Here is a 55,350-nt window from a genome sequence, read left to right on the forward strand (position 1 = left end):
GTTCCTCTGCACCCACAATTCGGCCCGCTCCATCCTCGCCGAGGCCCTCCTTAATCATCTGGGCGGCGGCCGCTTCCGGGCTTTCTCGGCAGGGAGCGAGGGCGGGCCCGGCCCGAAGCCGCTCCCTGCCGAGCGGCTCGGCGTTTCATCATCAAACCTGTCTTTCCACCTCAAGGACCTGGAGCATTCGGGGCTCGTTCAGTCCCGACGCGCGTCGCGCTCCATCATCTACAGCGCGAACCTCCCGGCCCTATCCGGCCTCGTCGCGTTCCTGATGCGCGATTGTTGCTCCGGCCATCCCGAGATCTGCGCGCCGGCGGTCGCGGCGCTGACGGATTGCTGCTCGCCCGCCAAGGAGCTCGCCGATGCCTGAGCGCGTCTACAACGTCCTGTTCCTCTGCACCCACAATTCGGCCCGCTCCATCCTCGCCGAGGCCCTCCTTAATCATCTGGGCGGCGGCCGCTTCCGGGCTTTCTCGGCAGGGAGCGAGGGCGGGCCCGGCCCGAAGCCGCTCGCCCTCAAGGTCCTCGCGGACGAGGGCATTCCGACCGACCGTCTGCGTTCCAAGACGTGGGACGAGTTCGCCAAGCCTGGCGCGCCGGTCATGGACATGGTGATCACGGTCTGTGACGACGCGGCCGGCGAGGTCTGCCCGGTATGGCCGGGGCAACCCATCACGGCCCATTGGGGGATTGAGGACCCGTCCCGGGTCGAGGGCCCGGAGATCGAGCGCGAGCGGGCGTTCGTTACCGCTGCCCGTTACCTGCGCAACCGCATCGCCGTCCTACTGTCGCTTCCCGTCGCCAGCCTCGACCAACTCGCGCTGACGAGCCGGGTGCGCGAGATCGGGCACATGGAGGGCGCATCAACCGGCAGGCCGGTAGTCGCCTGATGGACGTCGTCATCTACCACAACCCGGATTGCGGAACGTCCCGGAACACGTTGGCGATGATCCGCAACGCCGGGGTCGAGCCGCACGTCGTCGAGTACCTGAAGGCGCCGCCGTCGCGCGCGCTCCTGGTCCAGATGCTCGACCGAGCCGGCCTGACTGTGCGGGAGATCCTGCGCCAGAAGGGCACTCCCTTCGCCGAGCTCGGGCTGGGCAACCCCGACCTGACCGAGGACGACCTCCTCCATGCGGTCGAGGCGCACCCGATCCTGATCAATCGACCGCTGGTCGTGTCCCCGAAGGGCGTGCGCCTGTGCCGACCGTCCGAGCTCGTCCTCGATCTCCTGCCGCCCCAGCGCGGCGCTTTCGTCAAGGAAGACGGCGAGCGCGTCACGGATGACTGCGGCCGCCGCATCACCGCATAGGAACGACGATGTCCACCTTCGAGAGATACCTGACCCTATGGGTCGCCCTGTGCATCGTGGTCGGCATCGCGCTCGGCCACGTGATGCCCGGGTTCTTTCAGGCGGTCGGTGCTGCCGAGGTTGCCAAGGTGAACCTGCCCGTGGCCGTCCTGATCTGGCTCATGGTCATCCCCATGCTGCTCAAGATCGACTTTGCCTCGCTCCGGCATGTCGGGCGGCACTGGCGCGGCATCGGCGTCACGCTCTTCATCAACTGGGCCGTGAAGCCGTTCTCCATGGCGGCGCTGGGCTGGCTCTTCGTCGCGTGGCTCTTCCGGCCGTACCTGCCGGCGGCCCAGATCAACAGCTACATCGCCGGCCTCATCATCCTGGCGGCCGCCCCGTGCACCGCCATGGTCTTCGTGTGGTCACACCTGACCCGCGGCGAGCCGCATTTCACGCTGAGCCAGGTCGCACTGAACGACACGATCATGGTCGTCGCCTTCGCGCCGATCGTCGGGCTCCTGCTCGGACTGTCGTCCATCACGGTTCCCTGGGGCACGCTCGTCCTGTCCGTCGTGCTCTACATCGTGCTGCCCGTGATCGTGGCGCAGGTGCTCCGGCGAAGCTTGCTGGCCTCGGGCGGCCAGCCCGCGCTCGACGCGCTCCTGAAGCGGCTCGGGCCGATCAGCCTCGTCGCGCTCCTCGCCACCTTGGTCCTCCTCTTCGGCTTCCAGGGCGAGCAGATCCTGGCGCAGCCACTCGTCATCGCGCTCTTGGCCGTCCCGATCCTGATCCAGGTCTACTTCAACGCCGGGCTCGCTTACGTCCTGAACCGCGTCGCCGGGGAGCAGCACTGCGTCGCCGGTCCGTCCGCGCTGATCGGAGCATCGAACTTTTTCGAGCTCGCGGTGGCGGCGGCCATCAGCCTGTTTGGTTTCAACTCGGGCGCGGCGCTCGCGACCGTGGTGGGCGTCCTCATCGAGGTGCCGGTGATGCTGACTGTCGTATGGATCGTGAACCGGTCCCAGGGCTGGTACGAGCGGGGCGCCGAAAGCCGCCCGGAGCTGAGACAAGCCCCGCGCATCGGCTAAGCTGCGCTCGCGAGAGGGGCAAAGCACGTAACCGATGCTGTTCGCGGCGAGCCTTCTCGTTGTCGCCGTGCTGTACGCCTCCGTCGGGCAGGCGGGAGGTACGGGCTATATCGCCCTGATGGGGCTCACTGGCTTCGCGCCCGCCGTCATCAAGCCGACCGCGCTCGCGTTAAACGTGCTCGTCTCGGCCATCGGCACCGCCAGGTTCGCGAAGGCCGGCATGCTGACCTGGCGCACCTGCTACCCGTTCGCGATCTTGGGCGCGCCGTTCTCCGTTCTGGGCGGGGCCACGCATCTCGATGCTTCCCTCTATCGGCCGCTCGTCGGAGCCTTGCTGATCGCCGCTGCCCTGCAGACGCTACGGGGTCGCCAACTGGCGGACGCCGACGCGATCCACGAGCCGCCGTTCCTGCCAGCGTTGATGGCCGGAGCGGGGATCGGGTTCGTGTCGGGCGTGACGGGCGTGGGGGGCGGGATTTTCCTTGCGCCCCTCGTCCTGGCGCTGCGATGGGTCGAGATCCGGCAGGCCGCGGCCATCTCAGCCGTCTTCAACCTCCTGAATTCCTGCGCGGCCATGCTCGGAGCTTGGGCCACCTTGAAGTTCTTGCCCTCAGAGCTCCCGCTATGGCTGCTTGCCGTGGCCGTAGGCGGCTTCGCCGGTTCGTGGCTGGCGGTTCAGCGCTTGCCCATCCAGGCGCTGCGTTACCTCCTAAGCGCGCTGCTCGCGATGGCCGGCGCCCGCATGCTCCTCGGGCCGTAGCTGCGAGGTAGCAACCGTGTTGACGCGTCCGCCGAAGGCGCGCATGCTATTTCGATGAACGTCGAACAAGCCGCCAAGCAGCTTGAGGCTCTGGGCAGCCCGACCCGGCTTGAGGTGTACCGCACACTGGTCCGGGCTGGGCACGCCGGCATGCCTGTCGGGCGCCTGCAAGAAAAGCTTGGCATCCCGGCGTCGACCCTGTCGCATCACCTGCACCGGCTCATCCTGACCGGGCTGGTCACCCAGGAGCGGCAGGCCACAACCCTGATCTCGCGAGCGAACTACGAGGCGATGAACGCCCTGCTCGGCTTCATGGCCGACGAGTGCTGCGCCGACGCGGCCTGCGAGACCGGCACGACCGATGCTGCCGCGTGATGTCGCGCCTCATATTTCGATCTTTCTAGGAGGACCAGAAATGTCGGACGGAGAGCTTCCTGTCGCGGTCGTTGGTGCCGGCCCGGTCGGGCTCGCAGCCGCCGCCCATCTGATCGAGCGCGGCTTGCCGGTGAAGGTCTACGAGGCAGGCCCGAGCGTCGCAGCGAACGTACGCGATTGGGGGCATGTTCGACTGTTCTCGCCTTGGGAGTTCAACGTCGACCCAGTCGCCCGGGCGATCCTGATGCGGCACGGCTGGCAGGAGCCGCCGGCCGACGTCTACCCGACGGGGCAGGATCTCGTTGACGCTTATCTGGCCCCCTTGTCCGAGACGCCGGAGATCGCCGCCGTCGTCGAAACCGGCGCGAAGGTCACCGCCATGGGGCGGCTCGGCATCGACAAGGTCGTGAGCAAGGACCGGGGTGACCGCCCGTTCCTCCTGGCCGTTCGCTCGGAGCGGGGTGGCCGCCGCGACCTGGCGCGGGCCGTCATCGACACCTCCGGCACCTGGACGAGCCCGAACCCGCTCGGGGCCGGCGGGCTCGCGGCGGACGGCGAGGAAGCCTTGGCCCACCGCATCGCCTACGGCATCCCGGACGTGCTCGGCCGCGACCGCGATGCTTATGCCGGACGGACCACCCTTGTGGTCGGCGCCGGCCACTCCGCCGCGAACGTCCTCCTCGACCTTGCTCGGCTGGCCGAGCGCGATCCGCGCACGAACGCGGTCTGGGCGACCCGAGGTACGAACCTGATGCGGGTGTTCGGCGGCGGCGCGGCAGACAAGCTGGCCGCCCGCGGCGAGCTCGGCACCGCGCTCAAGGACCTTGTCGAGAGCGGCCGTGTCACCCTCGTCACCGGCTTCGGGGTTGCTTCGGTCCGGGAGGAGGACGGCCGGCTGATCGTGGACGGCGATACGGCCAAGGGCCGGCGCTCGCTCGGCCCGGTGGACCGCATCGTGGCCGCGACCGGGCAGCGGCCCGACCTGGCGCTGACGCGCGAGCTTCGGCTCAAGCTCGATCCGTCGCTGGAGAGCACTGAGGCGCTCGGGCCGCTGGTTGACCCGAACCTGCATTCCTGTGGGACGGTGTACCCGCACGGCCACCGCGAGCTCTCGCATCCGGAGCCCGGTTTCTACACGGCCGGGATCAAGAGCTACGGGCGGGCGCCGACCTTCCTCATGATGACCGGCTACGAACAGGTCCGCTCGATAGCCGCCGCCCTCGCCGGGGACATGGTCGCGGCGGACAACGTCCAACTCACCCTGCCCGAGACGGGCGTGTGCTCCGGCGCGCCGAATGCCGACGCGAATGTTTCGTCGTCCTGCTGCGGTGGCCCTGCTCCGGAGGTCGACGCGTGCTGCATGGCTGACGCCGAGGCGAAGGCTACGACCGGACGGGGATGCGGCTGCGGCCCGGCGGAGGCGCCCACGCCTCCGGTCGTGTCGGGCTGCTGCGGGAAGGCGGAGTGACGGCGCACAGCCGGGCGGTGGTGATCACCACCCTCGGGATCACCCAGATCCTCGCTTGGGGCTCGTCCTACTATCTGCTGGCGGTCCTTGCCGTCCCGATCTCGTCCGACACCGGCTGGCCTCTGCCGTGGGTGGTCGGCGGGCTGTCGCTCGGCCTGCTCGTCGCCGGCCTCGTCTCGCCCCGCGTCGGGCGTCTTGTCGGCGAGCACGGCGGCCGGCCGGTGCTGGGCGGTTCGGCGCTCCTGCTCGGGCTCGGGCTGGCGCTGCTCGGGGCGGCGCCGAACCTTGGCGTGTACCTGCTTGCGTGGGCGGTTCTCGGGGCGGGCATGGGCGCCGGCCTGTACGACGCGGCCTTCTCCGCGCTCGGCTGGCTCTACCGGGAGAAGGCCCGCTCGGCGATCACGCACCTGACCTTGTGGGGCGGGTTCGCGAGCACGGTCTGCTGGCCCTTGTCGGCGCTGCTCGTCGAGCGGCTCGGCTGGCGGGGTGCCTGCTTCGTCTACGCCGCGGTCCAGATCGCGGTCTCGCTGCCTCTCCTTCTCGTCACCTTGCGCACGAACGCGGCCGGGGCCAGCACTCCCCGAGGGCAGACGCGAAAAGTGGCCGTCTCGCTTTCCGGATCTGACCATCGCGCTTTCCTGATCCTCGCTGGGATCTGGGTCTCGGCCGGAGCGACGACGTCGGTCGTGTCGGTTCACCTGATCACCCTCCTCCAGGAGAGCGGGCTGTCCCTGGCGACGGCGGTCGGGCTCGGAGCCTTGGTCGGCCCGTCTCAGGTGGCGGCGCGGGTGGTCGAGATGGCGTTTGGCGGGAAACACCACCCGTATTGGACCCTTGCTGCGGCCATGATCCTGATCGCGCTCGGGCTCGTGCTGCTGTGGGTCGGATTGCCCCTGCCGGCCTTGGGGCTAATCCTCTACGGTAGTGGAAACGGCATCTACTCCATCGCGCGTGGGGCGCTCCCGCTCGCTCTGTTCGGGCCGGACCGCTACCCAGCGCTGGCGGGTCGCCTCGCCGGTCCGGGTCTCGTCGCCCAAGCTTTAGCCCCATCACTCGGGGCGGTCCTGCTCGCCCGGTGGGGTGCCGGCGGCACCTACGCCGGGCTGGTTGTCATCGCGTTGATCAACGTGGCGCTCGTCGCGGTACTGCGTTCGCAAGTGCGTCCGGAGCCGGTGTTTGAGGGGTCGTCGACTTCGAATGCGCAGTGATTTGATACGCCGGGCCGGGCTCTGCCCGCATCCGGCTTTTGTCAGGTTTTCGGCGATGGGGTTCCCATAGGGCTGGGAGAGCGATCCGCGCTGGATTGGACGGGCCGTTGCGAACAGGAGCGCATCTCAGGGCATCCAGTCCGGCGAATGCGCGGCGGAAATCGTCCCGGTGCCGGCGTAAGCCGAACCCATGGCGGTCAGCTTGGCTACTGCAGCCGAGATGACTGACGTCGGGATCGGGCCAGGGGACTCCGGGAACCTCGGGCCTTGATGCTGATCAAGTAACAGGACGTGCGCCCGAGTTATCCTGCAGACTTCCACCGTCCAGGAGGAGGATGACATGGCCACGCTCACTGCCGGAAGGGGAACTTCGCCGGCTACGCTTTACTCTGGACCGCTCAGCCTCGTTGCGACGGGAACGGCCCTCACGGCGACCCTCGTCGGACTCTTCGTTCTTTGCTACGCGTTCGCTCTGCTTTGGCCGAACGCCGGGGTGACACACGGCTGGGTGGTGCTGTTCGCCACCGACCCGAGCGATGTGTACCGCAGCTTTGTTCAGGGGATCCTTGGCAGCGTCGCAGGCGCGTGGGTTGCGGCGGCACTGTTTGTCCCTGTCTACAACCGGCTCGCCCACGCTTGACGCACGCGTCGTCCGCGCTTGTGCGGGGACTGCTGGCACTCTGGGGAACGTACCAGATCGGGCTTGGCACGTACTTCATCGCGCTGCGACCCACGCTCTTGCCCGAGGACGAGCGCGCGATAGGAGCGAACCTTGGCAATCTGGCAGCCGTCGCGCCGGGGTTCCCCGATTGGGCCGACCGCGTGCTGGTTGTCCTCGGAGGGCAGGCCGCGGCGGCCGGGTTGCTTCTTCTCGCCGTTGCTGCGCTGCTGCGCGCCCGGCCACACCGCCTCGCCGGCGCAGGCTTGGTAGGCGCGGCCGGGTTGCCATCCGTCGCGCTGATGTCGTTCATCAACTTCCAGATCGGGTCCGACTTCCGCTGGGCTCTGCTCATCCCGGTTGCGATCTGGGTAGCCGCCCTGGTGCTCTTCTCGTCTTCGCGCGTTGGAGACTGACAAGCCGCACGCTCGTCCATGAGCTGCAAGGCATCTTGACCTTCCCATGATAGGAGGCCCCACATGGGACGGGAGAAAGGATCTCCCATGGCGAACGAGAAGTCCTGCTGCGGCGGGCACGCCCCGGCACCCGACCATACCGTCGAAGGGGCCAAGTCCTCCTGCTGCGGCGGCGGCCATCACCATCACGAGCACGACGGCCGACATGGTCACGGCGCGCACGCGCACGCCGCCCCGGCTCCCGGGACCGTGAAGGACCCAGTCTGCGGGATGAACGTGGACCCGCACACGGCCGAGCACCGGGCCGAGCATGCGGGTCACACCTACTATTTCTGCTCCGCCGGCTGCCGGACCAAGTTCCTGGCCGATCCGCAGAAGTATCTCGCGCCGGAGAAGGCCACGGCCGCACCCGTTCCCGAGGGCACGATTTACACCTGTCCGATGCATCCCGAGATCCGCCAAGTCGGGCCGGGATCTTGCCCGATCTGCGGCATGGCGTTGGAGCCGGTGCTCGCGATGGCAGATGCAGGGCCGAACGAAGAACTCGTCGACATGACGCGCCGGTTCTGGGTCGGGCTCGTCCTGACCCTTCCGGTGGTCCTCCTGGAGATGGGCGGGCACCTTCTCGGCATCGTCGACCGCATCGGGCAGCAGAATTCGAATTGGGCGCAGCTAGTGCTGGCGACGCCGGTCGTGCTGTGGGCCGGGTGGCCGTTCTTCGAGCGCGGCTGGCGCTCGCTCGTCAGCCGCAACCTGAACATGTTCACGCTGATCGCCATCGGTACGGGAGCGGCCTGGATCTACAGCGTGGTTGCCACCTTCGCGCCGGGCCTCTTCCCGCCGGAGTTGCGTGGCCACGACGGGGCTGTGCCGGTCTACTTCGAGGCGGCAGCGGTCATCACCGTGTTGGTTCTCCTCGGTCAGGTGCTGGAGCTCAGGGCACGCGAGAGCACGAGCGGCGCCATCCGCGCTCTGCTCGATCTATCTCCCAAGACAGCACGCCGCCTTCGGCCGGATGGGACCGATGAGGAAGTCGGGCTCGATCAGGTGCAGGTCGGGGACCGTCTCAGGGTTCGGCCGGGCGAGAAGGTGCCGGTTGATGGCACGGTCGTGGAGGGTCGTTCCTCCGTCGATGAAAGCATGGTGACGGGCGAGTCGATGCCCGTCAGCAAGGACGTCGATGCCAAGGTCATCGGCGGGACGCTCAACCAGAGCGGCGGCCTCGTGATCCACGCCGACAAGGTCGGGCGCGACACGATGCTGGCGCAGATCGTCCAGCTGGTAGCCGACGCGCAGCGCTCGCGCGCACCGATCCAGCGCCTCGCCGACCAGGTTTCGGGCTGGTTCGTCCCGGCCGTCATCGCGGTTGCACTGGTCGCCTTTGGCGTCTGGTGGGCTTTCGGGCCTGAGCCGCGCTTCACCTATGCACTGCTCGCGGCGGTAGCGGTGCTGATCATCGCCTGTCCGTGCGCGCTCGGGCTTGCCACGCCCATGTCGATCATGGTCGGCGTCGGACGGGGCGCCGGAGCGGGCGTCCTCATCCGCAATGCGGAAGCGTTGGAGCGGATGGAGAAGATCGACACGCTCGTCGTCGACAAGACCGGTACCCTGACCGAGGGCAAGCCCGCGGTCACCGCCATCATCCCGGCGCCGGGCTTCGATGAAGCGGAGCTCCTCCGGCTCTCGGCGAGCGTCGAGCGCGCCAGCGAACACCCGCTCGCGCAGGCCATCGTTCATGCGGCGGAGACACGCGGCCTGGCGCTGGCCGCTGTTGGTGATTTCGATAGCCCGGTCGGACGGGGTGCGCTCGGGACGGTCGAGGGCCACCGGATCGCACTCGGCAACCAGGCCTTCCTGCGTGAGCAGGGCGTCGACGTCACGGGGCTGGCGGACCAGGCGGAAATGCTGCGGCTCGACGGCGCCACCGCGATTTTCGCGGCGGTTGACGGACGCCTCGCCGGGACGTTCGGCATCGCCGACCCGGTGAAGGCGACCACCCCTGAGGCGCTTCGCGCGCTCCACGAAGAGGGCATCCGCGTCATCATGCTGACAGGCGACAACTGGACGACTGCCAAGGCCGTCGCGGCGAGGCTTGGGATCGACGCGGTCGAGGCCGAGGTGCTCCCTGATGGCAAGGCCGAGGTGGTCGCCCGATACAAGGCGCAAGGCAAGGTCGTCGCCATGGCCGGCGATGGGGTCAACGACGCCCCGGCGCTCGCGGCAGCGGATGTCGGCATCGCCATGGGAACCGGCACGGACGTCGCGATGGAAAGCGCCGGTGTGACCCTGCTGAGGGGCGACCTCACCGGCATCGTGCGGGCGCTTCGGCTGTCCCGCGCGACCATGGGTAACATCAGGCAGAACCTGTTCTTCGCATTCATCTACAATGCGGCCGGCGTGCCCATCGCAGCGGGCGTGCTGTACCCGGTGTTTGGCATCCTGCTCTCGCCCGTCATCGCGGCCGCGGCCATGGCGCTGTCCTCCGTCAGCGTCATCGCGAACTCGCTTCGGCTCCGGGCGACCGAGATCTGACTGACCCAAGGGCCGGGCCGGCTACCCTCTCTGTCAGGGAAGGTGTTGTTGTCCGGCCTCAGGGCTCGGTTGGTTGAGAGCGAGCAGGTTTTGGTACGAACGGCTCTGGAACACAGACGCGGGGACGGCAAATCGGACCGCCCGAATGGACGAGGGTACCGCTCTCAAGGTCGCTGCCTTGGTTCGGAGCGCGCGGTGCTGCGAACGCTCTCACCGGAGCAGACTTGACCTCAGGGAATGGTGGCGCTAAGTCGGTGAAATTGTACCTGGGGATCCTCCTTGTCGACAGTGCGAGCGTGGATAGATGATTGGCAGGCGGTGCTGGCGGGTGTCGAAGAGGGCGCCTACACCTTCTTGACCGCCACTCACGATGATCGTGATTACCGCATCCTGATGGTGTCGGCGTTCGATAGGGACATCGATGGCGACAAACGTGCGGTCACGACACCTGCCAAGATCTTCGACCGGAAGGTTGCTTATTTCACCCATCGTGTGAGGGACACGACGATCCCTCGCGTGATCACGGTCCGAGGAGAGCCCAAGTGGGTTCTGGAACCGGGGCCTGAATGTCAGGACTACGCCGCCGCGGTCGAAGGCATCTCGTTGCGGGACCTTGAGGGCGCCGTGCGCCGGAGCACACTCGGGCGGACGGTCGCAAGGCGGCTCCGCCGCGGCGAGAAGCGCAGGCGAGCGATCCTGGAAATCGAAAAAGAAAGTTTGGAGGAGCGGTTGCGCGACGCTCACGAGGAGATCGCCTCGCTCTCAGGCCACCTTCGTCACGTCGAGCGTGAGTTGGCCGTCTACGGTGCTCCGTAGAGGTCGGACAGTGCGGCAGCCGTTTGATGCGGAGCGCCTTCGTCAGGCGTTCGAGCTCCTAGGGGAGGACCTGGCCCGTCGCAAGGTCTTTGTGGAGCTTGCCGTCTACGGCGGTGGTGCCGTTATGCTGCAGTTTGACTGGAGGCGGTCTACGGAGGACGTCGACGCCGTCGTGCGCGAGGGCTTCGACGAAAATCTGCTCGCTCCGTCGCTGGGCGTCGTTGCCGCCCAGATGGAACTCGACCCCGATTGGCTGAACAATGCGGTCGGGATGTTCACCCCGGCGCTCTTCACCGCGTCGAATAGTTACCCGGTCGGTCGTCGGCCTGGGTTGCGGGTGTTCCTAGCGAAACCGCACTATCTACTCGCGATGAAGCTCCAGGCGCTCGCGAACGTGAACCGGGGCAACAGGGATGTGGGAGACGCCCGCCAGCTTGCTTCGCACCTCGGGCTTTCAGACGAAGAGGAGTTGGCGCGTCTTTACCGGTCCATATACGACGAAGACCCTCCGGTGGACGCGCAGGCCCGCTTCGGAAGCGTGTTTGGGAGATGAGACCGTCGTCGTTACACGAGGTCGCAGTTCGCGCGGGGGAAGATGGCGACTGGGAGCACCATCTCCGAGAGTTCCTCGACGTTTTCTACGGCTGTGACGGCGATCCGGCTCGTCAACAATCGCTGTTGCGTCAGGAGCCACCGCTCCTCGGACAGGAGAGGGCGGATGCGTTCATCGGCGGATCGGGGGAGCACCTCGCACGGCGATGGGGGCTCCTCGTGCCTGCCTGGGTCAGGCACGAGGCACGATACTTGAAGACAGCCATGTTCGTGCCCGACGAGAAGCGGCTCCGTGCAAGGCTTCTTGTCGAGAGCCCGGTCGCGTTTCGGTCGCGGCTCATCTTCACTGGGGCAGACCCGCTCCAACGGGCCCGTTTTCCATATAGGCGAGGCACGGTAGAGTTCGCTCACAGGAGTGCTTCCGAGAGCTAACCCGACAACGCGCGGTGAGCGGTCAGGCATCTCGCCGCTAAGTTCGCGAGCGGGCGTAGGCTCACCGCCAACCGAAGAAGCTCATGCGCATGAAGCTCACACTCGTCACCCTTGCGGTCGAGGCCAGACTCGCGGCGGCCCCGGTGATGGCGGAAACCCCCACGCGGTCCGATCAGCATCAGCCCGGCACGGGCTGACGATACCCTCCAAACAGGGCCAGCAACCTCAAGCGGCGGGGGTCTGCCCGTGCTGCCAGAGGATGCGATGCACGATCCGCAACAGAGCCAGCCGGCACCCACTCCACCATAGAGTCCGCATCAGAGTTCAACCCCGCCGAAGCCGGCGAAAACCCGGCGCTGCTTCGCGCGAACAGGTCCACCTCGTAGGTCGCTCGTCGGTTACCGTGATCGAGAGCTCGCTCCGGCTCCGCGCTCACCGCGCAGGAGGGTCGTTTACCTTGAGGCCCGAGCCGGCTTGCGGCCGGCTTGCGGATCCGAATCCTATCTACCTGCCGCAGCGGGTGGGAGATCCCGTGCAAAAACGGGAGTTCGTCGGTGGCGCAGGCCCCCATACCTTACGTCTTGTTCTACCTGGTGGGAGGCACCTGGCGCAGCAGGCACTTCAGGCTGGTGACGCAAGCCTTGCGTTTCTGGTCAACCACTCAGGCCAAAGGAGCGTACATCGCCCAGCCGGATCAAGCCGGGCTCGATCCGCCGGCGCACCGCTCGCCAGACACCGTCCAGATCACGCCGGAAGCCGCAGCGCGCACCAAATCGGTGCGGACCGTTCGCCGAGCGGACGGCTGGCTCGACATCATTGACCGTCCCGCTGGAGGTATTCGGCACGTCCGCCCGGATCTGTACGGGCCGGCCCGTGTTGCTGCAGCCCGTGGCGGCGGGACGTCAGCCGGGCCGACCGTGTTGGACCAGGTCTACCCCGATTGGTTCTACGACGAGCCCCTGTCCAGGATGCGGCTGCCGCCGGCGACCCAAGCCGCGTTGAGCGAGTTCAGCACCGTCGGCGATCTCCGCACCGTGCCGGCCAGCTATTTCCTGGCCGCTCCTGACTGGGGTTGGGGCAGAGTTCGAAAATTCCGGGAGGCCGTCGACGCATACTGCGAGGAGCGGCTGCCCGTATGGCTCGAAGCGCAACGCGAGAGATCCTGGAAACCGGAGGAGACGGTGCTCGGGGCTGTGGAGGATGCGATGCGGAAGCTTCCGGCCCGGACCGCGCTGATTCTCAGACGGCGGCTCGGCGTCGACGGCAAGTGCCTCACCTACAGGGAATGCGCGGCCGATCTCGGCATCACGGCCGAATGGGCTCGGAAGATCGAGGCCAAAGGGCTCGCCTCGCCCGTGTTCGAGCGCCTCTGGGGAGAAAATGCGGTGTCGCCGCTCGCCCAGTACGTGGGGAAAGCGGACTTGGACATCGCGGATGTTCTGCCCCGCCCGTGGGCGGCAGGGTTGAGCGAGGAAAGCCTGCGCACGTTGCTCCGCGTCGCGCGGACGGCGGACACACGACGGGGCGAGCGCGCTCCCGAGCAGGTATCGGGGGCCCGCACCGGAACATGATGTCGGCCACCTTCGTCCGCCCGGGCAGGACGCGACCGCGTGCCCCTGTTCAAGGAGCGGGGACCGGGTGGTTCTCGGGCTGCGCCCCGGCGCGCACGACGGCGTCGAAGCGTTGCGATGCCCGGTCCGCCGTGATTGCGGCGCGGGCGATCCATGCCAGGTGCGCCATCCCGGGCACCCTGTCGGCAAGGACGAGGATCGGACCATTCCGCGGGTCAAATGTCATCGCCAGGCGTCCGCCCGCGAGGGCTTCGGCCATGGCCCGGATGAGGGTGCGATCTTCCTCCCGAAACGCGGCCAGCGCCGCGCCCACGCAGTCCCAGGCCGTGACTAGGCCGTCGTGCTCCTGGTCCGCTCCGAACGGCCTGTCCCCGCCGCCCGACACGTCCCGAAGACGGATCGGCGCCGCCTTGTTGCGCCAACGCCGTGCATCGACCTAGTTCAGGACCAGCACCGTCGCGGCGCCGGTAACAGCCGGTTCGGCGAGTGCCCAGTCCTTGCACGGCTCCATTAGCCTGCACCGGGCCTCACCGACGGTCGTTGCCGTGGGGTCGATGCCGAGCCAGTCGCGCAGTCCTTCGCAGCGATGCCGCTCGTGTTCAGCCTTCGCGTCCCTGCCGAAGGGGACGGCCCACGGCCGGTCGTCTTCGTCGACGAGGATCACGCGATGGTAGTTGCCGGCCTTCATGGGGTTGATCGTCCGGATCCGGGAGAAGGCGTCAACCCAACGAGCGGTTCTGCTCCGGCAGGCTCATCCCGGCGCTCGATGCCGGAGGTGTCCATAGCGACCCTGATCCCGCGCGCGGCGGACATCCCCGAGCTCCGGACCCTCGTCGCCCGGATCGAGGAGACTTATTCGCCGGAGGCCGTGCTCCTGTTCGGGAGCCGAGCCAAGGGGACGGCACGGCCGGACAGCGACTGGGATTGTCTCGTTCTGCTGCCCGACGGCGCCGACGAGGCGCTCCTCGACCCGGCGCTCGGTTTCGACACGGCCCGGGGCAGCGGGGTCTACGCGGACGTGCTCTGCGCGTTCAGCCGGGAGTTCCTGCGGGACGTGGCGGTCGCCAACACGCTGGCCCGCGAGATCGTGGGTTATGCCGTACGGATAGGCCGGTAGTGACCCGGCGAGATCCGAAAGGCGGAGCTCGTTCGCAGGAACAGACGTCAATGCGGGGGAAGACCGCACGCTTGCGGAAGCGCCATGACGTCCTCGTCGACGACGAAGGGCGCATTCGCTCCCGGAGGGCAGCTGATCCTAAGCAAGCAGCCGCATGGGTGCGGACGCGCAGGCCTGAGAAGCCCTGCGGGAGCGCTTCTATTCACGTGGCTCAGGCCGCGCTGAGTGACCAAGCGCTTGGGCGACGGCTGCGTTTCTATTCACGGTTCCGGTCGCCTTCGGCTTCTCGGCCAGGAGTCTCCGCGGGGAACCCGACGGTCACAATTTCGCGTCGAGCATGTCGAGGACCGGGCACACCGGCGTGGGCTCGCCACTGCATCGGCTCACTGTTTCGAACAGGATGCCCTCAAGCCGGGAGAGGTGGGCAAGCTTGGTTCGGACCTCGACGAGATGAGAGCTCGCGATGTCCCTGACTTCGGCGCATGACCGCTGAGTTGGTTCGCTCAGTACCAGTAGGGCTCGGATCGCGTCGATGCTGAAACCCAACTCTCGCGCATGGCGAATGAAGGACAATCGTCGGACGTGTATCGGGTCGTAAGCCCGATGCCCTGCACGGGTTCGGTGAGGGGCAGGCATGAGGCCGATGCGCTCATAGTAGCGCACCGTCTCAAGATTGATCCCAGCCGCTTGGGCGAGCTGCCCGATCCTAATGCCAATCACGGCTGTGACCATCTTTCTCTTGACCCTGTAGCAACTACGGGGTGCAGATTGCCACGATGATGTCAAAACCACCAAACATGGTCATCTCCCAGCCGCATACATCGTCCTTGGGAAAACGCCTGCCAGTCCTTTCGACAGGATGGCTGGCAGGGTTCGGCGCCGTTGCAGGGCTGGGTGCGGTCGCCGCTTCGTCCTGCTGCGCCCTGCCAGTGGCGCTCGTAAGCCTCGGCGCGACAGGAGCGGTGCTCAGCGGGCTGGAGCGCCTGACCAGCGTGAGGCCGGTTCTGATCGGGGGGGCTATTCTGGCAATCGTGACAGCCTGGGCGTTGCACTCGCGGGGGCGTTCCGTGGCCTGCGCTGGGCGGTCGTGCGAAGCCTCTCCATCATCGAAGAAAACGGTCGCCCTGCTCGGTGTCGGGACGTTGCTGGTTCTCCTGGCACTTCTTTGGGAACCGTTCATCGAGCCAATTGCGCAGACGGCGGTGGGGTGAACCGATGCAGCTCAACTCGACCCTGACCTGCCCGCACTGCGGCCATCGGTCGGTGGAAGCGATGCCCACCAACGCCTGTCAGTTCTTCTTCGAGTGCGCCGATTGCGGCTCGCTCCTGCGGCCCAAGGCAGGCGATTGCTGCGTATTCTGCTCCTATGGCGATGTGCCATGTCCTCCAATCCAAGAGGCACAGGAAAGCGGGCGAACTCCGGCTTGTTGCTCAGCCCCTCTGTAGCGGCAGGATCACGCTTCCTGACCCCCACGGTATCGCGCGAACACCCGTCGCCCCTGCGGCCCGAACAGGACGACGTCGTAGGTGTCCGGCTCGGTCCCCTCAACCTCCATTCCGGGCGAGCCGACCGGCATGCCCGGAACAGCGATGCCAATCGCATCCGGCCTCTGCGCGAGAAGCCGCTTTACGGCGCTGGCCGGCACGTGGCCCTCGACGACGTACCGGTCGATTTGCGCTGTATGGCAGGACGCGAGGTCGCGTGGCACGCCGAGCTTCACCTTCAATGGGTTCACCGGTGCGTCCCGGACCGTGACGGAGAAGCCCGCCGCGCGCATGTGCTCGATCCAAGCGGCGCAGCAGCCGCAGCTCGGGTCCTTGGTGACCGTAAGCTCAGGGTAGGTCTGGGCTCCAGCGCTCCAGGGGGCGAGCAAGGCTGCTCCCCCGACGGCCGCGAGCAGGCCTCGGCGGGTCAGTTTCGTGTCCATCTCAGATCTCCTTGTCACTTCCGTTAGGCTGCGGCTGCGGTCTTGGGTGGCAGGTGAAGCTGTGAGGCGCCTTCGACGTCCGGCAGCCGCCGTCCCTTCACCAGGCCGTAGATGGCGGGGATTACGACCAGGGTCAGGACCGTCGAGGACACCATGCCGCCAATCATGGGAACGGCGATCCTCTGCATGATCTCCGACCCCGCGCCGGTGCTCCAGAGGATCGGAACAAGCCCCGCCATGATGGCTACGACAGTCATCATCTTCGGCCGAACGCGCTCGACCGCGCCCACCATGATGGCCGTCCGCAGGTCGGCCCGCGTTAGTGGCCGCCCCTCCTTCTCCCGCGCCGCCCGGATCTCCGCGAGGGCATGATCGAGGTAGATGAGCATGATCACGCCCGTCTCGGCAGCGACGCCGGCGAGCGCGATGAAGCCGACTGCAACCGCGACCGACATGTTGAAGCCGAGCCACCACATGAGCCAGACGCCGCCGACGAGCGCGAAGGGGAGGGAGAGCATCACGATCAGCGTTTCCGTCAGCCGCCTGAAGTTCAGATAGAGCAGGAGCAAGATGATCAAGAGCGTGACGGGCACGACGATGCGAAGCCGGGCCTCGGCGCGTTCGAGATACTCGAACTGACCGCTCCACTGCACGGTCGTGCCCGGAGACAGCTTGACCTCGCTCGCGACGGCTTGACGCGCCTCCGAGACGTAACCCCCGAGATCCCGGCCGGAGATGTCCACGAAGATGTACACGGCAAGTTGCCCGTTCTCCGTGCGGATCGAGGTGGGACCGCGGGTCAGCTGCACCATTGCCACCTCGCCGAGCGGTACAGTCCCGCCGCCTGGCATAGGTACCTGCACCTCGTTCGCGATGGTCTGAGGGTTGGAGCGGAAGGCTCGCGGGTACCGCACGTTAACGGTGTAGCGCTCTCGACCCTCGACGGTGTTGGTGACGCTCTCGCCGCCCAAGGCCATCGAGATGACGTCCTGTACGTCGCCGACCGTCAGCCCGTAGCGTCCGAGCGCCACCCGGTCGGGAACGATATCGAGGAAGTAGCCCCCGATCACGCGCTCGGCGTATGCACTCGACGTCCCGGGGACGGACCTCACCACGGCCTCCACCTGGCGCGCGACCTTCTCCATCTCCGCTAAGTCGTTGCCGAAGACCTTGATGCCGACCGGAGTTCGAATGCCGGTCGCGAGCATGTCGATCCGCGCCCGAATCGGCTGCGTCCAGGCATTCGAAACGCCCGGGAACTGGAGCGCCTTGTCCATCTCCGCCTTGAGGCTCGCGAGTGTGACGCCGTCGCGCCACTCGCCGTGGGGCTTTAGAGTGATGATGGTCTCGAACATCTCGGTGGGGGCCGGGTCGGTCGCCGTCGCCGCGCGGCCGGCCTTGCCGTAGACGGACGCGACCTCCGGGAACGACTTGATGATCCGGTCTTGGGTGGCCAGGAGCTCGGCCGCCTTCGTCACGGACAGGCCCGGCAGGGTCGTCGGCATGTACATCAGCGTCCCCTCGTTCAGGTCGGGCATGAACTCCGACCCGAGTTGCCGCGCCGGCCAAACCGTTGCCGCGAGCACCATGAGAGCCACAAGGATGGTGAGTACCCGTGCCCTGAGAACGGCGGCAATCACGGGGCGGTACACCCAGATCAGGAACCGGTTGATGGGGTTCTTGTGCTCCGGGACGATTCGACCGCGCACGAAGAGCACCATGAGCGCCGGCACGAGCGTGACCGACAGCAGCGCCGCGGCGGCCATTGCGAAGGTTTTCGTGAACGCGAGCGGTCCAAAGAGCCGCCCTTCCTGGCTCTCCAGCGTGAAGATGGGCAGGAAGGACACCGTGATGACAAGGAGGCTGAAGAACAGTGAGGGCCCGACTTCCGCCGCTGCCTCGACGAGCACCTCAGTCCGCGGTTTTCCAGGAGGTGCCCGCTCAAGGTGCTTGTGGGCGTTCTCGATCATGACGATGGCCGCGTCGATCATCGCCCCGACCGCGATGGCGATGCCTCCGAGGCTCATGATGTTGGCCCCGATCCCGAGCACCTGCATGGCACCGAGCGCCATCAGAATGCCGACTGGAAGCATCAGGATCGCGACGAGCGCGCTGCGGAGATGGAGCAGGAATACGATGCAGACGAGCGCCACGATCACGCTCTCCTCGACGAGGGTGCCCTTGAGCGTCTCGATAGCCGCCTCGATCAGCTGGGAGCGGTCGTAGACCGGGACGATCTCCGTTCCCGCCGGAAGGCTTGCAGCAACCTCGGCCACCCGCTTCTTGACGCTCTCGATCACGTTGAGCGCGTTCGCGCCGAAGCGTTGGAGCACGATGCCTCCCGCGACCTCTCCTTCGCCGTCGAGCTCCGTGATGCCTCGCCGCTCGTCGGGGCCGAGCTCGACCCGGGCCACGTCCGACACGCGCAGCGGCGTCCCGTTCTCGGTCTTGAGGACGATGTTGGCGATGTCGGCCGCGCTCTTCACGTAGCCACGCCCGCGCACCATGAACTCGAACTCGGAGAGCTCGACGGTCCTGCCGCCCACGTCCGCGTTGCTGGCCCGGATGGCTTCCCGCAGACGCGCGAGGCTGATCCCCTGCGCGCGGAGCCGGTTGGGGTCGACCACGACGTTGTACTGCTTCACGAAGCCACCGACGCTGGCAACCTCGGCAACGCCTTCCCCGCGCGAGAGGCCGAAGCGCACGACCCAGTCCTGGAGGGAGCGTAGCTCGGCGAGGGTCCGCTGCTTCGCCAGAATGGCGTACTGGTACACCCAACCGACGCCGGTCGCGTCCGGGCCGAGTGTCGGCGTCACGCCCGCTGGCAAACGCTTCGCCGCGCCGTTCAGGTATTCGAGGACGCGGCTCCTCCCCCAGTACGGGTCAGTCCCGTCCTCAAAGATCACGTACACGAACGAGACCCCGAAGAAGGAGAACCCGCGCACGACCTTTGACCGGGGCACAGTCAGCATCGCCGTCGTGAGCGGATAGGTGACCTGGTCCTCCACGACCTGGGGCGCCTGCCCGGGATACTCCGTGTAGACGATGGTCTGGACGTCCGAGAGGTCCGGGATCGCGTCGAGCGGCAGCGTTCGTAGCGCGTACAAGCCGCCGGCGACCGCGAAGGCCGTCCCGATCAGAACGAGGACGAGGTTCCGGGCCGACCAGCCAATAAGGCGTGCGATCATGGCTTTTGTCCCTCGTTGGGCACGGTTGCTGCGGAGGCCATGGCCTGCAGGGCAGCCTTGAGGTTGCTCTCGGCATCGATGAGGAAATTCGCGGCCGTCACCACGCGGTCGCCGGGTTCGACACCCTCCCGGATCTCCACGAATCCGTTGCCGCGCGTGCCGACCTTCACCTGGCGCGGTTCGAAGCGACCTTCGCCCCTGTCCAGCAGCACGACCTGCCTCGCGCCCGTGTCGATGAGGGCGTCCTCCGGGACCGCGACGACGGGCTGGCCCGCGCCTGTCGCGATCTCGACGTCCGCGTACATGTCCGGAAGGAGAAGCGCCTCCGGGTTGGGCAACTCGATGCGCACACGCGTCGTCCGGGTCTCCTTGCTCACTTGGGGGTAGATCAGGGCGACCTTGCCGACGAAGGAACGTCCGGGCGCAGAGCGCACCCGGACGGACACAGGTTGCCCCGTCCTCACGCTGCTGAGGTCGTACTCGGGCACGTCCGCCAGGACCCAGAGCGTCGAGATGTCGGCGATGCGAAACAGGGTGTCGCCGGGCCCCGCCCGCATTCCCTCGACGGCGTTCCGCTCAAGGACGACGCCGTCCCGCGGTGCCGACCACGTGACGGCCATCGGGACCCTACGTGTCCGCTCCATCTCGGCGATTGCCTCCGGTGGAACGTTCAGGTTCTCAAGCCGTCGCCGTGAGCCTTCGAAGCCGGGGTTGGAGATCAGCTGCGCGCCGGCGGCGTTGATCTCCGGGGAGTACACGCTGACGAGCGGCTGGCCCTTCCGGACCCGGTCGCCGGTCGTGACGCCCTCCACCTTGTCGATGAACGCCTCCGAGCGCGTCGCGACCACCGTGACTCGGCGCTCGTCCAGCTGGACCGTCCCGGGCACGCGAACGGGACGCGACACGACCCGCTGCTCAACTGGCTCGGAACGCACCCCGGTCCGCTGGAGCTTGCCCGGCGAAACCTTGACGACGTTCCCCTCCTCCGCCTCCCCTTCGTAAACGGGGATGTAGTCCATCCCCATCGAGTCCTTCTTCGGCACGGGCGACGTGTCCGGCAGGCCCATTGGATTTCGGTAGTAGAGAACCCGTCTCGCGCCGGCCGGATTATCCGTTGAAGCGTTCGAAGCCGGCTCGGGCTCGGGCTCGTCATCGAAGCTCACGTCCTCGCTGGCGCGCACGGCCACGAAGGCACGACCGTCCGGCGTGCTCCTCGGCTCCTGAGAGTAGGCGGGCTTACCGTCCGGATCGCGGTAGTAGACGACAGGTCCGGTCGCAGCTGCGGCGGTCGCCTCCTGCGGTCGTGCCCCACCTGTCCATTGCTGGAAGCTGGCCCGGGCGGTCTCGACGAGATCCGGCAATCGGGCCTCCTCGCGGCCGGCGAGATACCCGCCACCCCCGGCCGCTAACGCAACCAGGGTAGCGGCGAGGATCGCTGTCCGGCTCATTTGACGGCCTTGAACGTGAGCCTGTTCTCGACCGTGCCGGTCTCTCCCTGCACCTTCGCCGCCAGGGAAAGCCTCCAATTGCCCGCCATCGTGAGCTTCACGTTGAAGCGGTAGGTACCGGGCTCCGCGGCGGGCGCAGGCTCGATCTTGGACGTCATGCCTTCCATGCCGTCCGGAGCCATGTCGATGCGGGTGGCGAACACCACGGCGTCCGGCACCGGCTTTCCGTTGCGCTTGTCGACTAGGCGGACGGCAAGCACGGCGTCGCCCTGCTTCAGCTCGGTGTCGATGATCTGGAACTCGTAGTCCTTGATGTCTGCACGGGCCTGTCCACTCAGGACGGCCAAGGCGAGCGCTGCGCCGGCGACGCGCGCGAGTACGATCTTCTTCACGTCTGGATCTCCCGGTTCGACCTCGACCGCAAGCGGTCGTGTGCCGCAGATGCGGCAGCTTCCGGCATGGCGCCGGACGTCGAACTCAGGCCTTGGGCGGGTGCGGCAGCGGGTCGGGTTTTAGGCCAACCGGGACGCTATCGTCGTGCAGTGCCACCCGGCGGTCGAGGGCCAGCCGGAGCAGCGGCGCGCTAGCGGCGGCCACGTTCCCCATGCACTTTGAAACGCAAGCCGTCGCAAGCGGGCATGCCTTCGCACAGTCCGGCGGGGGCGGCCCGTCGGGCGGACAGCACGGCATACCTTCGTCCATCGAAGTTGCCGTCTCCGACCCGAACGCGCGCATGTCGCCGGCCGCTGGTGCGGCGACCGGGGCGAGCACGATGCTCACGACCGCAAGGATCGAGAGCATGCGGGATATGGCGCGGAGGAAAGCCACGGCTCGATAATGTCATGAAACGGAATGGCCCGGAAGGCTCCTTACGTGGTTCCGGCACGGCCGAAGGTCGCGGTGGCGCTGGAGGCGCCGCTCGGCTCGTGAGGAGACTGCGTATTCGGTTCCGCTTAACGCCGATCCGGCACCGTTAGGTCGGCTGCCTCAGCAGGTGTCACGTAAGCACAGACTAATCATCGCCGACTCAAGCTGATCCACGGTTCCTCTGGGCCCCAGTCGAAGCCACCACCATCAACGTTGCGATCCCGTGCCGCTTCTTGATGCGAAGTCCTCTCTTTTCACGTTGACACCCCGACCACCGACGACGGTTCCGAGCGGCGCCATGATGCGCGGCTGAGCCTTTTTTTCAGGTCGAGGCTGGGCCGCTCAACCAGGGTCCACGAGGCCCACGCCAGAACGGCGGCGAGCAGCAGTGAAAGAGCCGCCGCGGCCAGCGAAGTTATCCCTGGGCGGAACCAAACGAGGGCCTGCGTCACCGGCCATCCGTAGATGTAGATGCCGTACGATAGATCGTGCTGATTGGCGAAGTCCCTGGCCCAGCCGCCCGGCAATGAAGCGAGCATAATCGCGCCGTAGCCCGTCGCGAGAAACGTGAGCACGGGTTCGAAGCGAGTGGCCGATCCCGCCCACCAAACGAGGACAGCGGCCGCCAGCAGCGACCACCTGAGAGGGATTGTGGCGCGGAAATGATGGAAGGCCACTCCTAGCAAGAAGAGCAGCCAAAAACGCGCGAAATGGTCGATTGGAGAAAGGTTGGTCGGATCTGCGGGCCGGAACGTGATCCGCACGAGGATCAGAGCGGACAGTACCAGCACCCCGACGAACGGGCGGGTCGAACGTAGCGCACCGCAGACTGCGAGGAGCGTCAATACCGTGTAGCAGAGCACCTCGTATTTCAGCGTCCAGAGCGACTCGTTCACTACATTCGGCACAGGATTGGTGGCGAACACGCCAGGCAGGCCGGCCGAGATCTTGGCCATCGCGGTCACCTGGATCGGGTACAGCCAAGTCCTTGCGTCACTGAAGTATGAACCCAGCGAAGTTGACGAAACCAGCGGCCCGACGACAAACGCCGTAAACAACGTGCAGGCGAGCAGGCCAGGGAGTATCCTAAGCGCGCGACTGGCCACAAAGGATTTCATCGACTTGGAACGGTCGAGGCTCCCCGCCACAAGGATGCCAGACAGGACGAAGAAGACATTGACTGCGTGATGGCCGAGGTTTTTGTGGCCCAGAGCCGAAAGCGGCTGTTGAGCATCGTCCGCGGTCGTAAGCCAGAATGCGTGCGTCACGACGACCGAGGCTGCCGCGATCAGCCGCAGCAGCCCGAAGTTGTTGTTTTCCGGTCTGAGGATCTCAACCAGGTACTTGGGTCTTCCAATCACCGGAGCCTCGTGAGAATGCGGCGCGAACGACCCGCCGCGGCAACGTAAGTCTCGGTACCCGACAAGGGTATGAGTCCAGCACCCTCGCCATCAGGGCGCTGATTATCCTCGCTCATCTGTTACGATTCCATTGCGAACAACGTAGACCAAGTTTCCGGGGAGCGGGGGAGCAGCTTTACCACTCTCCGGACGGCGTGTTACCCCATGCGGGTATAGGATCGTCCACAGCGTCGTGCGTCAACGCGGGTCAGCAGAGGCTTTTGCCGAGAGCTCTTGACCTTCCCACGGTGGGAAGCCCCACATTGCGGTCTTCGAACGATGGGCCAGTCATGCTTCACCTTGAGATAGCGAACATGTCCTGTGGCGGCTGCGCGCACGGGGTCACCAACACGATAAGGGCTGTCGCGCCCCAGGCTGCAGTCGAGATCCAACTCGCAGAGCGCAAGGTCACTGTTCGAGGGGCACCCGACGAGGCCAAGGTTGTCGAAGCGTTGAAGTCCACGGGCTTCGAGACGAGTGTCTCGGAAGCGCTGGCCGAATAGTCACGCACTCGCACAGCAGCGGCTGAAACCGGACGGGATTGGCGGGGGGCTTGCCTCCACGCCAAAGTCCGTGAGACACGTACGCGGCGAAGCAAAGCACCAGCTACTTGCGTTCAATCCGGCCCATACTCACGCTGATCGTCGTGATCTGCTTGGCGGCTTTCCCCGCCGGCATATCGCGTGCGACCGCGTTCGTAGCCTTGGCCGGCCACGCGCACGGTGGGGAGTCCAGTGCTCACGTGCACGAGCCCGGTTCGTCGGCCCACGAGCACGACCACGTTTCCGGACACGGGCAGGCCTCCGCGCACGACCACGATCCCGCGCACCAGCACGCTTCGGCAGACATGGATGACGACGTCGGGTCAGTCAGCGTCGATGACGCGAGCCCCTCGACGGGGAAGCGCTGCTCATCACAGTGCTGCGGGTTCGGTTGTCACGTCTTCTCCCCGGCCTTCGGGGCCACGCTGAGTGTGCCGTTCGCCCGGCCACTGGTCCGTCTAATGCTGCAAGACGATCAAGTGGGCGGCGGTATGCCGTTTTCCATCGAGCGGCCACCCAGGACCGCCTGACGACAGCGGACGTGTGTCCGCGATCCGAGCGCTCGTCGTCCAACAGAACGACGCAGCTCCCGTCGTCTAGAGCGGTTCGCATTCTTTGCCATCTGATCTCGTGACCGAGGCGTCACGCCTACGCGCTGAATGCGCTGGGCCCGACGTGGATGTGCATTGGGCGGTCCGTCCCACGGATCGAACATGGCAAGGCTCATTTGGCTCACCGCAACCGCGCTCGCGCTTGGGGCGTGCGTTCCCACGACCGGATCGAACTGGCTCCTGAAGCCGGCCGATCCTACCGTTTCAGTCCGCCCGACCAGCTACGCACCGGTCACAGCGGGCGTGCAACGCTTCGACGTTGTGTCTCCCCGCGACTGGCGTGAACTCAACGAACGGGTTGCACCGGGCGCGCGGCCCGCCCCCGGCGACACGAGCGCAGGCAGCGCTCGCCGCGGCCGCTGAGCTCGGCCGCCGGACGGCCATGCCGCTTCATCGAACATCCACGCGGCGAACCAGCCGCGCCTTCGACAACCACCAGAGCGGAACAGCTCGGTCAGGGGCAGTGATCATGCGCGAGAGCATGGAGTGGGAGGCGAGCGGGCAGCGCTCGCGCGACGGTAGGAAGCGCGGAGCGCGAACCGGGCTCGCTCACCTTGCGGGCGCAAGCGCGATGGCCCTGTTGCTCGCCGGATGTGCCAGATTCTCCGAGGATGCCGGACTGTCGACGGCGCGAAACGTCGCCGCCGCCGAACTCGGGACTGACATCGTCAAGGTCACGAACCAGGCCGAGGCCGTCTCGGCGCAGGAACGAGCAGAACAGCTCATCCGCCGGCCGCTGACGCCCGACAGCGCGGTGCAGATCGCGATCCTGAAGAACCGTGGATTGCAGGCCTCCTTCAACGATTTGGGTGTGGCCGAGGCCGTCTATGTGCAGGCGACCCTCCCGCCGCCGCTGACGATCTCGGCATCGAAATTCACCGGTAACCTGTCCCTGGAGATCGAACGCCAGATCATCATCGGCCTTTTTGAACTCGCGACGTTGCCGGCCCGCGCCGCCATCGCTGAGCGGCGGTTCGAAGCAGCCCGCTATCGCACCGCCGAGGCCGTGCTGCGCGTCGGGTTGGAGGCGCGGCGGCAGTTCTACCGCACCGTCGCCGCGAACCAGCAGGTCGCGTTCCTTCAACAAGCGCTCGCTTCGGCCGAGTCTGCCTCCACGCTCGCGAAGCAGCTCGGCGAGACGGGTGCACTGAATAAGCTGGAACAAGCCCGTGAGCACGCCTTCTACGTGGAGCTCGGAGCGCAGCTAGCGCGAGCCCGCATTCAACAAGGCGTCGAGCGAGAGCGCCTCGTCCGCCAGCTCGGGCTGTACGGGCGAGACGTGGCTTTCAGGCTTCCCTCGTCCCTGCCGCCTCTCCCGTCGCGCTTGCAGACTGCCCGCGAGATCGAGCGGCAGGCCCTCGAACAACGCGTGGACCTGAAGGCGATGCGCACGGAGCTCACGTCGCTCGCCGGCCAGTTTGGCCTCACCTCCGCGATCCGCTTCGTCAACGACTTCGAGCTTGGCCTGGGCGACACGTACGAACGCGAGAAGACCGTAACCGTCGCAGCGGATGGGGACGTTGAGGTCGAGCGCGACCGGGTCCGGCGCCGCGGCTTCGAGGTGGAATTCCGTATTCCGCTCTACGACTTTGGCGCCAGCGCGGTCAGGAACGCCGAGCAGACGTACATGGCCGCGGCGAACCGGCTCGCGGAGCGCGCCGTGAACGCACGCTCGGAAGCCCGGGAAGCCTATCTCAGGTACCGCGGCAATCACGAACTCGCCAGGTACTACCAGGGTCGTGTCCTGCCGCTTCGCAAGACGATCCAGGACGAGTCGCTGCTTCAGTACAGCGGCATGCTCATCGACGTGACGCGCCTCATCATCGACGCGCGCGCCCGCATCCTCAGCAACGTCGACGCCATCAACGCCCGCCGGGATTTCTGGCTCGCCGCGACTGACCTGAAGGGCGCCCTCGTGGGTGGCGGCGCCGGTGGTGCCGGCGGCGGGGGAGAAGGCGGATCTCCCGCCGCGGCCGGCGGTGGCGAGGCGGGGGGACACTGATGTCGCACACGTTGACCTTCCAACGATGGCAATCCCGATCTCTCGATCAACACGCTCGCGTGGGAGACCAGACATGAGCAAACCTGTTTCGCGACGCGGGCTCCTTGGCGTCGGCGGCGCCGGGCTGGCCCTGGCAAGCGCGTCGATGGTGAGCGGCCGCGTGCAGGCCGCCAGCCTGCCCGAGGCGCCGATCAAGACCGACGCAGCTGCCGCGCCGCCGCTGCACCCGAACACGGGGCCGGACTACCAGCCGGTCTACACTCTGAACGGGTGGTCCTTGCCCTGGCGCATGAACGGCGATTGGAAGGAGTTCCACCTGATCGCCGAGCCGGTGGTACGTGAGCTCGCGCCCGGCATGCGGGCGCATTTGTGGGGCTACAACGGCCAGTCCCCCGGTCCCACCATCGAGGCGGTCGAGGGGGACAAGGTCAGGATCTTCGTCACCAACAAGCTGCCGGAGGGCACGGCCGTGCATTGGCACGGCCAGCTTCTTCCGAACGGCATGGACGGGGTTGCAGGGCTGAACCAGCCTGCCATCCCTCCGGGCAAGACGTTCGTCTACGAGTTCATCCTGCGGAAGAGCGGGACCTTCATGTACCACCCCCATTCGGACGAGATGGTCCAGATGGCGATGGGCATGATGGGCTTCTTCGTCGTCCACCCCCGAGATCCGGCCGAACGACGGGTCGACCGTGATTTCGTTTTTCTCCTGAACGCCTTCGACATCGAGGCCGGAAGCTACGTGCCGAAGGTCAACACGATGCTCGACTTCAACCTTTGGTGCTTCAACAGCCGGGTCTTTCCCGGGATCGATCCGCTCGTCGTGCGCCAGGGTGACAAGGTCAGGGTGCGGTTCGGGAACCTGACCATGACGAACCACCCGATCCACATGCACGGGTACGACTTCAAGGTCACGGGCACCGACGGGGGCTGGGTCAATCCGGAGGCGGCCTGGCCCGAGGTCTCGGTCGACGTCGCGGTCGGCCAGATGAGGGCGTTCGAGTTCGTCGCGGACGTTCCGGGCGACTGGGCGCTCCATTGTCACAAGTCCCACCACACCATGAACGCGATGGGACACGACGTTCGGACCTACATCGGCGTGAACATGAAGCAGACCGCCAAGGGCATCCAGCGGATCGCCCCCGGCTACATGCCGATGGGCGGCAGCGGCATGGGGGAGATGGGCTCCATGGAGATGCCGCTCCCCGACAACACGCTGCCGATGATGACCGGCTATGCGCAGTTCGGTCCCGTCGAGATGGGCGGGATGTTCACGACCGTGAAGGTCCGCCCGGGCATCGCTTCGAGCGATTACACCGACCCCGGTTGGTACAAGCACCCGGAAGGCACGGTCGCCTACGAGTGGACGGGCGCCCCGCTCCCCGAACCGAAGCGCGCGCCCAACACGCCCCGCGCAGGGCGGGGTCAAAGCGCCGAGTTGCGCGCCGTCGATCCCCGCAAGCGTGCGCCCCGCTCAGGCGGACACGGCAATCACTGACCTCAAGATCAAACTGGAGCAGACCATGAAACCCATAGTGGCAGCGGCGGTCGCCGCACTCACGCTTTCGTCAACAGTGGTACTCGCCGGCCCTGGCGGCGCAGGCCATTCCCACGGAGCCGGCGGCGAGACGGCTTACGGGAAACCTGGCGATCCCAAAAAGCCCGCGCGGATCGTCCCGGTCTCAATGCGGGAGACCGACGGCAAGATGCTCTTCTTCCCGGACAAGCTCGAAGTCCGTCGCGGTGAGCAGGTCCGGTTCAAGCTGCAGAACGGGGGCGAGCTCGCGCACGAGTTCGTCATCGCGACGGTCGACGAAAACCGCAAGCATGCCGAGGAGATGAAGAAGAACCCTGACATGGAGCACGACGACCCGAATGCCAAAAGGCTCGACCCCAAGAAGTCGGGCGAGATCATCTGGCAGTTCACGAAAGCCGGTGAGTTCGAATTCGCATGCCTCATCCCAGGTCATCTCGAAGCCGGGATGAAGGGTACCATCGTCGTCAAGTAACAACAGGAAACATCGGAGATAGCCATGATCAATCGTAAGACAGTTTTCGGACTCCTCATCGCCGCGACCTTCCCGGTGGCCGCCTTCGCGCAAGATGCGGCTCCGCTCGTCAAGGGCAAGGTCACAAAGGTCGACGCTGCAGCAGAGAAGATCTCCATCGACCACGAGCGCATCCCCAACCTCGACATGGACGCCATGACGATGGTCTTCCGGGCGGGCGACAAGGCGATGCTGAAGCAGGTCAAGACAGGTGACCGGGTCCAGTTCACGGCCGCGCGTGTGAACGGACAGATCACGGTCACCAAGATCCAGAAGGCGAAATGAGCCTAGCGGCCGGGCGGGTTCGCCCGGCTTTCCCCGCGAGGAGAACGCCATGATCTGTCGAGTGTCCCTGTGTGTCGCAGTCCTCGCGAGTGCCGCTTTCGCGGCCCCGCTCAACGTGGCTCAAGCCCAACCCGCGAGGGGCGCAGGCCCGGCCTTCGAGCGCGTCCGCGAGGTGATGAACAACCGGTTCAAGGACCTGAAGCTCACGGGCGATCCCGACAAGGATTTCGCCGCCCTGCTGATCGCGCACCACGAAGACCTGGTCTTCTTGGCGAAGACCCAGCTGGAATACGGCGGTGACAGGCAACTTCGTCAGCTTGCCCAGCGCCTGGAGGACGAAACGGGCAAGCAGATCAGCGAACTTAAGGAGTGGCAGGTCAGAAGCCGCCAAGCGGACTACAAGGCTCAACCCGACCAGCCGCCGCACGGATCAGGCCCGCTGGACCGACAGGCACAAGCTGCGCCGACGTCGCCGAGCGCTCCTCCGGCGTCACCTCCCGCTCCCGCAGGAGCGTCGGCGCAACCGGCGGCGAACCTTCCCCTCGTGGCAGGCAAGGTCGAAAGCGTCGACACGGCTCAAGGAAAGCTGACCATCGAGCACGGCCCTATCCCGAACCTCAACATGGACGGGATGACGATGGTCTTCAGGGCTGCCGACCCGGCGATGGTTCGGACCATCAAGAAGGGCGACCGCATCCAGTTCAGCGCTGATCGGGTCAACGGGCAGATCACCGTGACCAGGATCCAGAAGAGCCGCTGAACGCAAACCATCGTCGGCCGCCGTGTTTCGTGGTCCCTCGGCGGCGGCTGCGATGTCGGGCGGAGGCTTCGGCCTCCGCCCGTCCCACCATTCGGAGCAGTGTTTATGAAGACCCAGGCCTTTCGAAAACTCACGACGGCGTGCGCCGCTGCACTCGCCGCAGCAGTGCTGGCAGGGCCCGTCCTGGCCGATGACGAAACCGCCGTCGCGGGTGAGATCTTGGTCGAGGGCATCACCGCCACCCCGGCGCGCGCCGGGCAAACCACGCGGGTGACTTTCTCCATAGAGAACCAAGGGCTTTCCCCGGTCACCGTCATGGGGCTGAGGCTCAGCACCGGCGAGCCGTCCCGGGTCATGGGCTTTCTCGGCACCAGCCACAGCACAGCCATGCAAGGCGTTCCTGTCGAGCCCGGCGAGACAGCACAGCTCAGCCGCAGGACGTTCTGGATTGAGGTCGGCCCGCTGAAGACGGATCTCCCGGCCGGCGCCGTCATACCTGGCACCCTTCTGCTTGGACGGTTCGAGACCCCCATCAGCGTCCACGCCGTGCGTGGGGCGGCAAAGGGCGACCCGAGCAGCACGGGTTCTCTCCCGGAGCCACGAGAGTGATGGTCCGAGCAAGACCAAGAACGGCGCGACTTGAGCTGGGCCTCGTTGCGGCGGCAGACTTCTTGGCCTTCATCGTCACCGCTGCCGGGGTGCCCCGTGCGGCGGGCGTCCTCTATCCGCTCCTGGGAATCCACCTTTCGCCCAGGGTCGCGGCACTAGCTATGGCGCTTCCGTCGCTGAGCGTCATCGGTGATGCGCTGCGCCTCAGGGCGGCGCGGTCTGGTTGATGCGGGCGATGATCGAGATCCGACCACAGCCGCTCGCCCTGCGGTGGCAGTCCGACGACCTACCAGCACGGATCGAAGCGAGCTTTGATCGGCAGGCGCTTGTACCGCGCCTGGGCGTGCTATTTGTCCTTTTCGCAGGCGCGCTTGCTGATTACGGCCATGGCCACCGCGTGGGGCACTGGGTGGTGCTCGCGGCCTACGGTGCCGCCACGCTGGCTGTCGCTGCCGGCACAAGGGTGCGGGCACGAGCCGTCGCGAGGTGGCTTCCCGCGGCGGCGACATGCGTAGATGCCGCCATCGCGGTCTATGTGATTGCCGATCACCTACCTCTCGGCGCCTCAGTGTCCCGGCACGGCACCGAAGCCGTCGCTCGGCTGCCGGCCTTTCTGTTCCTTCTGCAGACGGGCTTGCGCCTGCGGCCATCGCTGGTCCTGACCTTCTCGGGTCTGGTCGCGACGGGCTGGCTCGCTTCGGCGGTCCTTGTGTCCGGATCGATGGTGGCAGGCGAACATGCTGCCTCGTTCTTGTGGCGTGAGGGTACCGCCCTCGCGGCGTTCCTCGCCGCGGCCGCCTTCGTCCTCTATGCCGCGGTTTGGATGAGGGGCGCCGCCGCTTCTACGCTGCGGGCCTGGGAAGAACGCCTGATCCTCGCCAGGTTCCTGCCATCCGGGGTGGCGAGCGAGGTCATCCGCCAGGGCGGCACCGCGAGTGTGGCGGCGCAGCATGCCACCCTGCTGAGCGTCGATATCCGGGGATCGTCGGTCCTTGCGTCACGAATGCCGCCTGCGGAGTTGGTGAGCCTCCTCCTGAGTTTCCGGGCGCGGGTGCACGACGCGGTCACGGGTTATGGTGGGATCGTCGACAAGTACGTCGGTGATGGCGTCATCGCGCTGTTTCTATCAGGAGATCGGGCCGACCAGGCGTCGCGAGCGGTCGCAACCGTTGAGGGAGTGTTCCGCGCAATCGCTGAGTTGAACTCGGAAGACGGCCGCACGGACGACCAGCCAATCAGAGTGATAGCCGCCCTTCATGCTGGGGAGGTGTTGGCGGGGGTGTTTGACGATGGCCGCCGGGCTGAATTCACCGTGCTCGGACCTAGCATGAACGACCTGTCGCGCATCGAGCGGCGCGCCAAGGAAGCTGATTGCGACGCGATTGCGTCCGGTGAGGTGATCAGCGTCGTGCCTCCTGCCAGGCTTGCCGCACTCAAGCCTCGGCTACTGGCACCTCCCACGCAGGCGAACAGTCTCCCGGAATTGTATGCGCTGCTGGTCCCGGCTTCGTCGACCACCATGGTCCGATCAACCGAAGCAGAACCGTCGCTCTTGAGCCGGCCCGACCGACAAACGTTGGCAGTCGCTGGAAGGCGCGCGCCCGGGGAGGCACATTCGTGAAACTCGACCCCCGTGCTGCCCAGACGATGCACTGCTACCTGGCTGCCATGGATGAGGCTCTGCCGGGTTTTGTGACAGAGGCGTACGTTATTGGCTCCGCCGTGCAGGACGACTTCCGGCCCGGCCTCAGCGACGTGAACTTCGCCGCGGTGGTGGAGAGTATTTCGTCGACGGCCACGAGGGCGAGAGTGGCCGAGGTACACCGCCGCCTCGCAGAGGAGAACCCTGCCTGCCTTCTCGATGGAGCATACCTGGAGAGGTTCGAGCTGGCCGCCAACGAGCCGGTGCCGAGGGGGCCGTGCGTTCGCCTCGGAGCCTTCGACGCGGACGGCTCCCGGGGGCGGACAGCACTGGCGTGGAAGGCCCTCGTGGAATGCGGCGAGCCGGTTCGGGGAGACGGTCTTCGCGGCGCCCCGACCTGGCTCACCGCCAAAGCTGTCGACCGTGCGGTGATGGCGCAGGCCCAGGCGGCTGCAGGACAGGTGCCCTGCGGAACGTCGCGGGCGCGGCCAAGCGCTCTATCCTCTTATGTTCTCGGGATCGCGCGCCTTCATTTCACGCTCGCGACCGCTACGCTGACGTCAAAGACGAAGGCAGGCTTGTACGGCATCGTGACATTTGACGGTGAGTGGACGCCGATCATCGACGCCGCATTGCGCGTCCGCCGAGATCCGCTCTCTGCCACCTCGGATCTGTCGTACGACCGGGCAACGGACTTCATCCGGATGGTCGTACACGATATGCACGGGCTCGCGTCGGTAGCGTAGGCGTGCCACGGCACTGACCTGGGGCCGCGCCGCCGGGGACTCGTGAGCAGACACGATAGGATATTGCCGCCGAAGGACCTTCGCAGGGGCTGTCGAGACACCTACATCTCGCTGGCGAGGTTGGCTCGTGCTAGACGTAGTCAGGATGGCGATTTCAGAGGACGACCACGGCGGTATCTCCGTCGAGCACGAGCGGCAGCTGCCTCGTTTGAGGCGTATCGAAGGACAGGTGCGCGGTCTCCAACAGATGGTCACCGACAAGCGCTACTGCATCGACATCGGCCACCAGATCGATGCCGTCATTGCAGCGCTGAGGCGCGTGCAGTCCGACATGGTCCGGGATCATATCGAAGCGCTCATCCAGGCGTCCGTTGCGAGCGATATGCCGGAGAAGAAGCGCCGGGAGTTCGCGGACGAGATCGCAACTCTGATGTCCCGCAGCGGATGAGCCTCGCCTGACGAAGGGCGGTGCTCGGCGAAGCCGCTGCCGTGCGTGGGACATGGGATCGATGTTCGGCAGAAAGCCTGTCGAAGGCTGTGATTTCAAGTGGCACTGGTTCAGATAGCCCGGTGAGCAAGATCGCACAGCTCGTGCTTGCCGACTGCCGCGGAGCCTCGATGCCAACTGTGGAACGGTTAGCCTCGCCGACCTGTTCGGCTGCCTAAAAAGAGTTCAGCCCGGGTCGAGGCTGTTGATCTCGATCATCTCAACGGGATGAGGCCTCCCCTAAGACATCCCAACCTCCTGATGGTTGGAGATCACGATGAAGCTCAGGCACACTATCGTTCTCGCCGCCCTGCTTACGGCCGTGACCCCGATTGCGGCGATGGCGGCATGGTGGGAAAGCGTCCAGCCCCACGCTCGCATTTGGCTGAGGCAGGTGGATCCCAAATCCGACACTAGGAAAAGCGACGCTCAACGCCCGTGGGTCTCGGCTGAGGTGACCGATGTCGACGTGCTCGATGGCAGCGTCACGTTCCGGCACGGGCCGATCAAGCGCGTAGGCATGCCGGCGATGACGATGACACTTCCGTTCCGAGACCTCGTCCACCTGGGTATGCTGAAGCCCGGGGACCGTATCGACATACAAGCCGCAGACGTCGGCGGTGCGGTCAAGATCGTCAACCTGAAAATGCGGCATTGACGCGCCACCGGTTCTCAATGGTGCTTGTACCAGCCGACGCCTCGGATCGAGTTCCAGGCGTCGGTCGTATGGCACAGGTAACATTGCTCAACACGGGCGTGCTCCTTTCCCGCCACGCGTTTCGAGACCATTTCGAAATGCATCATGTAGTGGCTGGGCGGCGCCTGATGGCACTGTGCGCATTCAGTTGAGGCGGGCGAGGGATGCCTGAAGCTGGCCACCTTCCAAGTCTTGAGCTCGTGGCATAACGCGCATTCCCGGCCGAGCAGGCCTCGATGAGGATCCCTGTTGGAGTGACATGACGCGCAGTCCAAGCTTGTTGCTTGCTCTTGCTCGGCGTGGGGCGGCCGCAACAATCGGGCGAACGCCAACGCCGCTTCGCGGACGCTCTCGTTCTGTTTCGTCAGAGAGGCCTGCGCGTGCCCCGCTGCAACGAGCACGCCGTGGTCCATAGTCACGGATCGCTCCCCTCCCTCATGCTCGACGTGGCATCCAGCGCATTCGCCGACTTTGGCGTGGAAGACCGTGGATTGCTTCGAGAGCACGGCTTCTGCGCCCGCGTGGCATGCGATGCATTTCTCGGCAGTCACCCCCAGGTGGGGCGTATGGCAGGCCTCGCAATTCTGCCCGAGGAACGCGTGCTTTCTCGACAGCGGCCCCGGCATGACGAGGCCCTGCCAACCGGGCACGGACATGCTCCCGGAGCGATGGATGAGGTAGGGCACGAGGAGCCCGACAGCGAGAACGGCGACGGCCGCCATCCCGTAGAGGACATCCCGTCGGATCAACGAAGCCACCTGAAGCCGTAGTAATATCCTGACCACACATGCAGGGCGAGGAGGCCGTAGAGCAGGATGGCCGTCACCGTGTGGATCGGCAGCCAGCGCTCGAAAAGGTCGCGGGTCACCTCCTCCGCCCGGATCGCGTGCTCGACATCTGCTATGCCCCGCGCGAGCTCCTCGACGCGGCGAGCCGTCAGGCCTTCTGCGGCCTCGCGCTCGAACATGTGTTGCCACCACGGGCGGGAACCGGCCAAGTCGATGGGCAGAGCGGCAGCTGCTTCCTCGAACTCCGCCGTCAGCGCTGCAAGCCGTGATCGCTCGCCTTTCACGGCTGTCGAAATTCGCAACAGGAGGTGCCGGCCGACGTAACCGGTCAGGACCACCAGCAGCATCATCCCGGTAAGGGACAAGCCAAGAGGGCTCCGGAACTTATGGGCCGCATGCACGAGGCCCAGGATGGGCCCGAGCAGTCCGGCGTAGACGTGGATGGCTAGAAGGGTGCGCATCGACACGAACCGGGTCACCCGGTTCCGGAGCCAAGCCACTCGCTTCACGACGAGATAGAGGAGAGGGACAAGCATCAGGACGGCGGCGGCCATCCCGAGCACGCTTCCGAGGAGGCTTCCGGGGAAACGCGATGAAACGTGAACCACAGACCCGAGTGGGAAGAGTAGGAGCAGACCCACAAGGCCCCCGACGACGAAAGCTCCGCGTTCCTGCATGCTTACGCGTCAACTATGAGATTGCCGGCCGCCGCCTTCGCTTGGCACGCGAGAATGTAGCCGGCCGCTTTGTCTTCCGGAGAAAGACCGTCTTCCACCTCCATCGAAACGGAGCCTTGCCTGAGCGGTACCTTGCACGTGCCGCAAACGCCGACCCGACACGACCACGGGATATCCACCCCGGCGCGCTCAGCGGCATCCAGCACCGTCTCATCTGCAGCAAGTGACGTCGCCTTCCCAGAGCGGGCAAAGGTGATCGCGCCGGGTGCGACCACCGCCTCCGCAGCGGGAGCTCTGGCCGGAGCCGCCGCGCCGAGCCGCGCACTTTCGACCGGAGTTGGCGGTGCGGGCGGAAGTGTGCCCACAGGCAATGATGCGGGCCCGAACGCCTCCGTGTGCACCTGCCGATCCGGAACGCCCAGCGCACGCAGGGCGTCTTTCATCGCGCTCATCATGGCGGGCGGGCCGCAAACGTGAATCCGGCGGCTCGCGATGTCGGGCACTGTCGCTGCGATGAGTTCCTTCGTGAGCTGGCCCTCAGGACCCATCCAGGCCGTGCCCTCGCTCCTTGTCATTGTGGCAAGAACGTGCAGGTTCGGGTGCCGTCGCTGAAGGTAGGCGAGCTCATCCCTGAAGGGGAACTCGTCTGTGCTGCGAGCGCTGTAGAGGAAGTGGATCTCGCCGGGCCAGGACCTGTCGGTGAGATACCTGAGCACCGACATGAGGGGAGTGATACCGACGCCTCCGCCGAGGAGTACGAGACCGCTGTCTTCCAGGCCGGTGAACGTGAATGCGCCGTACGGGGCGGATACGTTGAGCAAGTCTCCGACTTTGACGGCGTCATGGAGGAACTGTGAGACCTTGCCTTGCGCTTCACGCTTGACCGTCAACTCGGCGCAGGCGCGACGGGTCGGTGAGGAGGCAATTGTATAAGCTCGCCTGAGCGGTTTCTCCCCTACGCCCTGCACCTCCACGTTCATGAACTGCCCCGGCAGATAGTCGAACGGCAGCCATGCACCGGACGGCTCGACGAGCCTGAAAGTCTTGATCGAGGGAGTTTCACGAACGACTTGTGCAACCTTGAGCGCTCCCGTCCAGGCGCGCCGCGGAGCGGCCTCCCGGGGCGGAACGACCGTGTCCCGAGGGAGCTGGGGAGGGGCAGGGAGCGAGACAGGCAAAGGCCCCGCCGATGTCGCCGTTCGCGCGATACTCGCAGGCGGGCTCGCTTGACCGGCGCGGGAGAACAGCGCCTGTACGCGCCGGGTCCGAAGGTACTGAATGGCCAACAGGGTCGCGGCGGCGAGTGCCAGCCCGACCATAAGCGTCAGGTGCGAGGCCGAGGGGCCAAAGAAGGTGGAACCGGCCGACGTCGCCTGGGCGAGCGGGAGACCCGTCTCCGACTTGTACCAATCAAGCGCGACCGTCCGCGGCGCAGCTCCCGCCGCGAGCGCGCGATGCGCCGTAGCCCCGCTCTCGAACAGCGACAGACCTTGGCGAATGGTAGAGGCCGCCCCGTTCATGCCGAGAAGATCGCGCTCAGAGTAGGAACGCGTCGCCTCGTCTGCCCCGCGGACAAGGAGCGGCAAGCCGCTAGTCATGCGGGCGTGGGCTTCGCGCTCTAACGTCTTGCGCTGCTCGCCCGCGACATCGGGCATCGCCATCAGGTTCGGGTAGAACTGGCGGCGCGGACCCTCGTGCATGCCCATGGCCCCATCCATGTCGCCCGACACTCTAGGTGTCGGCGGAGCGGATGAAGGCTCCTCCGGCTGGGACGCTGACGCGGCGGGAGGATGGTGGGCGCTGTGCTCGCCGTCAGGCGCCTGGGCAGACCCGGGGCCCGCGACCGCGAGAAACACGGCTAGCGCCCCTCCGAGGCCAGTGCCCGCGCGCGGTCGGTCTGCCATGATGGTCAGTCGCCTGCGAGCGCGACCTCAGAAGGTGGCCAGAAACGGTACGACCAGCTCGTCCGCAACGTGCTTCTGGTGCTGGTCCAGCCCTGCATAAAGCTGCGAGAAGGAAGTGCGGGCCGTGCGGATCGCCTCCAGGCGGGCTGCGAGGTGACGCTCGTACTGCTCGATCCTGGTGGCGGGATTCGATTCAGCCGTCGGTGAGGCAAGCTGCTCACGCGCTTCGAGGAGGTGCTTACGGCTGGATCGGAGTGCCTCGGCGAACTGGTTCCAGCTCGCAGCCTGCGCGTCGGTGATCTTCAACTCGGCCCGAAGGAACGCGATCCGACCGTCGATGCGGTCGGTCATGTCCATGCCGTTCGGTGTCATGCCAGGCATCGGCTGGCTGCCCGACATTCCCATCTTGTCGTCTTCCATGCGCATTGATCCGCCGGACCCGGTCCCGCTGGAGCCTTGCCCCATGCCACCCATGCGCATCTTGTCGTCGTTCATCCCCATTCCGCCCATGGACGACGACCCCTGCTTCATCCGGCCCATGCAGCATCCCATGCCGCCCCCGGACATGCCTTGGGAGGGCTGCCCCGAAGTTTGGCCCATGCTTCCCTGGCCGCTGCCCGGGTTCCCCATGCTCCCGGACGAGTTCATCTGCATGTCCATCGCGAGCTGGACTTCGCCGCCATCCGCGCGTGGCTGGGCTACCGCGATTGGCGCCACCAACAACATGGCCACCATCGAAGCGGCGAGTGGCCGGGGATATTTGCTGAGCGACATGACAGGTCCTTTCCCTGCTTAACGCGAACTGTCCGAGAGACGTTGTCAGCGCTCAAGCCTCGCGTCCTTGATCGAGATCAACCGGGCCCGAGAACGGAATTGGTCCGCTTCCGGCGAAACGGCGCGATCCCCCGAGCCGGCCCGAGGTCGGCGTCGCGTCGCCCACACATTCGATCCCAGACGGCCCTTAGGACCGGCGACGCACTTCCGTGACGGTAACGGCACCTCTCACGCGCTGGGCAACGAAGCTGACCCAATCGCCTTTCCTGAGTCCCGAAAGGCGGACACCGGCTGCTACGTGGAAGGTCATCCGCATGCCTGGCATCCAGATACGACCATCGGGACTGCCGATTTCGGGGTGGACCAGTGTAATCGAGGGTACGTCTACGTCGACCGCCTCGACACGCCCCTGGGAATGTACATGGGCAGACATGTCGCCCCGGCTGCGCTGCAATTCCTGCAGGCGATCCACGAATTCGTCGGGCGACATAGCTGGCGAGGTGATTTGCGTGGTCAAGACAATGGCGGCAGGAAAGACGGCGAACATCTTCGGCGATCTCCAGGACGCCCACGACCTGCTGTCCTCAGCGTGGCGGCTTGCGGGCGCTCTCGATGCTGAGATCCTGCGCACGAGACGTCATTGATCTGGATCAGGTCCGCGAGTTCTTGAGAGAACCACCTCCCGTTCAAGCTCCTGCCGGCGCCAGGGCCAGTGTCCTTCGATCTCAACTTCAAGAGAGAAGCTCAGGAAGGTTCGGATCACGACGATCAGCGCGAGTACGCCAAGGCTTTGGAACGTCGGGGTGACTGCAACAGTGCCGATAATGTCCGCGGCGACGAGGAACTCCAGGCCGAGCAAGATGCCTCGACCAAGGTTCGCCCGGAACGACTGGAAAGCTTGGTGCCAATCGGCCTGGATCCCTTTGCGGACGAACAGGGCAGCGGAGACGGCGGCGGCAACGACGATGATCCCTACGCCGACGGCCTCGATGCCGGTGGCGACCCAGTGCATTGCGTGAACGAGGCTGGCCTTCACCTCGGGACCGCCGATCAGGTCTGGGCCGCCCATCACTCGCTCTCGCTCCAATTGATCCTGGTCAATGAACTTGCCCGAAAATCGTGTGAGGTGCGCAGTATCAGGCGTCTCACGCGGTCATGGCGCCTGAGTGTGCGATCCGGTTGCCGGGCGAATGATGTTGCACCAACTGTTCGTTCAGGACCGGGACGCCGCCGGCAAGCGGAACTGAGACGAGCGAGCCATGTCAGAGGGAGCTGGTCTGCAACCCGACACGTGCGGTTGCGGCCCGTGGACGACATTGTCGGGCGGGTCTCCGTGCAGGATCGAGGACGACCATCAGGCGAACGCCTTCCTCGCCAACGAGGCCGGGCAAAGAACTGCGTCGGCAAACGAGATGATTTCGGGGCACCGTGAAGGCGAGCGACGTTGCTTCCGGGTTCTCGATGGGGTTGTGCGATTGGTCCGGATTTTCCCCGACGGGCAGCGGCAGGTGGCCAGGTTCGCATTCCCGGGCGACTTCGTCGGCCTGACTGCCTCGGAGCGCGAGCTGACGTGCGAGGCGGTGACGGACACTACCGTCCTTGAATACGACGCTGAGAGGCTTGAACGCATCAGCGATTGCAACCCGCACCTCGCTCGCCAGCTCGCACGCGCCCTTCGGGACGGCGTCGATCAAAACGTGGAGCACGTGCGGTTGCTCGGCCGCCGCAGCGCTCGCCAGAGGCTCGCGCTTTTCCTCAAATCTCTGCACGGTGAACTTGGGCTAGGGGACTTGGTGCCGCTGCCCATGGCCCGGGCCGACATAGCGGATCATGTTGGGCTCACGGCCGAGACGGTCAGCCGGGCCTTCGCCGAACTGAAACGGCGTCGGGTGCTCATGGAGATTGACCGGAACCTGGTCAGGCTCGACTTGAGCGCCTTGACCTCGCTTGCGGACGAGACCTGAGATGCGGGGGCAATCAGGGTGAGACCTGGAGAAGACCTAGGCGGAGCAACTCGAACCGAAATTATGTTCACGCCGACGACTGCGCTCCCCTATCCAAGAAGGCCCGCCTCGATCACGTCGTGAGATCAACCCAGTCAGCCCTCTTTTCTAGGGCCGACCAGGTGATCGGTGCAGTGCCGCTTACTTCTTCGCGTTCTTCTCGACCCATTTAGTGAACTGTGCGACCTCCTCCTGCTGTTCCTTGATCGTCTTCTCAGCCATTCTCTTAAGCTCGGAGTTGTCTCCGGCCTTGAGCTCGACCTTAGCCATCTCGATGGCGCCGGTGTGATGGGCGATCATGGAACAGGCGAACGCGACGTCCGGGTCTTTCGCCATCATGCCCTGCATCATTGCCGGGTTCATTCGCATCATGGCCTGCATGTAGCCATGCTGCGCCTCGTCCATGTTCCCCATCCCTTGCATGTTCTGCATCATCCCCCCGGATGAACCAGACATTCCGGACATGCCCGCCATTTGGCCTTGAGCGGCGCTACGGCAGGCCTCCGGCAATTCGAGTGGAGGTGGCATCTGCGCACTCTGCCCACCTCCGGTCGAGGCAGTTTGTGCATGCGCCACGCCGAACATGGAGGTGGCGAGCGCCGCAGTGATAACGACGGATCTGATGTTCATGATTGCTCCTTTCGATCCAACTTGTCCGAGGTCGGCTTAGGCGAAGGTGAAGTAGGAGCCGACATCGCTGACGCCGGCGACGAACCCAGGCTCGTCGACGAACATGAAATCGCTCTGCCGAAGGTCCGAGGACGCGACGCCTGACAGAAGAACCGATCCGTCGGCCGTTCCGTCGTGGTTGACATCCCAGCTGACCAAAGCGCCCGAGTACGACTGTCCTTCCCAGGTTCTGGTTCCGTCGCTGACGGTTATGTCACCCGGCGAGATGTCCCGAAGGGCGATGTGGTCGAATGCTCCTTGCGCCTCGCCCAGAGCCTCGAAGTCGAACACCAGGTCGTTCCCGCTAGTTCGGTCGACGATGAAGGCGTCTGCGCCCGAGCCGCCACGAGTACCGTCGTCTCCCCTTCCGCCCTCGATCATGTCGTGGCCCGCGCCCGCGTCGAGGTAATCGCGGCCGTCACCGCCCATGAGTTCGTCGACCATTGCTCCGCCGACGAGCTTATCGTTTCCGGCGCCGCCCATCAGGCGATCCGCGCCGTCGCCCCCCTCCAGGAGGTCACGTCCCGCCCCCCCTTCCAGGATGTCATCGCCCGCGGCCACGATGAGATGATCGTCTCCGCCCCTGCCGAAGAGGTTGTCGTCCGCAGCGCCGCCCCGGATCACGTCGGCCCGTCCACTGCCTACGGCCACGCCGAACTCGTCGAAATCGAAGGCGAGGTCTCCGTCGGTCAGAAGGACTTTGGCGACCGCGTCGAAAGTGCCCTGCACCGGTCCGAGCGTCGAATATCCGAGCGCCGGGCCGTCGCTACTCGCGGATGGCCGCTCAGGGGCAGGTCCCGCGGGCTCGCGAACTCCTGGTGGAAGGTCCGGCTGGTCGGCGAACATGAAGTCGTCCTGGGCAAGACTGGTTCGCGCCACTCCTTCCAGGAGCACCGAGCCGCCATCCCATCTTACCTTGACGCCGGCGTTGATGTCCTCGAACGAAAGGTCTTCCCAGGTGAGGCCTCGAAGCGCCAGGTGGTCGAACATGCCGGGACCGGCAGTGAAGTCGCGGACGACGTCGTCACCACTGCCCCGCTCGAACCCGAAAGCATCCGGCCCCTGGCCCCCGACGAGGATGTCGTTGCCTGCGCCGCCTTCCAGGTCGCCATGCCCGGCGCCCTCATCGAGAAAGTCGTCGCCGTCGCCACCCATTAGCGCGTCGGCGTCGGCGCCCCCGAACAATTGATCGTCACCGGCGCCGCCTACCAAGCGATCCGCGCCGACGCCTCCCGTCAGGATGTCCTTCCCGTCCTGACCATAGAGGACGTCGTCTCCACCGCCGCCCGCGATCTGGTCGTCGCCGCCACGGCCCCATAGGTGATCGTCCTGAGCGGTCCCTTTAAGGCGGTCCGAGGAGCCCCCTGCTACGGCGACCCGCGTCTGCTCGAAGCCGAACCTGAGCCCGCCGAGGTGATCGAGGTAGAAGTCGGCGACACCGTCATCGGGCCCGTCGAACCTGTCATGAGACGTATCGGTTGGGAAGCGGTCCCTGCGTGCCATGAAGGACTCCTCTCCGGTGAGATGAACGGTTCAGAAGCGAGCGGCGGTATTACGCCGCCATGCGACGGCAGCTCTCGGCGCAACGGCGGCAAGCCTCCACGCATTCCTGCATGTCGCCGAGCGCCTCGCAGCTCTTCGCGCACTCCTCGCAGATTTCGGCGCACTCACGGCACATGTGCTTATGGTGCGGGCTTCCCAGCAGCATGAAATGAGCGCTCGTGCGGCAGATTTCCGCGCAAGCCATCATGATCCGGAAGTGGGCGGGCTCGGTGTGCTTCCCACCGGCCTCAAGGCAGTGGTTCATCGCCATGCCCAAACAGGCACCGTAGCAGCGCAGGCATTCCTCGATGCAGCTGCGCATGTCCGATGACATCTGATGCATCTGAATTCTCCCGGCTCGTTCAGAGACAGTGAAACATACCGCCGTTGGGTATGGTTCCGATCATCGGAGAATTCAGATGCCTTCTCGGGCTGCTTGTCTGATTCCGGCCCTGCGGTGAGCCTGAACAATGCTTGTTGTCGTGCCTAACGTGCAGAATTACGCTCAATTTACCCTGGCTGGGTATACGGGTATCCAGATTGTTGCCGCAAGGGGCCTAAGAACGGCAAATGCTCATGCTCCTCAGTGCCCAGGGTACCCATCCACGCACTCCGACGGCCGTCCCTCGGGCGGCACTCGGGCTAGCGCTGGCTGCATTCGCAATGTCGGCGTACGCGTTCGTGACTGCGGACCACAGGGCGGACGCGGTCCTCCTGTTTGGCTTGCCCGCACCGTTTGACCCGTCCGCTCCGGTCGGACCACAATGGCTCGCTGTTCTATCCTGGGGCTTCACTGCCCTCGGGCGGCCCCGGGTAGTGGCCGCCGTCCTCGTTATCGCGGCCGGCTGTCTCATGGTGGCTGGTCGGCGCGCACCTGCGGCATACTTGCTCGGATCGGTGGTGACCGGGGTCGCTTTCGGGATCTTCTTGAAAAAAACATTCGGCTTCATCCGTCCCCACCACGCTCCGATGCTGGGAGAGGAAGCCGCAACGAGTTTCCCGAGCGGACACGCGCTGCTCGCGTCCTTGCTCCTTTTCTCCATAGCGTTTGCCGTCCTGCGATGTGCGTCGCCCGCAGGTCGGTTCCGCGTTGGGGCGCTAGCCTTCGGGTCCGCGGCCGCGCTCTCCCTTCTCGTTGGACTTAGTCGTGTTCATTTGGGCCTTCATTGGCCGACCGACGTCGTGGCTGGCTGGGCTGCCGGCGCTGGTTGGGCGCTCCTGTTTTCGCTAGTCTTCGTCGGCCAGAAAAGGGAACTGGCCAGTGGAGCAAAGTGATCCGTGTCGACACCTGCTCCTTAGGCCGAAGCGCGCGACCAAGGGACCCGAACCGCGTCGGCTACCAGTCGCATCGGTTCGGCGGCCACCCAAGCGGCACGATCCGCAGACAGCACGGCTGGCGCTCGCACGTGTCGTGCGGCACCCGCGGTCCGATCTGGCCGAGTTAGCAGTTGATCAAGGTCAGCCTTCGCTTTCGCCTGAGTTCACCCGAGTTGAGGCTTCGCCCGATGAATCATGCAGCCATCTTCGCCCTTCTGGGTCGGGCTGTCGTCGCCGGCAGCCTATGCACGGCTGCTGCTGCTGAGCAGCCCCCGATCATGACTAACCGAGGCACCTGCATTCCAGGTCCTCACGAGCGAGGTCGTGTCGCCAAGCTCCCGGGGACGCCCGCCATGACGGATAGGCATCGTGAGCCGGACCAGGACGCCTTTGTTCATTGCAGCGGCGAGAGCAGCGAAACGCGTGCGACCCGCAGACGGCGTTGACCAGCATGAGCTTCCCACCAGGGAAAGGTCAAGCGCGGAAGGGCGCGCCGTCCGTCGCCACGATCTGCGACTCGCCCGGTAGCAGGCAGGATCTCCGTCGCCAGCTCGACGCCCCTCGGCATCAGGGCTGGTGGGACCTGTCCTGCTCTTACTCACGGTAGGCTGGTTCTTCGCCGGCCGACCTGCGGCGAGGAGGCGGAGGCTCCCTGCGGACCACGTCGGAGACGAGCGCCGCGAAGGGCCGGACATCGTGGTCGAGGCTGGCGGCGTCCAGGGATCGCATGTACCGCACCCGTTCGTCGACCGGGATCACCGTCCACGGATACCCGCCGGAGGCCAGTTGCGTGTTCATGATGAAGCGTCCGATGCGGCCGTTCCCGTCCGGCAGCGGATGGATGTAGGTGAAGATGAAATGGCCGAGAACCGCGCGAACGCGTGGATCCGGCTCGGCCTCGAACGCGTCGAAATAGGCGTCCATCGCGTCCTGCACCGAGGCGTGCGCCACGGGGACGTAGCGCGATCCGTCGAGGTAGATGAAGTGCCTGCGGTAGCCGCCGAGGCGCTCGTCGTCGAACAGGCCCGCGGCGACCGACGGCTGGAACATTGCCCGGAACCAGGCCATGTGCCTGTCCAGGACGAGCGCGGCCGCGTCCGCCCCGCCTAGGATGTCCGCGACCGCCGTGCGCACCAGCGCGAAGCAGTCGGCGTAGCCCTTGGCGGCGAGGGCGTCGCGCTGCTCCCGGTCGGCCTCGATCCTCTCCGGATTCCAATCGCCCCTCCGGATCTTCTCGATCAGTTCGGGCGTCACCTTGTACCCCTCGATTGAGAGCGAATGGTAGGCGTCCGCCACGTACTGGCCGTCGACGTCCTCCAGGTACCGCTCCGGGTCGTCCATCTGCCGCGGCTCCTCCTGGAACGCGTCGAGGACCCCGGTCCGCAACTCGGCCCAAAGGGCCGTGACGCGGGCGGCGACGGGCGAGACGCGCCGCTTGAAGGACAGCCCGGGCGGCAGGTCCTTGAGTGGGTTATCCCGCTCCGACACGACGTGTCCGGCCGCCGTCATCGCCGAGACGATCTCGTCGGCGACCCGGGACCGCCCGATGGCGCGGAAAGCTGCCGCGAGGCGTCCTGCGATCACCGAATGACCGCCGGCGAGCAGCGGCGTCACCACCTCCGAGGCCGAGCCCAGCGATGCGAGGGCGGCGAGGGCCGTCGACCTCTGCTGCGTGAAGAACGCCGGTGCGGCACGCACCAGCGCGTCGCCGAGCGGCAGGACGCGCATGCCGTCCCGCATGACCGTCGGCGGCAGTTCCGCCCTCAGGCTGAACAGCGACGTGTTGAACGGGAACGCCTGGGGACGGTTGTTGGCGCCGGGGCTGATCACGACGACCTGCGGCGGGACCGTGTTCTCGTCCGCATGGAGACGCAATGACGTCTGCGCGTCCGCGGTCCAGAGCGCGCCGAAGCGGTCCTCGCAGTACATGGACAGGAACTTCCAGAAGTTCGCATAGTAGGGGGTGCTGTCGCCCGCCCGGAAATGGGGGTCGACGACCATGAGCCACCCCGGCATGATCTGCTTGAGGTAGCCGTACTTCACCAGGCGCTCCTGGTCGGTCCGCCCGAGGACGCTGGACCGCAGGATGCCGACCCGGTCGCCGCCCGCGGCCCGCAGGCGCGCCAGCGAGCCCGCGATCTTCTCGTTCAGACCTCCCACGCGGATGCTCCGGTCGGTTTACGCGATCATCCTTATCATTCCACGCGTCACGAATCTTATCAACCGATGCCTTGCCGATGTTATCGTCTGTTGCGTGGTTCAATTTATCCTTCGATGCATAAGGCGGTGTTGCGCTCGCTCTGGTCACCGCAGGTTGCCGTACTCTGTGCCCGGACGCCCTGCCACTGCCGCCGCCAGCGCCAGCCTGACGTCGAGGGAGTAGCGCTGGTTGCGCGCGAGCACGGCGACCCAGTCGGCGGCCTCGGGGACGAATCCGTTGACCATGAGGGATGTTCCTGCAGTGAGGCGGGCAGGCAAGTCTTAGCCGGCCGTCCCGCGGCCGGCGCTACCGGGATCGGGCTTGGGGCGGCTTACGAAATGGGCGTAGCAGCATTACGCGAAGTCGCTGGCTCTCAACGACGAGGTGACCGCCGGGAGGTCCAGCGACCAGTCGCGACCTTCGAACCGCGTCACCGACCAAGGCTCGCCGTCCTCTTGGAAATGAACCTCCCACGTTTCACGTCGTAGTCGGCGACCACGATGTAGTGCAGGTCCGGAGCGTTTCGGAGGTCCTCGACGGAGCGAGCGAGCTCGGAGGCGGGCCGGCAGTGCGTCTCAAGGACGGCGAGCCCGACTTCCCTGTCCATGCTCCACTTGTCGGGAAAGCACGTCAGGCTCCTTCGACCGGGCATCGTCGGCCCGATGCGGCGACCACGGGGTAGCCGGAGGAGGCAGCGACCTCGCCCCGTCGCCAGTCTGGCTCGGGCATCCGGTCATCACGCGATGGCAGGCGGCAAGCGCGGCGTGGGCGCGGTTGGAGGTACTCATAATTGGGGAAGGCTACGCGACGACTAGGTGGCGCCAGAGATTCAGCTCGCGGCGGTCATGTCAAACATATGTGGCAATTCGGGTGCCCGCTGGCAGTGCCTGCCCGGCCTGGAGCTCGGACATGTCGGCGATGAGGGTCGGCATCTCAGGCGGAGTTCGCCGGCTTCTTGTCGGCTTCCGGGCTGTTTGCGTCCTCAACCTCGTCGTCGCCCGGCTCCGGCCAAGGCAGATCCGGGATCGGGTCCAGCAGGTCTCGCCGGTCGTTCTTGGGCGAGTTGACGTCGCGTGACACCGGCCACATCCGCATGGCCTCGGCCGGGAACGGCTTCAGGAGATCGCGCGGGTCCGGGTCGGTCAGCCAACGGTCGCGGTCGGGTGGCGGGATGATGACCGGCATGCGGTCGTGCAGCTTGCCGACGAGCTCGTTGGCCTCAGTTGTTACGATGGTGAAGGTCCGCTGCCACTCGCCGCTATCCGGGTCCTTCCAGTTCTCCCACAGGCCGGCCAGCGTGAACGGTTCTCCCTCCGCCATGCCGATGGCGTAGGGCTGCTTGGCGGCGCCCATCTTGCGCCATTCGTGGAAGCCGTCGACCGGGACGAGGCAGCGCCGGCCCTTGCCGTACGCAGCCTTGAAGGCGGAGGCGGTAGCCACCGTCTCGGCCCGGGCGTTGATCATCTTAAGCGATCTTACGGTCCTTTGCCCAGGACGGGATCAGGCCCCAGCGCAGCAGGTCGAGGCTCTTCTCGCCTGTCTTCGGGTTCAGCCGGCCGACGAGGAAGTCCTGGCTTGGCGCTCCGTTGTAGTGCGGCGGGGAATTCGGCAGCCCTCGCTCTGGCTCGCCACCGACGACGCGCGTGTAAAGCGTCGGGTCGGCTGCCTGGATCACGCGTCCGCACATGGCCGAGTGTTATCGCGTCGAGCCGACCGTCGCCTCGGGTTTCGCCTGCTCGTTCACCTTGCCTTTGTGGAAGGTGCCGTAGGCAAGGAAGCCGCCGGCCACCAGGAGGCCAAGAACGAAGACAAGGCCGTAGCCGGACGTCGCTCGCCGCCCCGTGCCTGAGTAGGGCGTTGCACGGTCGTCATCCCGGACACCGTATTCACCACTCGATCTTCTGCCACCCATCGTCATCTGTTCGCTCCACGTGCACAGAGTGAACGACATCACGATCAGCCGGTTCACGGGCCCGTGGCGCTAGCTTTGCATTGAAGCCCGATGCAGGGCAGTCCTCGTTTCACCTGACGACCCGGATGACACCTGGAGCCCACGTGAACGAAGAGATCCTGACCCGGGTCGCCAGAGCGCTTCTCCGGGCGCATTACGAATGGAGCAGCGGGAAAGCAGGTCCATCTTGGGAGAGCCTCACGCAGCCTGAGCGGGACCGGTTCCTACACCTGGCCGCGACCGCGCTGAAGGAACTCGGCGCTCACGCAAGCGAGCTTCTGGTGGAGGCAGATCGAACCTCCGCCTAGCTCTGGCGTAAGATCGCGTCAGCGTCGCCGTCCAGTCGCGAACCGTCAGAGTGCGCGTCGAAGGGTGATGCGCGTCAGTTCGGACGGGCGGCCCAGCCTGAGCGCAAAGCCCGGCCACAAGCCCGTGCCGTTGTTGACGTAGAGCGTCATTCCTTCGAGCGCGTAGGCGCCCGACACGAAGCCCGCGTTCGCTCGCGCGACCAGGCGATCCAAGCCGACGAGCATTCCGCCATGAGTGTGCCCGGACAACTGCAGCGCGACGCCACGCTCGGCAGCCGCGTGCGCCTGCCGGGGCTGATGATCGAGAAGCAGGACCGGTGCACCGGCGGGTGCCCCTTCGAGTACGGCGTCAAGATCGTGCGCCCGACTGCCCGCCGAAAGGTCCTCGACGCCGGCTAGCACCAAGGCGGCCTCACCCCTCCGCAACACGACGTGCTCGTTGGAGAGGATGCGAATGCCGAGTTCGGCGATCCGGGGCTTCCAGGCTGCGGCGCCGAATATGTATTCATGGTTGCCCGTCACGGCCCAGACGCCGTCAGGCGCGCGCAGCGCAGTCAGCGGCTCGATGTCGTCCCGGCGCGCCTCGACCGTGCCGTCGATGAAGTCGCCCGTGACGACGATGAGGTCGACCCCGAGCGTCAAGGATCGCTCGACCACCGCGCGGACCCAAGATGCCGGAAACATTCGGCTCGCGTGCAGGTCTGTCAGTTGAAGGAGCCGATATCCGTCGAACTCCGCGGGCAGGTTCCTGATCCGGACCTCGACGTCCTTCAGGGGCGGTACCCGAGCCGCTTGCCACACGCCGAAGGCAGCCACCAGCATGGCCAAGACCCCGGCGGCGTACCGCAACGCATGAGGCACCGACCAGCCGCCCGTTATCATGCGCGAGCCGAGCGACACGACGTCGAGGATCACCTGCATCGCCGCCAGGAGCAGCACGACGCCGATGGTCCAGTTGAAGAGGAGGATCAGCGGGCGCGAGTATTCGGGCGAGAAGATCGACCCCGACGAGAGCCGGTTCCAGTAGTGGAACTGCGACCCGACGAGGAGGCCCGCCACCAGGACGAGCTTGAGCGCCAACGGCCATTGCAGCGGCCAGACGAAACGAACGCCGACGTACAGGGCGGGAAGACCGAAGATCAGGTGGATCAAGGCGCCAGGCCCGGCGTCGTCGACCGTATGGCTCCGCTCAGAACGCGTACCTCACTTCGCAGTACGGAATGAGCGTCTCGCGCCAGGACAGCAGTTGATCGAGCCACTTGCGCTTCCAGGACACCTTGTAGCGCAGGTTGCGCATCCCGCTCTGGCTCCACTTCGTCTCCTGCAGGTCCGGACGCCAGAGGAGGTCCTCCGCCTTCGGATGCCACGCGAGGTTCGTCTGGTGAAGCGTCTCGTTGTGCGTGAGCATGATGATCTCGCACTTGAGCTGCGCCTTGGCACGGTCCGAGAGCACGTCGTCGATCTCGGCGAAGAGCGCCCGCCACTCCGGCTCCCACCCTTCGTGCACGATCACGGGGCTGAAGTTGACGTGCACTTCGTAGCCGGCCTCGACGAAGTCGTTGATGGCCGCGATGCGCTCCGAGATCGGTGAGGTGCGGACGTCGACGACCTTCGACACGGCATCCGGCATCAGCGAGAACCGGATGCGGGTCCTGCCCTGCGGGTCGTAGCCGAGCAGGTCGCGATTGACGAGCTTGGTCGCGAACGAGCCCTTGGCGTTCGGGATGCCCCGGAACGCGGCGACGAGGTCCCGGACGTTGTCGGAAACGGACGCGTCGAGCGACAGATCGCCGTTCTCGCCCAGGTCGTAGACCCAGTCAGTCGGGTCGATGGTGTTCGGCTCGGGCTTGGTGCCCTGGCGCTTGGCATGGCGGGCGATGGCCGCAGCGATTTCGTCGATGTTGACGAACACGCTGACCGGGTTCGCGTAGCCCTTGCGGCGCGGGACGTAGCAGTAGGAGCATGCCATCGCGCAGCCGTTCGACGAGGAGGGTGCGATGAAGTCGCCCGAGCGGCCGTTCGGACGCATGCTCAGGCCCTTCTTGACCCCGAGCACCAGCACGTCGCGCTTCATGCGCAACCAGTCCGCCGCGAGGTCCGGGTCGGCCGTGAGCTCGGGGATCTTCCAGTGGCTCGCGACTTCGACGAGCTCGGCCTCGGGGTACCGCGCCAGCACCTCGCGGCCGCGCGCGTACGACCGCACGGCGGGTTCCAGGTAGATCCGCTTCGGGTTCAGCAGGGTACGCGGCAACGCCATCAGCTCGATATGGTGATCGGGCGCCGTCGGGCTAGTCGATGTCGACCGGTTCAAGTCGGTGAACGACACCTATGGCCACGATGCCGGCGACCGAGCTTTGGTCCATGTCGCCAAGGCGCTCTCCTCGAAGCTCGGGCCGGCCCACCACGTGAGCCGGTTCGGTGGCGAGGAGTTCCTCGTCGTCATGCGTGACGTGACCGCGACAGAAGCTGTAGCCAGCCTCAGATCCGTGCTCGCGTCGTTGCAGCCTTTGGAGCTCGCGGTCGATCTTCCCCCGGTACGGTGCACCTTTAGCGCGGGCGTCGCAGGCGCGCTTCCGCGCGACGACCTGAAGGGTTTGCTCGCCCGAGCCGACCAGGCCCTCTACGACGCCAAGGCTCGCGGACGTGGCCGGATCGAAATCAAGCGGCCCACTTTGACTGCAGCGTGTTCAGCGACCACCGGCCTTCCTGGGATGGAGGCCACGGAGGCCGGCCGGGTCTGCCTACGACCTGGAACAGACGTTCGCGCCTTGTGGGGCTACGATCCTTCGTGTACTTGGCTTGCTCGCCGGAAATAGAGCAGCAGGTCGGTAGTTCCTGCGCCCGCTTTGCGGGTTCTTCCCAGCCACGGCGTCACCCTGAAAATCCGGGGTGGCGCGGCAGTTGGCTCACAGCGCCTCGCCTCCTTGGATCACGAGACCAAAGAGGTATCCCATGGCTTTCGGCCTCGCCGTCCTGATCTTTGCCACGCTCTTCGCGGGCGCGGCGCTCTACATCAGCCTTGTTGAACACCCGGCCCGTCTCGGACTCCATGATGCCGCGCTCCTAGCGCAATGGCAGCCGAGCTATAATCGAGCCTTACCCATCCAGGCTGGTCTTGCCGTGGTCGGCAGTCTCGCGGGAATCCTCGCGTGGTATTCCCTCGGCGGTTGGCCGTGGCTGATCGGAAGCGTCGTCCTAGCCGCAAACTGGCCGTTCACGCTTCTCGGCATTATGCCAACCAACAAGCGTCTCATGGCGACAAGGCCGCAGGATGCCGGACCCGAGAGCCGCGCGCTGCTTCTCAAGTGGGGAAATCTTCACGCGGTCAGGAGCGCCCTTGGCACCGCCGCAACCCTGATCTTCGCCGCCGCCCTGCTGTCCCGCTAGGAGCGCCGCGCCATGACCCTGCGCCTGATCCTCAACGTCTTCGCCACCTGCGGAACGGGCACGCTCGCGGGCGTCCTGCTGACCATCGGCCTGTCCTTTGGGTCTTATTGGCAGAGCCTGCCCCCGGCCGACTTCCTCGACTGGTTCGCCCGGAACGGGCAATACGTCGGCCGAACGGTTCCGTTCGCCTTGCTTCCGGCGCTCGCCGGTCTGGTCGGCTCTCTCTGGTTTGGTTGGTCCAGCCCGCCCCAACGCTACCTCTGGGGCAGTGCGCTCGCCTGCCTCGCAGTCATGCTGATCCTGACCGCGATCTACAACGGTCCCCTGAACACCTAGTTCGCCAACCGCTCCATTACAGCCGAGCAGGTCTCGTCCATGCTGATGGTGTGGCTCACTTCGCACGCGGCCCGGATAGCCCTCGCGCTAGTTGCTGCCGTGCTGAGTGTCGTCGCGGTCGCGCGCGGTGCGAGCACTTAGCGTCCGCTTTCCGCCGAAGTCGGCCGATTGCGTCGCGGGGTCGTTCTTGCGCCCGACTATTCCCCGCAGCACCTGCGCAAGCTGGTCGACCGAATAGGGCTTTTGCATCAGTTCGAACCCGTGCCTGCCCTCGTCAGCTAGAACATGGCTGTACCCGGAGGTCAGGACGACCGGCATCGCCGGATGACGGTGACGAATGAGTTGGGCCATCTCCAGGCCCGACATTCCAGGCATCACCACGTCCGAGAAGACGACGTCAAAGCCGTGGCTCGGTGTGCGACTTAGATGATCCAGCGCTTCCCGCGCATCGACCGCCCACGACGTCTCGAAGCCGAGGTCACTCAGCGCTTCAGTCAGCGAGCTCCCCACAGCGGCGTTATCTTCGACCACGAGAACGCGCAGAGCTTCGCCGGGGAAGACCACCTGCTGGTCAACGACGCCGGACTCGGCTGCCACCTCCTGGGCTTCGGGCAGGTAGAGCGAAAAAGTCGTGCCGATGCCGATTTCGCTGGCGACGTCGATGTCGCCGCCCGACTGCTTGGCGAACCCGAACACCTGCGAGAGCCCAAGGCCGGTACCCCGGCCCACCTCCTTCGTCGTGAAGAAGGGCTCGAAGATCCTGCCGAGCGTAGCGCCGGGGATGCCTTCTCCCGTATCGGTCACCGTGATCCGGACGAACGGCCCCGGCGCGCCGGCATGACGCCTGATAGGAGGCAGCGGCAGGCCGCAGGAAAGATGAAGCGTCAGCTTTCCTTCCCCGTGCATCGCATCACGAGCGTTGACCGCCATGTTGACGAGAGCCGTCTCGAACTGGCTTCGGTCGGCCCGGACGTAGCAGGGCTGGTCGGGCAACTCGATGGCGATCTGCACCCGCGCGCCGATAACCGTGGCGACCATGTCGGCCGTGCCACGAAGGGCATCGGCGATCTCGAAAACCTCCGGCTTGAGCGACTGGCGGCGAGCGAAAGCCAGCAGTTGGGCCGTCAACTTCGTCGCGCGGTCGACCGTGTCGGAGATCGCGTCGACATAGCGGCTGCGGCGTTCCTCCGGCAGGTTCGGCCGTTTGAGGAGGTCCGACGACGATTTGATGACGGTGAGAAGGTTATTAAAGTCGTGGGCAACGCCTCCCGTGAGTTGACCCACCGCCTCAAGCTTCTGCGATTGACGCAGAGTGTCCTGAGCGCTCCGTAGATTGGCCTCGGCCGTCAACCGGGCGCTGATGTCGTGAGCGTGGTGGAACGCACCGATGATTTCACCCGCCTCGTCGCGTAGCGGTGTGTAGGTGATCTCCCACGCCGGCTGCCCGTATTCCGGCCTACCGAACACGGCTTCGACCTTGAAGCTCTCGCCCGCGAGGGCTCGCCCCATCAGCCCTCGCATGACCTCGGCCTGCTCCGGGATGAATAGGTCCGGGAAGACGTCCCCGAGCTTCGTGTCGAAGCCGTTCACACGGCGAAATTCGTCGTTGTGCGCCTTGTTGAACGCGATCAGGCGGTACTCGGTGTCGAACACGCAGATCGGGGCCGTGTCGGATTGGACGATGTTCTCGTAGAGACGGAGCTTCGCAGTGCTCGTTGCTACGCGGAGGTTGGCGTCGAGATGGAAGCCGATGAGCTCGGCGAACATCTTGAACATGCCGACCGTCTCGGGCGTGTCGACCCGCGCCGGACGAGGATCGATGGCGCAGAGCGTGCCCCAGAAGCTGCCGTTCGGCAGAACGATGGGCATCGAGACATAGCTCTGAAAGCCGTACATGGCGGCGGTCGGATGGCCGCAATAGGTAAGGTCCGCCTCGACGTTGTCGATGACCACTGCCGTGCCGCTTTGCCGGATCTCATGGCAGATCGTCGTCTCGACCTTGAGCTCCCCGCCCGGCTCCAACCCGAAGGCGATGTCGTCCTTGACCGCGCAGGCGACCCAGCGTTCTTCCGTGACACGCGCCACCGCGGCGAAGCCCATGCCCGTCGTCCGACAGATAACCTCCAGAATGGTCGGCACGGCGGCGATGCCTTCGACCGCCACGACGTCCGCACCGAAGTCGCTGGGCGCGGTTAGGCTCGAACTCATCCCGGTGTGCGCTCCTTAGGATTATCGCCCCTCTCAGGGGCGGGTTCCCGAATTGATACCATTCAGCGTCGTGCTGCGCACTTTGGCGCTCGGAAGCGTGATGCCGGGGTCCTTCAGCAGTCACGCCGCCCGGATTTTCGGGAGTTCGTCCAGGCGGGTGGTGTACCGCGGCGACCGCATCTCGAACTTGGTCGCCCACCTAGCGCGTTCGCGCCCCAGGCCGACCGAGGCCGGAAACAGGGTGCCGCGGCCGTAGCGGCCGTTGCAAGCATCGAGCGCCGCCATAAGCTTGTCGCCCCGCTCCCGGTCGAGCGCGCCGATCAGTGCGCGCTGCGATCTCGCCGGATCGACGAGGTCGGTCGTGACCAGCCCGACCTTCGAGTAGCGAAAGCCGCCGCGCCAGATCCGGCGCGCGCCCCACCTCGCCGCCTTTAGCAGCACGGTCGTGTCGTTAGAGGCCTCGGGCAGGTCGACCGTGAACGCGGCCGAGCGTTGCGGGCCGTCCTCGTCGTGCTCGGACGTGTGCATGAAGACCGAGACGTGGTCCGTTGCTAGGTCGTGATGCCGGAGCTTCTCCCCGAGCCGGGTCGCGTGTGCGGCGACGGCCTCCAGCATCGTGTCGAGGTCGTCGACCCGGCCGGAGAAGCAGCGGGTCACGGCGCAGCCCTTGCGGGTCGGCGCGACTGCCTCCAGGTCGAGGCAGGGCGTTCCGCGCAGTTCGTGGATGATGCGCTCGCCGACCACCGTCATGGCCTTGCGCACCGGCCGGGGATCGAGGTCCCGCACGTCGGCGACCGTGCGGCAGCCGAGGGCGGCGAGCTTCGCCTGCCCAGCCGGCCCGATACCCCAGACCTCGTCGAGGGTGACCCGGTGCAGCCAGGGCTCGCGCTTCGCTGGGTCGGTGAGGTCGCACACGCCTCCGAGCTCGGCGTTCGTCTTCGCGATGTGGTTGGCGAGCTTGGCCAGCGTCTTGCTCGGCCCGATGCCGACGCAGGTCGGCACGCCCGTCCAGCGCGACACGGTCGCGCGGAGATCGCGCGCGAGCTCCTCGCGACGGTCGGGGCGCACGTCCGCCATGTCGAGGAAGCTCTCGTCGATGGAGTAGACCTCAATGTCGGGAGCGAACTGGCTATAGACCGTGTTCATGCGGGCGGACATGTCGCCGTACAGGGCGTAGTTCGAGGAGAACACGACGACGCCCTCGCGCCGGCACAGGTCGCGGATCTTGAAGTAGGGTGCGCCCATCTTGATGCCGAGCGCCTTCGCCTCGGCCGTCCGAGCGACGGCGCAACCGTCGTTGTTGGACAGCACGATGACGGGGCGGCGCTTCAGGGAGGGGTCGAAGACCCGCTCGCAGGAGCAGTAGAAGCTGTTCCCGTCGATGAGCGCGAAGGACCGCATGTCAGCGGATGGCGCGGCGGCGCGGGTTGACGGAGCCGCAGACGACGCCCCAGACCTCGATCTCGGCGAAGGCGCTCGTCTCGAAGGCTGGGTAGCGCAGGTTGGCGAACGAGAGCTTCGGCCGGCCCGCGACCGTGCTCCAGACCTTGAACGAGCGCTCGCCGTCTACGTCCACCACGACCACGTCGCCCTCGCGCGGGTCGAGGCTCCGGTCGACCACGGCGAGGTCACCGTCGCACAGCCCCTTCTGGACCATGCTGTCGCCGTCCACCTTCACCAGGAACGTGGCCGGCCGGTTCGCGATCAGGAGCTCGTTGAGGTCGATGCCGCGG

58 protein-coding genes and 2 pseudogenes (1 of these 60 only partly in view) are annotated in these 55,350 nt (G+C 66.0%); 33 read left to right on the forward strand and 27 right to left on the reverse strand.

What is annotated here, in order from left to right; all coding sequences use genetic code 11:
• Nucleotides 1–58 precede the first annotated feature (58 nt).
• The 14 genes from HJG44_RS15870 to HJG44_RS24255 all read left to right on the forward strand — a co-directional run bounded on the left by HJG44_RS15870 (nucleotide 59) and on the right by HJG44_RS24255 (nucleotide 13,176).
• Nucleotides 59–373: an ArsR/SmtB family transcription factor gene (locus tag HJG44_RS15870; protein WP_210261184.1), complete on the forward strand. Its 315-nt coding sequence runs from the start codon at nucleotides 59–61 to the stop codon at nucleotides 371–373.
• Nucleotides 366–893: an arsenate reductase ArsC gene (locus tag HJG44_RS15875; RefSeq protein ID WP_171219312.1), complete on the forward strand. Its 528-nt coding sequence runs from the start codon at nucleotides 366–368 to the stop codon at nucleotides 891–893. Before HJG44_RS15870 ends, HJG44_RS15875 begins: the two co-directional genes overlap by 8 nt.
• Complete coding sequence (gene arsC / locus HJG44_RS15880) at nucleotides 893–1,315, forward strand: arsenate reductase (glutaredoxin) (protein WP_171219313.1); 423 nt, start codon at nucleotides 893–895, stop codon at nucleotides 1,313–1,315. Before HJG44_RS15875 ends, arsC begins: the two co-directional genes overlap by 1 nt.
• An 8-nt stretch (nucleotides 1,316–1,323) precedes the next feature.
• Nucleotides 1,324–2,388 (forward strand): ACR3 family arsenite efflux transporter, encoded by a 1,065-nt coding sequence (arsB, locus tag HJG44_RS15885; RefSeq protein ID WP_171219314.1) that lies wholly within the window; start codon nucleotides 1,324–1,326, stop codon nucleotides 2,386–2,388.
• A 34-nt stretch (nucleotides 2,389–2,422) separates the two neighbouring features.
• Nucleotides 2,423–3,148, forward strand: coding sequence for a sulfite exporter TauE/SafE family protein (locus HJG44_RS15890; protein WP_171219315.1), 726 nt, complete (start codon nucleotides 2,423–2,425; stop codon nucleotides 3,146–3,148).
• Nucleotides 3,149–3,202: 54 nt separating this feature from the next.
• The gene (locus tag HJG44_RS15895) at nucleotides 3,203–3,523 is read left to right on the forward strand and encodes an ArsR/SmtB family transcription factor (protein WP_171219316.1); all 321 of its coding nucleotides are present in this window, start codon (nucleotides 3,203–3,205) and stop codon (nucleotides 3,521–3,523) included.
• Between the two features lie 40 nt (nucleotides 3,524–3,563).
• Nucleotides 3,564–4,991: an FAD-dependent oxidoreductase gene (locus HJG44_RS15900; protein WP_171219317.1), complete on the forward strand. Its 1,428-nt coding sequence runs from the start codon at nucleotides 3,564–3,566 to the stop codon at nucleotides 4,989–4,991.
• Nucleotides 4,988–6,199: an MFS transporter gene (locus tag HJG44_RS15905; protein WP_346767182.1), complete on the forward strand. Its 1,212-nt coding sequence runs from the start codon at nucleotides 4,988–4,990 to the stop codon at nucleotides 6,197–6,199. Before HJG44_RS15900 ends, HJG44_RS15905 begins: the two co-directional genes overlap by 4 nt.
• Before the next feature lie 340 nt (nucleotides 6,200–6,539).
• Nucleotides 6,540–6,839, forward strand: a complete 300-nt coding sequence (locus HJG44_RS15910; RefSeq protein ID WP_171219319.1) for a DUF5676 family membrane protein — start codon at nucleotides 6,540–6,542, stop codon at nucleotides 6,837–6,839.
• The gene (locus HJG44_RS15915) at nucleotides 6,836–7,273 is read left to right on the forward strand and encodes a hypothetical protein (protein WP_171219320.1); all 438 of its coding nucleotides are present in this window, start codon (nucleotides 6,836–6,838) and stop codon (nucleotides 7,271–7,273) included. The genes HJG44_RS15910 and HJG44_RS15915 overlap by 4 nt, the downstream gene beginning before the upstream one ends.
• Before the next feature lie 87 nt (nucleotides 7,274–7,360).
• Nucleotides 7,361–9,805 (forward strand): heavy metal translocating P-type ATPase, encoded by a 2,445-nt coding sequence (locus HJG44_RS15920; protein WP_171219321.1) that lies wholly within the window; start codon nucleotides 7,361–7,363, stop codon nucleotides 9,803–9,805.
• Nucleotides 9,806–10,084: 279 nt separating this feature from the next.
• Nucleotides 10,085–10,621: a hypothetical protein gene (locus HJG44_RS15925; RefSeq protein WP_171219322.1), complete on the forward strand. Its 537-nt coding sequence runs from the start codon at nucleotides 10,085–10,087 to the stop codon at nucleotides 10,619–10,621.
• A gap of 10 nt (nucleotides 10,622–10,631) precedes the next feature.
• On the forward strand, nucleotides 10,632–11,174 hold the full coding sequence (locus HJG44_RS15930; protein WP_171219323.1) for a hypothetical protein: 543 nt from the start codon (nucleotides 10,632–10,634) through the stop codon (nucleotides 11,172–11,174).
• A gap of 985 nt (nucleotides 11,175–12,159) precedes the next feature.
• Nucleotides 12,160–13,176 carry a sigma factor-like helix-turn-helix DNA-binding protein gene (locus HJG44_RS24255; RefSeq protein ID WP_171219324.1) on the forward strand — a complete coding sequence of 339 codons (1,017 nt, stop codon included), beginning with the start codon at nucleotides 12,160–12,162 and terminating at the stop codon, nucleotides 13,174–13,176.
• A gap of 49 nt (nucleotides 13,177–13,225) precedes the next feature.
• Here the strand turns inward: HJG44_RS24255 and HJG44_RS15940 are convergent, their stop codons facing one another.
• Nucleotides 13,226–13,489, reverse strand: coding sequence for a hypothetical protein (locus HJG44_RS15940; protein WP_171219325.1), 264 nt, complete (start codon nucleotides 13,487–13,489; stop codon nucleotides 13,226–13,228).
• Between the two features lie 123 nt (nucleotides 13,490–13,612).
• A complete protein-coding gene (locus HJG44_RS15945; protein ID WP_171219326.1) occupies nucleotides 13,613–13,864 on the reverse strand; it encodes a hypothetical protein in 252 nt (83 codons plus the stop codon).
• Nucleotides 13,865–13,951: 87 nt separating this feature from the next.
• On the opposite strand from HJG44_RS15945, the gene HJG44_RS15950 reads away from it, so the two are divergent.
• The gene (locus HJG44_RS15950; RefSeq protein ID WP_210261146.1) at nucleotides 13,952–14,293 is read left to right on the forward strand and encodes a nucleotidyltransferase family protein; all 342 of its coding nucleotides are present in this window, start codon (nucleotides 13,952–13,954) and stop codon (nucleotides 14,291–14,293) included.
• 318 nt (nucleotides 14,294–14,611) lie between these two features.
• Here the strand turns inward: HJG44_RS15950 and HJG44_RS15955 are convergent, their stop codons facing one another.
• Entirely contained in the window at nucleotides 14,612–15,025 is a 414-nt protein-coding gene (locus HJG44_RS15955; RefSeq protein ID WP_171219328.1) for a MerR family transcriptional regulator, read from the reverse strand.
• Nucleotides 15,026–15,090: 65 nt separating this feature from the next.
• On the opposite strand from HJG44_RS15955, the gene HJG44_RS24450 reads away from it, so the two are divergent.
• Nucleotides 15,091–15,504 carry a mercuric transporter MerT family protein gene (locus HJG44_RS24450; RefSeq protein ID WP_430395072.1) on the forward strand — a complete coding sequence of 138 codons (414 nt, stop codon included), beginning with the start codon at nucleotides 15,091–15,093 and terminating at the stop codon, nucleotides 15,502–15,504.
• Nucleotides 15,505–15,508: 4 nt separating this feature from the next.
• The gene (locus HJG44_RS15965; protein WP_171219330.1) at nucleotides 15,509–15,739 is read left to right on the forward strand and encodes a GDCCVxC domain-containing (seleno)protein; all 231 of its coding nucleotides are present in this window, start codon (nucleotides 15,509–15,511) and stop codon (nucleotides 15,737–15,739) included.
• 8 nt (nucleotides 15,740–15,747) lie between these two features.
• On the opposite strand, the gene HJG44_RS15970 is transcribed toward HJG44_RS15965, so the two are convergent.
• The 5 genes from HJG44_RS15970 to HJG44_RS15990 all read right to left on the reverse strand — a co-directional run bounded on the left by HJG44_RS15970 (nucleotide 15,748) and on the right by HJG44_RS15990 (nucleotide 23,085).
• The gene (locus HJG44_RS15970; protein WP_171219331.1) at nucleotides 15,748–16,221 is read right to left on the reverse strand and encodes a DUF411 domain-containing protein; all 474 of its coding nucleotides are present in this window, start codon (nucleotides 16,219–16,221) and stop codon (nucleotides 15,748–15,750) included.
• 23 nt (nucleotides 16,222–16,244) lie between these two features.
• The gene (locus HJG44_RS15975) at nucleotides 16,245–19,409 is read right to left on the reverse strand and encodes an efflux RND transporter permease subunit (protein ID WP_171219332.1); all 3,165 of its coding nucleotides are present in this window, start codon (nucleotides 19,407–19,409) and stop codon (nucleotides 16,245–16,247) included.
• Complete coding sequence (locus tag HJG44_RS15980; RefSeq protein WP_171219333.1) at nucleotides 19,406–20,857, reverse strand: efflux RND transporter periplasmic adaptor subunit; 1,452 nt, start codon at nucleotides 20,855–20,857, stop codon at nucleotides 19,406–19,408. Before HJG44_RS15980 ends, HJG44_RS15975 begins: the two co-directional genes overlap by 4 nt.
• On the reverse strand, nucleotides 20,854–21,249 hold the full coding sequence (locus HJG44_RS15985) for a FixH family protein (RefSeq protein WP_171219334.1): 396 nt from the start codon (nucleotides 21,247–21,249) through the stop codon (nucleotides 20,854–20,856). The genes HJG44_RS15980 and HJG44_RS15985 overlap by 4 nt, the downstream gene beginning before the upstream one ends.
• Before the next feature lie 729 nt (nucleotides 21,250–21,978).
• Nucleotides 21,979–23,085: an acyltransferase family protein gene (locus HJG44_RS15990; RefSeq protein WP_171219335.1), complete on the reverse strand. Its 1,107-nt coding sequence runs from the start codon at nucleotides 23,083–23,085 to the stop codon at nucleotides 21,979–21,981.
• A 329-nt stretch (nucleotides 23,086–23,414) separates the two neighbouring features.
• On the opposite strand from HJG44_RS15990, the gene HJG44_RS15995 reads away from it, so the two are divergent.
• From HJG44_RS15995 to HJG44_RS16045, 11 genes are all read left to right on the forward strand, one after another.
• Complete coding sequence (locus HJG44_RS15995) at nucleotides 23,415–23,627, forward strand: heavy-metal-associated domain-containing protein (RefSeq protein ID WP_171219336.1); 213 nt, start codon at nucleotides 23,415–23,417, stop codon at nucleotides 23,625–23,627.
• Nucleotides 23,628–24,746: 1,119 nt separating this feature from the next.
• Nucleotides 24,747–26,279: a TolC family protein gene (locus HJG44_RS16000; protein ID WP_430395068.1), complete on the forward strand. Its 1,533-nt coding sequence runs from the start codon at nucleotides 24,747–24,749 to the stop codon at nucleotides 26,277–26,279.
• 73 nt (nucleotides 26,280–26,352) lie between these two features.
• Nucleotides 26,353–27,777, forward strand: a complete 1,425-nt coding sequence (locus HJG44_RS16005) for a multicopper oxidase family protein (RefSeq protein WP_171219337.1) — start codon at nucleotides 26,353–26,355, stop codon at nucleotides 27,775–27,777.
• A gap of 25 nt (nucleotides 27,778–27,802) precedes the next feature.
• On the forward strand, nucleotides 27,803–28,288 hold the full coding sequence (locus HJG44_RS16010) for a cupredoxin domain-containing protein (protein ID WP_171219563.1): 486 nt from the start codon (nucleotides 27,803–27,805) through the stop codon (nucleotides 28,286–28,288).
• 24 nt (nucleotides 28,289–28,312) lie between these two features.
• Entirely contained in the window at nucleotides 28,313–28,612 is a 300-nt protein-coding gene (locus HJG44_RS16015; RefSeq protein WP_171219338.1) for a copper-binding protein, read from the forward strand.
• Nucleotides 28,613–28,787: 175 nt separating this feature from the next.
• Nucleotides 28,788–29,372 carry a copper-binding protein gene (locus tag HJG44_RS16020; RefSeq protein WP_246736282.1) on the forward strand — a complete coding sequence of 195 codons (585 nt, stop codon included), beginning with the start codon at nucleotides 28,788–28,790 and terminating at the stop codon, nucleotides 29,370–29,372.
• Between the two features lie 105 nt (nucleotides 29,373–29,477).
• Nucleotides 29,478–29,981 (forward strand): hypothetical protein, encoded by a 504-nt coding sequence (locus tag HJG44_RS16025; protein ID WP_171219340.1) that lies wholly within the window; start codon nucleotides 29,478–29,480, stop codon nucleotides 29,979–29,981.
• Between the two features lie 235 nt (nucleotides 29,982–30,216).
• On the forward strand, nucleotides 30,217–31,602 hold the full coding sequence (locus tag HJG44_RS16030; RefSeq protein WP_171219341.1) for an adenylate/guanylate cyclase domain-containing protein: 1,386 nt from the start codon (nucleotides 30,217–30,219) through the stop codon (nucleotides 31,600–31,602).
• A complete protein-coding gene (locus tag HJG44_RS24260; RefSeq protein ID WP_171219342.1) occupies nucleotides 31,599–32,369 on the forward strand; it encodes an aminoglycoside adenylyltransferase domain-containing protein in 771 nt (256 codons plus the stop codon). The genes HJG44_RS16030 and HJG44_RS24260 overlap by 4 nt, the downstream gene beginning before the upstream one ends.
• Before the next feature lie 145 nt (nucleotides 32,370–32,514).
• Entirely contained in the window at nucleotides 32,515–32,817 is a 303-nt protein-coding gene (locus HJG44_RS16040; protein ID WP_171219343.1) for a metal-sensitive transcriptional regulator, read from the forward strand.
• Nucleotides 32,818–33,133: 316 nt separating this feature from the next.
• Complete coding sequence (locus HJG44_RS16045) at nucleotides 33,134–33,514, forward strand: copper-binding protein (protein ID WP_171219344.1); 381 nt, start codon at nucleotides 33,134–33,136, stop codon at nucleotides 33,512–33,514.
• A 14-nt stretch (nucleotides 33,515–33,528) separates the two neighbouring features.
• Here the strand turns inward: HJG44_RS16045 and HJG44_RS16050 are convergent, their stop codons facing one another.
• From HJG44_RS16050 to HJG44_RS16075, 6 genes are all read right to left on the reverse strand, one after another.
• Nucleotides 33,529–34,275 (reverse strand): multiheme c-type cytochrome, encoded by a 747-nt coding sequence (locus HJG44_RS16050; RefSeq protein ID WP_171219345.1) that lies wholly within the window; start codon nucleotides 34,273–34,275, stop codon nucleotides 33,529–33,531.
• A 23-nt stretch (nucleotides 34,276–34,298) separates the two neighbouring features.
• The gene (locus tag HJG44_RS16055) at nucleotides 34,299–34,895 is read right to left on the reverse strand and encodes a hypothetical protein (protein WP_246736283.1); all 597 of its coding nucleotides are present in this window, start codon (nucleotides 34,893–34,895) and stop codon (nucleotides 34,299–34,301) included.
• A gap of 125 nt (nucleotides 34,896–35,020) precedes the next feature.
• Entirely contained in the window at nucleotides 35,021–36,724 is a 1,704-nt protein-coding gene (locus tag HJG44_RS16060) for a 2Fe-2S iron-sulfur cluster-binding protein (protein ID WP_246736284.1), read from the reverse strand.
• 225 nt (nucleotides 36,725–36,949) lie between these two features.
• Entirely contained in the window at nucleotides 36,950–37,696 is a 747-nt protein-coding gene (locus tag HJG44_RS16065) for a Spy/CpxP family protein refolding chaperone (RefSeq protein ID WP_171219348.1), read from the reverse strand.
• A 187-nt stretch (nucleotides 37,697–37,883) separates the two neighbouring features.
• A complete protein-coding gene (locus HJG44_RS16070; protein ID WP_171219349.1) occupies nucleotides 37,884–38,243 on the reverse strand; it encodes a copper-binding protein in 360 nt (119 codons plus the stop codon).
• Between the two features lie 90 nt (nucleotides 38,244–38,333).
• Nucleotides 38,334–38,765, reverse strand: a complete 432-nt coding sequence (locus tag HJG44_RS16075) for a DUF1622 domain-containing protein (RefSeq protein ID WP_171219350.1) — start codon at nucleotides 38,763–38,765, stop codon at nucleotides 38,334–38,336.
• 190 nt (nucleotides 38,766–38,955) lie between these two features.
• Here HJG44_RS16075 and HJG44_RS16080 point away from each other — a divergent pair, with 190 nt between their 5' ends.
• On the forward strand, nucleotides 38,956–39,660 hold the full coding sequence (locus HJG44_RS16080) for a Crp/Fnr family transcriptional regulator (RefSeq protein WP_171219351.1): 705 nt from the start codon (nucleotides 38,956–38,958) through the stop codon (nucleotides 39,658–39,660).
• A 180-nt stretch (nucleotides 39,661–39,840) separates the two neighbouring features.
• Here the strand turns inward: HJG44_RS16080 and HJG44_RS16085 are convergent, their stop codons facing one another.
• The 3 genes from HJG44_RS16085 to HJG44_RS16095 are packed head-to-tail and all read right to left on the reverse strand — an operon-like array spanning nucleotide 39,841 to nucleotide 42,253.
• Nucleotides 39,841–40,329 carry a DUF305 domain-containing protein gene (locus HJG44_RS16085; RefSeq protein ID WP_171219352.1) on the reverse strand — a complete coding sequence of 163 codons (489 nt, stop codon included), beginning with the start codon at nucleotides 40,327–40,329 and terminating at the stop codon, nucleotides 39,841–39,843.
• A gap of 36 nt (nucleotides 40,330–40,365) precedes the next feature.
• Complete coding sequence (locus HJG44_RS16090) at nucleotides 40,366–41,871, reverse strand: calcium-binding protein (protein ID WP_171219353.1); 1,506 nt, start codon at nucleotides 41,869–41,871, stop codon at nucleotides 40,366–40,368.
• 49 nt (nucleotides 41,872–41,920) lie between these two features.
• The gene (locus HJG44_RS16095) at nucleotides 41,921–42,253 is read right to left on the reverse strand and encodes a four-helix bundle copper-binding protein (RefSeq protein WP_171219354.1); all 333 of its coding nucleotides are present in this window, start codon (nucleotides 42,251–42,253) and stop codon (nucleotides 41,921–41,923) included.
• A gap of 509 nt (nucleotides 42,254–42,762) precedes the next feature.
• Here HJG44_RS16095 and HJG44_RS24455 point away from each other — a divergent pair.
• Complete coding sequence (locus HJG44_RS24455) at nucleotides 42,763–43,185, forward strand: phosphatase PAP2 family protein (protein WP_430395073.1); 423 nt, start codon at nucleotides 42,763–42,765, stop codon at nucleotides 43,183–43,185.
• Nucleotides 43,186–43,821: 636 nt separating this feature from the next.
• On the opposite strand, the gene HJG44_RS16105 is transcribed toward HJG44_RS24455, so the two are convergent.
• The 7 genes and pseudogenes from HJG44_RS16105 to HJG44_RS16140 all read right to left on the reverse strand — a co-directional run bounded on the left by HJG44_RS16105 (nucleotide 43,822) and on the right by HJG44_RS16140 (nucleotide 49,943).
• The gene (locus HJG44_RS16105) at nucleotides 43,822–45,387 is read right to left on the reverse strand and encodes a Fic family protein (protein ID WP_171219356.1); all 1,566 of its coding nucleotides are present in this window, start codon (nucleotides 45,385–45,387) and stop codon (nucleotides 43,822–43,824) included.
• Between the two features lie 144 nt (nucleotides 45,388–45,531).
• Nucleotides 45,532–45,672 carry a hypothetical protein gene (locus tag HJG44_RS16110; RefSeq protein WP_171219357.1) on the reverse strand — a complete coding sequence of 47 codons (141 nt, stop codon included), beginning with the start codon at nucleotides 45,670–45,672 and terminating at the stop codon, nucleotides 45,532–45,534.
• A gap of 185 nt (nucleotides 45,673–45,857) precedes the next feature.
• Complete coding sequence (locus HJG44_RS16115) at nucleotides 45,858–46,034, reverse strand: hypothetical protein (RefSeq protein ID WP_171219358.1); 177 nt, start codon at nucleotides 46,032–46,034, stop codon at nucleotides 45,858–45,860.
• A gap of 326 nt (nucleotides 46,035–46,360) precedes the next feature.
• A pseudogene (locus HJG44_RS16120) lies at nucleotides 46,361–47,114 on the reverse strand (SOS response-associated peptidase).
• A 9-nt stretch (nucleotides 47,115–47,123) separates the two neighbouring features.
• On the reverse strand, nucleotides 47,124–47,396 hold the full coding sequence (locus HJG44_RS16130) for a hypothetical protein (protein ID WP_171219361.1): 273 nt from the start codon (nucleotides 47,394–47,396) through the stop codon (nucleotides 47,124–47,126).
• A gap of 335 nt (nucleotides 47,397–47,731) precedes the next feature.
• On the reverse strand, nucleotides 47,732–48,838 hold the full coding sequence (locus HJG44_RS16135) for a metallophosphoesterase (protein WP_171219362.1): 1,107 nt from the start codon (nucleotides 48,836–48,838) through the stop codon (nucleotides 47,732–47,734).
• A 37-nt stretch (nucleotides 48,839–48,875) separates the two neighbouring features.
• Nucleotides 48,876–49,943, reverse strand: coding sequence for a spore photoproduct lyase family protein (locus tag HJG44_RS16140; protein WP_171219363.1), 1,068 nt, complete (start codon nucleotides 49,941–49,943; stop codon nucleotides 48,876–48,878).
• Between the two features lie 34 nt (nucleotides 49,944–49,977).
• Between HJG44_RS16140 and HJG44_RS16145 the strand changes: the two are divergent.
• From HJG44_RS16145 to HJG44_RS16155, 3 genes and pseudogenes are all read left to right on the forward strand, one after another.
• Nucleotides 49,978–50,502: pseudogene (locus HJG44_RS16145) on the forward strand (GGDEF domain-containing protein); the annotation flags it as partial.
• A gap of 136 nt (nucleotides 50,503–50,638) precedes the next feature.
• Nucleotides 50,639–51,073 carry an anthrone oxygenase family protein gene (locus HJG44_RS16150; RefSeq protein WP_171219365.1) on the forward strand — a complete coding sequence of 145 codons (435 nt, stop codon included), beginning with the start codon at nucleotides 50,639–50,641 and terminating at the stop codon, nucleotides 51,071–51,073.
• 12 nt (nucleotides 51,074–51,085) lie between these two features.
• On the forward strand, nucleotides 51,086–51,409 hold the full coding sequence (locus HJG44_RS16155) for a DUF1772 domain-containing protein (RefSeq protein ID WP_171219366.1): 324 nt from the start codon (nucleotides 51,086–51,088) through the stop codon (nucleotides 51,407–51,409).
• An 87-nt stretch (nucleotides 51,410–51,496) separates the two neighbouring features.
• Here the strand turns inward: HJG44_RS16155 and HJG44_RS16160 are convergent, their stop codons facing one another.
• The 3 genes from HJG44_RS16160 to HJG44_RS16170 form a co-directional block, all read right to left on the reverse strand.
• Nucleotides 51,497–53,617 (reverse strand): ATP-binding protein, encoded by a 2,121-nt coding sequence (locus HJG44_RS16160; protein ID WP_171219367.1) that lies wholly within the window; start codon nucleotides 53,615–53,617, stop codon nucleotides 51,497–51,499.
• Between the two features lie 120 nt (nucleotides 53,618–53,737).
• Complete coding sequence (locus tag HJG44_RS16165; RefSeq protein ID WP_171219368.1) at nucleotides 53,738–55,018, reverse strand: Y-family DNA polymerase; 1,281 nt, start codon at nucleotides 55,016–55,018, stop codon at nucleotides 53,738–53,740.
• 1 nt (nucleotide 55,019) lies between these two features.
• On the reverse strand, nucleotides 55,020–55,350 hold the 3' portion of the coding sequence (locus HJG44_RS16170) for a LexA family protein (protein WP_171219369.1). The gene runs 101 nt beyond the window's last position; the window shows 331 of its 432 coding nt (coding positions 102–432); its start codon lies off the right edge, out of view; the stop codon is at nucleotides 55,020–55,022.

This window comes from Enterovirga aerilata, assembly GCF_013044135.1.
GTDB classification, from domain to species: Bacteria; Pseudomonadota; Alphaproteobacteria; order Rhizobiales; family Beijerinckiaceae; genus Enterovirga; species Enterovirga aerilata.

Coding starts and splice junctions, on each gene's coding strand:
- HJG44_RS15875 (WP_171219312.1), top strand. CDS start 366: ATGCCTGAGCGCGTCTACAACGTCCTGTTCCTCTGCACCCACAATTCG.
- arsC (WP_171219313.1), top strand. CDS start 893: ATGGACGTCGTCATCTACCACAACCCGGATTGCGGAACGTCCCGGAAC.
- arsB (WP_171219314.1), top strand. CDS start 1,324: ATGTCCACCTTCGAGAGATACCTGACCCTATGGGTCGCCCTGTGCATC.
- HJG44_RS15890 (WP_171219315.1), top strand. CDS start 2,423: ATGCTGTTCGCGGCGAGCCTTCTCGTTGTCGCCGTGCTGTACGCCTCC.
- HJG44_RS15895 (WP_171219316.1), top strand. CDS start 3,203: ATGAACGTCGAACAAGCCGCCAAGCAGCTTGAGGCTCTGGGCAGCCCG.
- HJG44_RS15900 (WP_171219317.1), top strand. CDS start 3,564: ATGTCGGACGGAGAGCTTCCTGTCGCGGTCGTTGGTGCCGGCCCGGTC.
- HJG44_RS15910 (WP_171219319.1), top strand. CDS start 6,540: ATGGCCACGCTCACTGCCGGAAGGGGAACTTCGCCGGCTACGCTTTAC.
- HJG44_RS15920 (WP_171219321.1), top strand. CDS start 7,361: ATGGCGAACGAGAAGTCCTGCTGCGGCGGGCACGCCCCGGCACCCGAC.
- HJG44_RS15945 (WP_171219326.1), bottom strand. CDS start 13,864: ATGAAGGCCGGCAACTACCATCGCGTGATCCTCGTCGACGAAGACGAC.
- HJG44_RS15955 (WP_171219328.1), bottom strand. CDS start 15,025: ATGGTCACAGCCGTGATTGGCATTAGGATCGGGCAGCTCGCCCAAGCG.
- HJG44_RS24450 (WP_430395072.1), top strand. CDS start 15,091: ATGGTCATCTCCCAGCCGCATACATCGTCCTTGGGAAAACGCCTGCCA.
- HJG44_RS15965 (WP_171219330.1), top strand. CDS start 15,509: ATGCAGCTCAACTCGACCCTGACCTGCCCGCACTGCGGCCATCGGTCG.
- HJG44_RS15970 (WP_171219331.1), bottom strand. CDS start 16,221: ATGGACACGAAACTGACCCGCCGAGGCCTGCTCGCGGCCGTCGGGGGA.
- HJG44_RS15975 (WP_171219332.1), bottom strand. CDS start 19,409: ATGATCGCACGCCTTATTGGCTGGTCGGCCCGGAACCTCGTCCTCGTT.
- HJG44_RS15980 (WP_171219333.1), bottom strand. CDS start 20,857: ATGAGCCGGACAGCGATCCTCGCCGCTACCCTGGTTGCGTTAGCGGCC.
- HJG44_RS15995 (WP_171219336.1), top strand. CDS start 23,415: ATGCTTCACCTTGAGATAGCGAACATGTCCTGTGGCGGCTGCGCGCAC.
- HJG44_RS16000 (WP_430395068.1), top strand. CDS start 24,747: ATGCGCGAGAGCATGGAGTGGGAGGCGAGCGGGCAGCGCTCGCGCGAC.
- HJG44_RS16005 (WP_171219337.1), top strand. CDS start 26,353: ATGAGCAAACCTGTTTCGCGACGCGGGCTCCTTGGCGTCGGCGGCGCC.
- HJG44_RS16010 (WP_171219563.1), top strand. CDS start 27,803: ATGAAACCCATAGTGGCAGCGGCGGTCGCCGCACTCACGCTTTCGTCA.
- HJG44_RS16015 (WP_171219338.1), top strand. CDS start 28,313: ATGATCAATCGTAAGACAGTTTTCGGACTCCTCATCGCCGCGACCTTC.
- HJG44_RS16020 (WP_246736282.1), top strand. CDS start 28,788: ATGAACAACCGGTTCAAGGACCTGAAGCTCACGGGCGATCCCGACAAG.
- HJG44_RS16025 (WP_171219340.1), top strand. CDS start 29,478: ATGAAGACCCAGGCCTTTCGAAAACTCACGACGGCGTGCGCCGCTGCA.
- HJG44_RS16030 (WP_171219341.1), top strand. CDS start 30,217: ATGATCGAGATCCGACCACAGCCGCTCGCCCTGCGGTGGCAGTCCGAC.
- HJG44_RS16040 (WP_171219343.1), top strand. CDS start 32,515: ATGGCGATTTCAGAGGACGACCACGGCGGTATCTCCGTCGAGCACGAG.
- HJG44_RS16045 (WP_171219344.1), top strand. CDS start 33,134: ATGAAGCTCAGGCACACTATCGTTCTCGCCGCCCTGCTTACGGCCGTG.
- HJG44_RS16050 (WP_171219345.1), bottom strand. CDS start 34,275: ATGGCGGCCGTCGCCGTTCTCGCTGTCGGGCTCCTCGTGCCCTACCTC.
- HJG44_RS16055 (WP_246736283.1), bottom strand. CDS start 34,895: ATGGCCGCCGCCGTCCTGATGCTTGTCCCTCTCCTCTATCTCGTCGTG.
- HJG44_RS16060 (WP_246736284.1), bottom strand. CDS start 36,724: ATGGGCATGCACGAGGGTCCGCGCCGCCAGTTCTACCCGAACCTGATG.
- HJG44_RS16065 (WP_171219348.1), bottom strand. CDS start 37,696: ATGTCGCTCAGCAAATATCCCCGGCCACTCGCCGCTTCGATGGTGGCC.
- HJG44_RS16070 (WP_171219349.1), bottom strand. CDS start 38,243: ATGTTCGCCGTCTTTCCTGCCGCCATTGTCTTGACCACGCAAATCACC.
- HJG44_RS16075 (WP_171219350.1), bottom strand. CDS start 38,765: ATGGGCGGCCCAGACCTGATCGGCGGTCCCGAGGTGAAGGCCAGCCTC.
- HJG44_RS16080 (WP_171219351.1), top strand. CDS start 38,956: ATGTCAGAGGGAGCTGGTCTGCAACCCGACACGTGCGGTTGCGGCCCG.
- HJG44_RS16085 (WP_171219352.1), bottom strand. CDS start 40,329: ATGAACATCAGATCCGTCGTTATCACTGCGGCGCTCGCCACCTCCATG.
- HJG44_RS16090 (WP_171219353.1), bottom strand. CDS start 41,871: ATGGCACGCAGGGACCGCTTCCCAACCGATACGTCTCATGACAGGTTC.
- HJG44_RS16095 (WP_171219354.1), bottom strand. CDS start 42,253: ATGCATCAGATGTCATCGGACATGCGCAGCTGCATCGAGGAATGCCTG.
- HJG44_RS24455 (WP_430395073.1), top strand. CDS start 42,763: ATGGTGGCTGGTCGGCGCGCACCTGCGGCATACTTGCTCGGATCGGTG.
- HJG44_RS16110 (WP_171219357.1), bottom strand. CDS start 45,672: ATGGTCAACGGATTCGTCCCCGAGGCCGCCGACTGGGTCGCCGTGCTC.
- HJG44_RS16115 (WP_171219358.1), bottom strand. CDS start 46,034: ATGGACAGGGAAGTCGGGCTCGCCGTCCTTGAGACGCACTGCCGGCCC.
- HJG44_RS16140 (WP_171219363.1), bottom strand. CDS start 49,943: ATGGCGTTGCCGCGTACCCTGCTGAACCCGAAGCGGATCTACCTGGAA.
- HJG44_RS16150 (WP_171219365.1), top strand. CDS start 50,639: ATGGCTTTCGGCCTCGCCGTCCTGATCTTTGCCACGCTCTTCGCGGGC.
- HJG44_RS16155 (WP_171219366.1), top strand. CDS start 51,086: ATGACCCTGCGCCTGATCCTCAACGTCTTCGCCACCTGCGGAACGGGC.
- HJG44_RS16160 (WP_171219367.1), bottom strand. CDS start 53,617: ATGAGTTCGAGCCTAACCGCGCCCAGCGACTTCGGTGCGGACGTCGTG.
- HJG44_RS16165 (WP_171219368.1), bottom strand. CDS start 55,018: ATGCGGTCCTTCGCGCTCATCGACGGGAACAGCTTCTACTGCTCCTGC.